The organism is Microbacterium lacticum (assembly GCF_006716815.1).
In the GTDB taxonomy this organism is placed as follows: domain Bacteria; phylum Actinomycetota; class Actinomycetes; order Actinomycetales; family Microbacteriaceae; genus Microbacterium; species Microbacterium lacticum.
In genome coordinates, this window is record NZ_VFPS01000005.1 from 111153 (window position 1) to 159296 (window position 48144).

General features: G+C 70.4%; 46 protein-coding genes and 5 pseudogenes (1 of these 51 cut by a window edge). 28 read left to right on the forward strand and 23 right to left on the reverse strand.

Annotated features, from left to right (window positions below):
- A protein-coding gene (locus FHX68_RS12865; RefSeq protein ID WP_141381339.1) for a MarR family winged helix-turn-helix transcriptional regulator crosses the window boundary here: on the forward strand, positions 1–309 show its 3' portion. The gene continues 219 nt to the left of window position 1, outside the view; 309 of the gene's 528 nt are visible here — the last part of the coding sequence; its start codon lies beyond the left edge, outside the window; the stop codon is at positions 307–309.
- On the opposite strand, the gene FHX68_RS12870 is transcribed toward FHX68_RS12865, so the two are convergent.
- Positions 296–2185 carry an amylosucrase gene (locus FHX68_RS12870; RefSeq protein WP_141381340.1) on the reverse strand — a complete coding sequence of 630 codons (1890 nt, stop codon included), beginning with the start codon at positions 2183–2185 and terminating at the stop codon, positions 296–298. The genes FHX68_RS12865 and FHX68_RS12870 overlap by 14 nt on opposite strands.
- Positions 2186–2382: 197 nt before the next feature.
- Here FHX68_RS12870 and FHX68_RS12875 point away from each other — a divergent pair, with 197 nt between their 5' ends.
- From FHX68_RS12875 to FHX68_RS12890, 4 genes and pseudogenes are all read left to right on the forward strand, one after another.
- Entirely contained in the window at positions 2383–3915 is a 1533-nt protein-coding gene (locus FHX68_RS12875) for an L-serine ammonia-lyase, iron-sulfur-dependent, subunit alpha (protein WP_141381341.1), read from the forward strand.
- Between the two features lie 86 nt (positions 3916–4001).
- Positions 4002–5084, forward strand: coding sequence for a DUF2804 domain-containing protein (locus tag FHX68_RS12880; RefSeq protein WP_141381342.1), 1083 nt, complete (start codon positions 4002–4004; stop codon positions 5082–5084).
- A gap of 19 nt (positions 5085–5103) precedes the next feature.
- Positions 5104–5469 (forward strand): ATP-binding cassette domain-containing protein, encoded by a 366-nt coding sequence (locus tag FHX68_RS12885; protein ID WP_141381343.1) that lies wholly within the window; start codon positions 5104–5106, stop codon positions 5467–5469.
- A pseudogene (locus FHX68_RS12890) lies at positions 5451–5861 on the forward strand (ABC transporter permease); the annotation flags it as partial. The gene FHX68_RS12885 and the pseudogene FHX68_RS12890, both read left to right, overlap by 19 nt.
- A 12-nt stretch (positions 5862–5873) precedes the next feature.
- Here FHX68_RS12890 and FHX68_RS12895 read toward each other — a convergent pair.
- Complete coding sequence (locus tag FHX68_RS12895; protein WP_141381344.1) at positions 5874–6305, reverse strand: MarR family winged helix-turn-helix transcriptional regulator; 432 nt, start codon at positions 6303–6305, stop codon at positions 5874–5876.
- A gap of 224 nt (positions 6306–6529) precedes the next feature.
- Here FHX68_RS12895 and FHX68_RS12900 point away from each other — a divergent pair, with 224 nt between their 5' ends.
- Positions 6530–8248 carry a DUF2207 domain-containing protein gene (locus FHX68_RS12900; RefSeq protein WP_229661629.1) on the forward strand — a complete coding sequence of 573 codons (1719 nt, stop codon included), beginning with the start codon at positions 6530–6532 and terminating at the stop codon, positions 8246–8248.
- A gap of 42 nt (positions 8249–8290) precedes the next feature.
- On the opposite strand, the gene FHX68_RS12905 is transcribed toward FHX68_RS12900, so the two are convergent.
- A complete protein-coding gene (locus tag FHX68_RS12905) occupies positions 8291–8614 on the reverse strand; it encodes a hypothetical protein (protein WP_141381345.1) in 324 nt (107 codons plus the stop codon).
- A gap of 336 nt (positions 8615–8950) precedes the next feature.
- On the opposite strand from FHX68_RS12905, the gene FHX68_RS12910 reads away from it, so the two are divergent.
- On the forward strand, positions 8951–9469 hold the full coding sequence (locus tag FHX68_RS12910; RefSeq protein WP_229661630.1) for a zinc ABC transporter ATPase: 519 nt from the start codon (positions 8951–8953) through the stop codon (positions 9467–9469).
- A 154-nt stretch (positions 9470–9623) separates the two neighbouring features.
- On the forward strand, positions 9624–11189 hold the full coding sequence (locus FHX68_RS12915) for a class I SAM-dependent DNA methyltransferase (protein ID WP_141381346.1): 1566 nt from the start codon (positions 9624–9626) through the stop codon (positions 11187–11189).
- Between the two features lie 273 nt (positions 11190–11462).
- On the opposite strand, the gene FHX68_RS12920 is transcribed toward FHX68_RS12915, so the two are convergent.
- Positions 11463–12815 (reverse strand): ISL3 family transposase, encoded by a 1353-nt coding sequence (locus FHX68_RS12920; RefSeq protein WP_425325858.1) that lies wholly within the window; start codon positions 12813–12815, stop codon positions 11463–11465.
- A 246-nt stretch (positions 12816–13061) separates the two neighbouring features.
- Here FHX68_RS12920 and FHX68_RS16385 point away from each other — a divergent pair.
- Positions 13062–14364 (forward strand): annotated as a pseudogene (locus FHX68_RS16385) (ISL3 family transposase).
- 54 nt (positions 14365–14418) lie between these two features.
- On the opposite strand, the gene FHX68_RS12930 reads toward FHX68_RS16385, so the two are convergent.
- Complete coding sequence (locus tag FHX68_RS12930) at positions 14419–15393, reverse strand: IS481 family transposase (RefSeq protein ID WP_141920277.1); 975 nt, start codon at positions 15391–15393, stop codon at positions 14419–14421.
- Between the two features lie 275 nt (positions 15394–15668).
- Here FHX68_RS12930 and FHX68_RS16000 point away from each other — a divergent pair, with 275 nt between their 5' ends.
- From FHX68_RS16000 to FHX68_RS12940, 3 genes are all read left to right on the forward strand, one after another.
- On the forward strand, positions 15669–15968 hold the full coding sequence (locus tag FHX68_RS16000) for an MFS transporter (RefSeq protein ID WP_229661665.1): 300 nt from the start codon (positions 15669–15671) through the stop codon (positions 15966–15968).
- Positions 15923–16573 carry an MFS transporter gene (locus tag FHX68_RS16005; RefSeq protein WP_229661666.1) on the forward strand — a complete coding sequence of 217 codons (651 nt, stop codon included), beginning with the start codon at positions 15923–15925 and terminating at the stop codon, positions 16571–16573. Before FHX68_RS16000 ends, FHX68_RS16005 begins: the two co-directional genes overlap by 46 nt.
- A gap of 70 nt (positions 16574–16643) precedes the next feature.
- A complete protein-coding gene (locus tag FHX68_RS12940) occupies positions 16644–17618 on the forward strand; it encodes an IS481 family transposase (RefSeq protein ID WP_141920280.1) in 975 nt (324 codons plus the stop codon).
- On the opposite strand, the gene FHX68_RS12945 is transcribed toward FHX68_RS12940, so the two are convergent.
- On the reverse strand, positions 17615–18739 hold the full coding sequence (locus FHX68_RS12945) for a protein kinase family protein (RefSeq protein ID WP_229661504.1): 1125 nt from the start codon (positions 18737–18739) through the stop codon (positions 17615–17617). The genes FHX68_RS12940 and FHX68_RS12945 overlap by 4 nt on opposite strands.
- A 181-nt stretch (positions 18740–18920) precedes the next feature.
- On the opposite strand from FHX68_RS12945, the gene FHX68_RS16185 reads away from it, so the two are divergent.
- Positions 18921–19049: a hypothetical protein gene (locus FHX68_RS16185; protein WP_255314017.1), complete on the forward strand. Its 129-nt coding sequence runs from the start codon at positions 18921–18923 to the stop codon at positions 19047–19049.
- A 460-nt stretch (positions 19050–19509) separates the two neighbouring features.
- Here FHX68_RS16185 and FHX68_RS12950 read toward each other — a convergent pair whose 3' ends face one another.
- The 3 genes from FHX68_RS12950 to FHX68_RS12960 all read right to left on the reverse strand — a co-directional run bounded on the left by FHX68_RS12950 (position 19510) and on the right by FHX68_RS12960 (position 21301).
- Positions 19510–19680 carry a CsbD family protein gene (locus FHX68_RS12950; protein WP_141380184.1) on the reverse strand — a complete coding sequence of 57 codons (171 nt, stop codon included), beginning with the start codon at positions 19678–19680 and terminating at the stop codon, positions 19510–19512.
- Between the two features lie 86 nt (positions 19681–19766).
- Positions 19767–20261 (reverse strand): DUF1622 domain-containing protein, encoded by a 495-nt coding sequence (locus tag FHX68_RS12955; RefSeq protein WP_229661505.1) that lies wholly within the window; start codon positions 20259–20261, stop codon positions 19767–19769.
- Positions 20262–20359: 98 nt separating this feature from the next.
- Entirely contained in the window at positions 20360–21301 is a 942-nt protein-coding gene (locus FHX68_RS12960; RefSeq protein WP_141380183.1) for an aggregation-promoting factor C-terminal-like domain-containing protein, read from the reverse strand.
- A 241-nt stretch (positions 21302–21542) separates the two neighbouring features.
- Between FHX68_RS12960 and FHX68_RS12965 the strand changes: the two genes are divergently transcribed.
- The gene (locus tag FHX68_RS12965; RefSeq protein WP_141380182.1) at positions 21543–23732 is read left to right on the forward strand and encodes a glucose PTS transporter subunit IIA; all 2190 of its coding nucleotides are present in this window, start codon (positions 21543–21545) and stop codon (positions 23730–23732) included.
- Positions 23733–24086: 354 nt separating this feature from the next.
- Here FHX68_RS12965 and FHX68_RS12970 read toward each other — a convergent pair whose 3' ends face one another.
- A complete protein-coding gene (locus FHX68_RS12970; RefSeq protein ID WP_141380181.1) occupies positions 24087–25442 on the reverse strand; it encodes a bifunctional phosphopantothenoylcysteine decarboxylase/phosphopantothenate synthase in 1356 nt (451 codons plus the stop codon).
- A 184-nt stretch (positions 25443–25626) separates the two neighbouring features.
- Here FHX68_RS12970 and FHX68_RS12975 point away from each other — a divergent pair, with 184 nt between their 5' ends.
- Both FHX68_RS12975 and FHX68_RS15300 read left to right on the forward strand, forming a co-directional pair.
- The gene (locus FHX68_RS12975; protein WP_229661507.1) at positions 25627–26199 is read left to right on the forward strand and encodes an NRDE family protein; all 573 of its coding nucleotides are present in this window, start codon (positions 25627–25629) and stop codon (positions 26197–26199) included.
- A 442-nt stretch (positions 26200–26641) separates the two neighbouring features.
- Positions 26642–26785 (forward strand): hypothetical protein, encoded by a 144-nt coding sequence (locus FHX68_RS15300; protein WP_170214210.1) that lies wholly within the window; start codon positions 26642–26644, stop codon positions 26783–26785.
- Between the two features lie 61 nt (positions 26786–26846).
- On the opposite strand, the gene FHX68_RS12980 is transcribed toward FHX68_RS15300, so the two are convergent.
- The 4 genes from FHX68_RS12980 to FHX68_RS12995 form a co-directional block, all read right to left on the reverse strand.
- A complete protein-coding gene (locus FHX68_RS12980; protein WP_141380180.1) occupies positions 26847–27647 on the reverse strand; it encodes a family 1 encapsulin nanocompartment shell protein in 801 nt (266 codons plus the stop codon).
- Positions 27644–28726 carry a Dyp-type peroxidase gene (locus FHX68_RS12985; protein ID WP_244926867.1) on the reverse strand — a complete coding sequence of 361 codons (1083 nt, stop codon included), beginning with the start codon at positions 28724–28726 and terminating at the stop codon, positions 27644–27646. The genes FHX68_RS12980 and FHX68_RS12985 overlap by 4 nt, the downstream gene beginning before the upstream one ends.
- Positions 28727–28889: 163 nt before the next feature.
- Positions 28890–29420 carry a cytochrome c oxidase assembly protein gene (locus tag FHX68_RS12990; RefSeq protein ID WP_141380188.1) on the reverse strand — a complete coding sequence of 177 codons (531 nt, stop codon included), beginning with the start codon at positions 29418–29420 and terminating at the stop codon, positions 28890–28892.
- A gap of 11 nt (positions 29421–29431) precedes the next feature.
- Complete coding sequence (locus FHX68_RS12995; RefSeq protein ID WP_141380178.1) at positions 29432–29926, reverse strand: alpha-amylase family glycosyl hydrolase; 495 nt, start codon at positions 29924–29926, stop codon at positions 29432–29434.
- A gap of 6 nt (positions 29927–29932) precedes the next feature.
- Between FHX68_RS12995 and FHX68_RS16010 the strand changes: the two are divergent.
- A pseudogene (locus FHX68_RS16010) lies at positions 29933–30049 on the forward strand (DUF72 domain-containing protein); the annotation flags it as partial.
- Positions 30050–30058: 9 nt separating this feature from the next.
- Here FHX68_RS16010 and FHX68_RS13005 read toward each other — a convergent pair.
- The gene (locus FHX68_RS13005) at positions 30059–31567 is read right to left on the reverse strand and encodes a lipase maturation factor family protein (RefSeq protein ID WP_141380177.1); all 1509 of its coding nucleotides are present in this window, start codon (positions 31565–31567) and stop codon (positions 30059–30061) included.
- A 37-nt stretch (positions 31568–31604) separates the two neighbouring features.
- Positions 31605–33071: a phytoene desaturase family protein gene (locus FHX68_RS13010; protein ID WP_141380176.1), complete on the reverse strand. Its 1467-nt coding sequence runs from the start codon at positions 33069–33071 to the stop codon at positions 31605–31607.
- Positions 33072–33200: 129 nt separating this feature from the next.
- On the opposite strand from FHX68_RS13010, the gene FHX68_RS13015 reads away from it, so the two are divergent.
- The 4 genes and pseudogenes from FHX68_RS13015 (at position 33201) to FHX68_RS13030 (ending at position 35437) form a co-directional block, all read left to right on the forward strand.
- Positions 33201–33854 carry an NADPH-dependent F420 reductase gene (locus tag FHX68_RS13015; protein ID WP_141380175.1) on the forward strand — a complete coding sequence of 218 codons (654 nt, stop codon included), beginning with the start codon at positions 33201–33203 and terminating at the stop codon, positions 33852–33854.
- 55 nt (positions 33855–33909) lie between these two features.
- Positions 33910–34254: a cupin domain-containing protein gene (locus tag FHX68_RS13020; RefSeq protein WP_141380174.1), complete on the forward strand. Its 345-nt coding sequence runs from the start codon at positions 33910–33912 to the stop codon at positions 34252–34254.
- Positions 34255–34428: 174 nt separating this feature from the next.
- A pseudogene (locus FHX68_RS16015) lies at positions 34429–34923 on the forward strand (heavy metal translocating P-type ATPase); the annotation flags it as partial.
- Between the two features lie 28 nt (positions 34924–34951).
- Complete coding sequence (locus FHX68_RS13030) at positions 34952–35437, forward strand: NRDE family protein (protein WP_229661514.1); 486 nt, start codon at positions 34952–34954, stop codon at positions 35435–35437.
- A 16-nt stretch (positions 35438–35453) separates the two neighbouring features.
- On the opposite strand, the gene FHX68_RS13035 is transcribed toward FHX68_RS13030, so the two are convergent.
- Complete coding sequence (locus FHX68_RS13035; protein WP_141380173.1) at positions 35454–36236, reverse strand: acetoin reductase; 783 nt, start codon at positions 36234–36236, stop codon at positions 35454–35456.
- A gap of 194 nt (positions 36237–36430) precedes the next feature.
- Here FHX68_RS13035 and FHX68_RS13040 point away from each other — a divergent pair, with 194 nt between their 5' ends.
- Positions 36431–37150, forward strand: coding sequence for a YdeI/OmpD-associated family protein (locus FHX68_RS13040; RefSeq protein ID WP_141380172.1), 720 nt, complete (start codon positions 36431–36433; stop codon positions 37148–37150).
- Between the two features lie 8 nt (positions 37151–37158).
- Here the strand turns inward: FHX68_RS13040 and pgi are convergent, their stop codons facing one another.
- The 4 genes and pseudogenes from pgi to FHX68_RS13060 form a co-directional block, all read right to left on the reverse strand.
- Positions 37159–38838 carry a glucose-6-phosphate isomerase gene (gene pgi / locus FHX68_RS13045; RefSeq protein WP_141380171.1) on the reverse strand — a complete coding sequence of 560 codons (1680 nt, stop codon included), beginning with the start codon at positions 38836–38838 and terminating at the stop codon, positions 37159–37161.
- Between the two features lie 252 nt (positions 38839–39090).
- Positions 39091–39981 carry a DUF4097 family beta strand repeat-containing protein gene (locus FHX68_RS13050; RefSeq protein ID WP_141380170.1) on the reverse strand — a complete coding sequence of 297 codons (891 nt, stop codon included), beginning with the start codon at positions 39979–39981 and terminating at the stop codon, positions 39091–39093.
- The gene (locus FHX68_RS13055) at positions 39978–40670 is read right to left on the reverse strand and encodes a LuxR C-terminal-related transcriptional regulator (protein ID WP_141380169.1); all 693 of its coding nucleotides are present in this window, start codon (positions 40668–40670) and stop codon (positions 39978–39980) included. Before FHX68_RS13055 ends, FHX68_RS13050 begins: the two co-directional genes overlap by 4 nt.
- Positions 40658–42059, reverse strand: a pseudogene (locus FHX68_RS13060) (sensor histidine kinase). Before FHX68_RS13060 ends, FHX68_RS13055 begins: the two are co-directional and overlap by 13 nt.
- Before the next feature lie 96 nt (positions 42060–42155).
- Between FHX68_RS13060 and FHX68_RS13065 the strand changes: the two are divergent.
- From FHX68_RS13065 to FHX68_RS13075, 3 genes are all read left to right on the forward strand, one after another.
- Positions 42156–42968: a Cof-type HAD-IIB family hydrolase gene (locus FHX68_RS13065; protein WP_141380168.1), complete on the forward strand. Its 813-nt coding sequence runs from the start codon at positions 42156–42158 to the stop codon at positions 42966–42968.
- Between the two features lie 55 nt (positions 42969–43023).
- Positions 43024–43854: an aldo/keto reductase gene (locus FHX68_RS13070; RefSeq protein WP_141380167.1), complete on the forward strand. Its 831-nt coding sequence runs from the start codon at positions 43024–43026 to the stop codon at positions 43852–43854.
- Positions 43855–44038: 184 nt separating this feature from the next.
- Complete coding sequence (locus FHX68_RS13075) at positions 44039–44224, forward strand: hypothetical protein (RefSeq protein WP_141380166.1); 186 nt, start codon at positions 44039–44041, stop codon at positions 44222–44224.
- On the opposite strand, the gene FHX68_RS16190 is transcribed toward FHX68_RS13075, so the two are convergent.
- Both FHX68_RS16190 and FHX68_RS13085 read right to left on the reverse strand, forming a co-directional pair.
- A complete protein-coding gene (locus FHX68_RS16190; protein ID WP_255314016.1) occupies positions 44184–44897 on the reverse strand; it encodes a Pr6Pr family membrane protein in 714 nt (237 codons plus the stop codon). The two genes, FHX68_RS13075 and FHX68_RS16190, sit on opposite strands and share 41 nt — an antisense overlap.
- Positions 44839–45279: a siderophore-interacting protein gene (locus FHX68_RS13085; protein WP_229661508.1), complete on the reverse strand. Its 441-nt coding sequence runs from the start codon at positions 45277–45279 to the stop codon at positions 44839–44841. Before FHX68_RS13085 ends, FHX68_RS16190 begins: the two co-directional genes overlap by 59 nt.
- 132 nt (positions 45280–45411) lie before the next feature.
- On the opposite strand from FHX68_RS13085, the gene FHX68_RS13090 reads away from it, so the two are divergent.
- The 3 genes from FHX68_RS13090 to FHX68_RS13100 form a co-directional block, all read left to right on the forward strand.
- Complete coding sequence (locus FHX68_RS13090) at positions 45412–46404, forward strand: siderophore ABC transporter substrate-binding protein (protein WP_141380165.1); 993 nt, start codon at positions 45412–45414, stop codon at positions 46402–46404.
- An 8-nt stretch (positions 46405–46412) separates the two neighbouring features.
- Positions 46413–47375 (forward strand): ABC transporter permease, encoded by a 963-nt coding sequence (locus tag FHX68_RS13095; RefSeq protein ID WP_255314015.1) that lies wholly within the window; start codon positions 46413–46415, stop codon positions 47373–47375.
- The coding region (locus tag FHX68_RS13100; protein ID WP_244926868.1) for an iron chelate uptake ABC transporter family permease subunit at positions 47368–48144 on the forward strand (777 nt) is incomplete at its 3' end. The genes FHX68_RS13095 and FHX68_RS13100, both read left to right, overlap by 8 nt.

Below are 48144 nucleotides of genomic sequence, written 5' to 3' on the forward strand. Positions count from 1 at the left end.
CTCTCGCACGTCGTCAGCCGACTCGAGCGCCGCGGGCTCGTCGCCCGCGAGCGCCGCACCACCGACGCGCGCGGCGTCGACGTCGTGATCACCCCGGAAGGGCGCCGCGTCGTGCTGCGGGCGACACCGGGTCACGTCGAGACCGTGCGCAGCCTCGTGTTCGACGCCCTCGACGCGGATCAGCGCGAGCAGCTGCGCGACGCCGCCGTCGCTGTGCTCGCCCGGATCGACCCGGAGGGCCGCATGGTCGCGAGCCGGCCGCCCGCGGCGCGCGACGACGAGACCCCGGCGGCGCCTACCGCACCCTGACCCGCAGCCACACGAAGCCGTGCGGCGGCAGCGCGAGGCCTTCTTCGAGGTCGACCTCGGTGTCGTGCACGAGGTCGAACGCGGCCGACTCGAACCCCGACAGCGTCAGCGGGTCGACCTGCACCTCGGTATCCCCGACGTTCGCGAGCACGAGCACGCGGGTGTCCTCGCCCGGCCGCTGATACCCGACGACCGACGGGTGCGGCGTGCGGAAGCCGATCAGCGCGTTACCGGCGAGCTCGGGTGACTGCTGCCGCGCCGCGACGAGCTTCGTGAGTCGCCGGTGGATCCGCCCCGCCGGCGTCGACAGATCGGTGCGCTGCGCGTAGCGGTCGCGCGGACGGTTGCCGCGGTGCACCCACCGGCTGTCGCCGCGGCGCAGCGGGTCTTCGGCATACGAGTAGTCGTTCAGCTGCGCGACCTCATCGCCGAGATAGAGGAGAGGGATGCCTCCGGTCGACAGCGCCAGCGCGTGCGCCAGCACGACGCGGTCTTCGCCGGCCGCATCGCCCGCTTCGACCCCGGCGAGGGACGCCGTGGTGCCCGCAACGCGCGCGTCGCCCGTCGCCGGATTCTCCTGGAAGGCGACGCCCCGCGCGAACGAGCCGTCATGCCGGCCGGTGTAGAAGCGGTTGAGGAACTGCCGGTGCGCGAACGCGTCGATGCCGAGCGCCGCGGCATCCTCATCGGCGAACGTCCACCCGACGTCGTCGTGCGAGCGCACGTAGTTCACCCACGCCGTGCCCGCCGGCAGCGCGTGTCGGCGCTCGAGCGCGTCTTGCAGGAGCCGTCCGTCGCGGGTCGCGAGCGCCTCCCAGGTCAGCGCCATCTGCAGCGGGTTGTACGAGAGCTCGCACTCGTCGGGCGAGATGTAGGCGATCACCTCGTCGGGGTGCACGATCGCCTCCGACTTGAACACCATGCCGGGCGCGGCCATCGCGAGCACCGCATTGAACGCCTGCAGCAGGAGGTGCGCCTCGGGCAGCGACTCGCACGCGGTGCCGAGGCGTTTCCAGATGAACGCCACGGCATCCATCCGCAGCACCTCGACGCCCTGGTTCGCGAGGAACAGCATCTCGCCCGCCATCGCGCGGAAGACCGCGGGGTTCGCGTAGTTGAGATCCCACTGATAGTGGTAGAAGGTCGACCAGATCCAGCGTCCGTCCTCGAGCTGCACGAACGATCCCGGATGGTCGTCGGGGAAGATCTCGCGCGTGGTCAGCTCATAGGCGTCGGGCATATCCCGATCAGGGAATATGAGGTAGAAGTCCTCGAAGTCCGGGTCGCCCGCCACGGCCTTCCGTGCCCACTCGTGCTCGTCGCTCGTGTGGTTGAAGATGAAGTCGAGCACGAGCGAGATGCCCGCGGTGCGCAGGTCGGCGGCGAGCTCGGTGAGTTGCTCCATCGTGCCGAGACTCGGATTGACCCGCCGGTAGCTCGACACGGCGTACCCGCCGTCGTTCTCGCCCTCGGGGGCGTCGAAGAGCGGCATGAGGTGCAGGTAGGTCAGGCCGAGCTCGCGGAAATAGGGGATCTGATCCCGGATGCCGGCGAGGTTTCCCGCGAACCGGTCGACGTAACAGACGCCACCGAGCATCCGCTCCGACTGGAACCACGCCGGATCGGCCTCGCGCAACGCGTCGCGCGCCTTCAGCTCGAGCGGTCGCAGATTCCATGCCGTGGATGCCACGGCCACCGTCTCGGCAAGCTGCTCCTGACCGTCGGGGCGCGCGCCGTAGAGCTCGGTGAACAGGGAGTGCAGGCGCGGGAACTGCGCGTCGAACCGGTCGAGGAAGGCGTCGTCGAGGCGGCCCGCTGCTTCGGCCGCGGCGAGCGCGGCCCCCCGGTCGGCCTGGAGCGTGGTCAGTGCGGTCATGCGCTCTCCCTCCGCCGGTCGCCGTGCCTGGTATCAGCCTACGTGCGGGCGGCGACGCCGCGTGGCCCTGCGACCCTCCGCGATGTCGTCGTGCGCGACACCGAGGGCAACACCGTCGGCATCGTCGCCTTCCAGAAGGAGTGAGACCAGAAGTGTGCCGCGGCCTGCGCCGTCGCGGCCCTGCGTAGGCTGATCGAGTGAGTGCGTACGTCTCGGCGTTCGAGCTGTTCTCCATCGGAGTAGGCCCCTCGAGCTCCCACACCGTCGGTCCGCTGCGGGCGGCCGGCGACTTCGCGCGCCGCACCGTCGCACTCGGCGTCGAATCCGGCGGCGCTCTCGGGCCCCTCACCCGCATCACGTGCGTGCTGTACGGATCGCTCGGTGCGACCGGCATCGGCCACGGCACGCCCGACGCCGTCGTCGCGGGGCTGCAGGGCCACGAGCCCGAGACCGTCGACCCGGCGCTCGTGCGCGGAGCGTGGACGAACTGGACCGACGGCGACGCCCTCCTCGTCGACGGCGCGGCGCCCGTCCCGTTCGCGCGGGCCGACATCGAGTTCGCGCCGCGCACGCGCCTTCCCGGCCACCCGAACGCGATGACCCTCCGCGCCCTCGATCCGGCCGGGGCGGTGCTCCTCGAGGAGACCTACTACTCGATCGGCGGTGGGTTCATCCGGCGCGAGAGCGACGTCGTGGCATCCGATGCCCGCCCGCGCGCCGTGGATGCCTTTCCCTTCCGCTTCTCGAACGCCGCCGAACTCATCGCGCTCTGCGACGAGCACGGGCTCACGATCGCCGAGGTGGCCCGCCGCAACGAGGAGGCGCTGCGCAGCGAAGACGAGATCGCCGCGGGTCTCGACGCGATCTGGGATGCCATGTCGTCGTGCGTCGACGCGGGGCTGCACGTCGGCGGCGTGCTGCCGGGCATGCTCAAGGTGAAGCGCCGCGCGAGCCTCATCCGCGAGCAGCTCGAACAGGCCGAGGCCGGTGGCGGACGCGAGCTGCCCGGCGAATGGCTCGGCGCGTTCGCGCTCGCCGTCAACGAGGAGAACGCCGCGGGCGGCCGCGTCGTCACCGCACCGACCAACGGTGCGGCGGGCATCGTGCCCGCCGTCGCGATGTACTGGTGGCGCTTCCTCGCCGACTCGGGGCTCGGCGCCGAGAACGCGGTGACCCCGTACGGCGAGCTCGTCGGTTCGGCGCTGCTGGGCCTGCACCCGGGTGCGGCGGAGGCCGTGGCGCCCCTCGTCCTCGGTGAGGCGGCGGGCGACGTCGCCGAGGCGAACCGGCGCCGGGGCATCCGTCGCTTCCTGCTGACGGCGACCGCGCTCGGCTCGCTGTTCAAGGCGAACGCCTCGATCTCGGGCGCCGAGGGCGGATGCCAGGCCGAGGTCGGCTCCGCGTGCGCGATGGCTGCCGCGGGCCTCACCGCCGTGATGGGCGGCACCACCCGGCAGATCGAAAACGCGGCCGAGATCGCGATGGAGCACCACCTCGGGCTCACCTGCGATCCCGTGGGCGGCCTCGTGCAGATCCCGTGCATCGAGCGGAACGCGATCGCCGCGTCGACCGCCGTGACTGCCGCGCGCCTCGCGCTGCGCGGCGACGGCGAGCACTTCGTGTCGCTCGACGCCGTCGTCGAGACGATGCGCCAGACCGGCATCGACATGTCGCACAAGTACAAGGAGACGAGCGAGGGCGGTCTCGCCGTCAACGTCATCGAGTGCTGAGCGCGACGACCGCGGCCCGTCCGGGGCGGCCATCGGCTTCTCGCTAGACTCGGATCACCCGAACCGAGCCGTCAGCAAGGATGCCGATGACCGCCCCCGACCCGTTCCCCGCGCCCGCCGTGACGCCCGAGCGCGAGCTCACCGCTCCCGTCTCGCTGACCCTGCCGAACGGCCGGCTCAACCTCGCGGCGGTCGGCTTCGCACGCTCGCCGCTGGTCGACACGTCCGGCATCGGCGGTCGCCACGGCTGGGGCCGCAACAAGCGCTGGGAGTACTGGAACGTCATCACGCCCACCCACATCGTGGCGCTCACGATCTCCTCTCTCGACTACGCCGCCGTGCACGAGGTGTGGGTATTCGAACGCGCTTCGGAGCGCTCGTGGGGGCGCGGCGCGACGGTCATCCCCTCGCGCGACATGGTGCTGCCGGGCTCGCTCGGCGGGGGCATCGCGATCGCGCACGCGAAAGACCTCGCGATCACGGTCACCCCGACCGGCGACGGCGGCGTCTGGCGGCTGCACGCTGCGATCCCGGATGCCTCGTTCGACATCACCGTCACCCGCCCGGCGCACCACGACTGTCTCGCCGTCGTCGTGCCGTGGTCGACGCGGCGGTTCCAGTACACCGTCAAGGACGTCGCCCTTCCCGCGTCGGGCACGATCACGACCGAGGGCGTGCGCCACGACGTGCCCGCCGGCTCGTGGGCGGTGCTCGACCACGGGCGCGGCCGCTGGCCGTACGACGTCGCCTGGAACTGGGGCGCCGGCGCGGGAGTGCTCCCGGACGGCCGCAGCATCGGCCTGCAGGTCGGCGGCCGGTGGACCGACGGCACCGGTGCCACCGAGAACGCCGTCATCGTCGGCGGCGTGCTCCACAAGATCTCGACACCCGTGCGCTGGAGCTACGATCTCGCCGCGCCGCTCCAGCCCTGGCGGGTGACCGGCGGCGGCTTGGATGCCACGTTCACCCCCTTCTACGACAAACGGTCGGCGATGAACCTCGGCATCCTCTCTTCGCGCACCGACCAGTGCTTCGGCGAGTGGACGGGAACCTTCACCTGGACGGCCGCGGACGCCGCGGACGGGGATGCCCCGGATGCCGCGGGCACGCACGAGGTCGCCTTCGCCGGCCTGATCGGCTTCGCCGGAGACGTGCACAACCGGTGGTGAGCGGGTCTGCGCTGAGCGCATGAGCGAGCAGGCCATCGAAGTGCGCGGGCTGCGCGTGCGCCGCGGCAGAGCGGACGTGTTCGCGGGGCTCGACCTCGACATCCCGCGGGGCACCATCACCGGGTTGCTCGGCCCGTCGGGGTGCGGCAAGACGACGCTGATGCGATCGATCGTCGGCGTGCAGCAGGTCGCCGCGGGCACCGTCACCGTGCTGGGGGCGCCCGCGGGCAGCCCGGCCCTGCGTCGCCGTGTCGCCTACGGCACGCAGGGCTCGCCGGTATACGGCGACCTCACCGTCCGGCAGAACCTGCGCTACTTCGCGCGGCTGCTCGGCGCACCGCGCGGCGACGTCGATCGCGCGCTCGACTCTTCCCGTTCGTGGTGATGTTCCTCGTCACCTCGATCACGACGTTGCGCGAGCGTCGCAGCGGCACCCTCGAACGTCTCATGACGACGCCGCTCGGCAGGGGCGACTTCATCGTCGGATACGCGCTCGCGTTCGGACTCGTCGCGGTGCTGCAGGCGGTGCAGTTCATGCCGCTGATCGTGTTCCCGCAGATCATCCTCGGCGGGCTGTTCATGCCCCGCGACCAGATGCCCGACGTGCTGCACGCCGTGAGCGACTGGCTGCCGCTCAGCTACGCCATCGACGCGGTCGCCGCCGTCGCGGCGGGCGACGACGGCTGGGACCTGTGGCGGCCGATGCTCGTCGTGGCCGCGTTCACTGCGGGCGCGCTCGTGCTGGCGTCGCTCACCCTCCGCCGCCGCACCCCGTAGTCGCCGGCCGGATCAGGCGGTGCCGCGCAGCTTCGTCGTGAGGCCCTGCAGCTCGGTCAGCTCCGCGTCGGAGAGCACCGACATGCGCTCGGCGATCGAGCGGGCGTGCGTGGTCGCGACGCGGCGGAAGGCGAGGAGGCCTTCATCGGTGGCGCGCACGATGGCTCCGCGCCCGTCGTGCGGGTCGGGGCACTTGCTGATGAGTCCGCGTGCGACCATCCGGTCGACCAGGCGCGACACGCTCGGCTGGCTGATCAGCATGTTGGCGGTCACGTCGCGCAGGCGCGCGGCGTGCCCCTCGCCCCGGGTGACGGTGAGCAGCACGTCGTACTCGGCCTGCGTGAGGTCATCGTCGCCGAAGTCGTCGCGGATCTCCTGGAGGACCTCGTGCTGTGCGCGGAACAGGCTCTCCCAAGCGGCGACGGCGAGGCGGCGATCGGTCATGGCGTCAACTTTAGTGGCGGTCAGCGACACGCCCGGTGCGCGCCGCGTGTGGGAGGGTGGTCGCATGGGGCGCATGCGGGCGATCATGGCGGCGGCCGTCGGGGCACGGGGATGGCTGCCGGCCCTGCGCGGTCGCGGCACTGCTGCTGACGGCGCTGCTGCGACCGGCGCCTGCGGCCCAGGCATCCGTCACGTCGTCTTCGTCGCACGCGACCGTCGCTCCGGTGGACGCCGCACCGGCCGGGGTCGATGACTTCACGTTCGACTCGTTCGACGCCGACTACACCCTGACGCGGGCGGATGACGGCACGAGCCGGCTGCGCGCGGTCGAGACGATCGTGGCGGTCTTCCCCGAGACCGACCAGAACCGCGGCATCCGCCGGGCGATCCCCGACACCTACCAGGGGCGGCCGCTGCGCGCGCACCTCGAGTCGATCACCGACGAGAACGGGAACGCCCGGGCATCCGAGGTCGAAGACGTCGACGACGAGTTCTCGGTCGTCTCGCGCGCCGCCGGCTACGTGCACGGCCGACAGACCTACGTCATCACCTACACGCTCGAGAACGTCACCTACGACTTTCCCGACACCGGGCTCGAGTTCTTCTGGGATGTCAACGGCATCGAGTGGGCGCAGCCCTTCGGCGCCGTGACCGCGCGGCTGCACCTGTCGCCCGAGCTCGCCGCGGGGCTCACCGGCAGGTTCGCCTGCTATCAGGGCTCTCAGGGGGCGACGGATGCCTGTGCCTCGATCACACGCACCGACGAGGCCGGCGGCGGGGCGGTGGTCACGGCCACGGCGCAGGATCTCGCGCCGCACCAGACCCTCACGATGGCGGTCGGGTTCACACCGGGCACCTTCGCGGCGTTCGACGGCTCGTACTTCGCGACGCCGTTCGGATGGCTGCAGGCGCTCGCCGGCGTCGGCGCGCTGTGCGGGGCCGTGCTGGCCGTGCGCGCCCGCCGCGGGCCGCTGGCCGATGAGCCCGGACAGCCGACGATCATCGCCGAATACGATCCGCCGGCGACGGTCGACGCGCTCGAGAGCGCCGTGCTGCTCGGGTGGCAGAACAAGGGCATTCCGGCCGAGGTGCTCGAGCAGTCGGTCGCCGGTTCGATCCGCATCGTCGAGGGCGGGCGCAGCTGGACGGGCAAGCCCAAGCTCACCGCCGAGCTGGTCGACCCGTCGCGCGCCGACGGCGACGGGCGCATGCTGCTCGACGGGCTGTTTCCGCAGGGGCGGCCCGGCGACCAGTACGCGTTCGGGCGGCAGGACACGCGCTTCTCGGCGGCGGCGCAGAAGATCCTCGCCGCGGCCGATCGCGAGCTCACCACGCGCGGGCTCCGCCGCACCGTGCCCACCGGCACGCGGCTGTGGCCGATCCTGATAACGGGGCTGTCGGCGGTGCTCACGTTCGTGTTCGGGGCGGCGGCGATCGATCGGGGAACGCATGCGTTCGCGCCGGTGGCGGTGATCGTGGCATCCTGTGCCCTCGTCGTCATCGTGTGCATTCTGGTGGCGCGGCGCCCGCTCACCACGCGCGGCGCGGACACACGCGACCACCTGCGCGGGCTCGAGGAGTTCATCGGCTGGGCCGAGGCCGACCGCATCCGCGTGCTGCAGTCGCCGAGCGGCGCGGAGCGCGTGCCGGTCGACGTCGACGACCCGCGCCAGAAGCTGGCGTTGTACGAGAGGCTGCTGCCGTACGCCGTCGTGTTCGGGCAGGAGAAGGAGTGGTCGCGCCAGCTCGCCGCGCTCTACACGGCGGTCGGGGCGACGGGGCCGTACTGGTTCGCAGGCACCGGGCCGTTCGACGCGTCGTCGTTCTCGTCGGGCATCGGGTCGCTGTCGTCGGCGGCTTCATCGTCATCGTCGACCGGCGGATCGAGCGGCGGCGGATCTGCCGGTGGCGGCGGTGGCGGCGGCGGAGGCGGCGGCGTCTGACGCGCGGCGCGTTGGATGCCGGGGCGCGCGCGGACTCCGGCGTCAGGCGCCGGCGAGCCCCGCGCCGGGCTCGAGGATCTCGCGGAGCGTGGCGAGGTCGATCGGGGTGTGGACCCCGTCGCTCGTCTTGGTGAGCGAGAAGCCGAGGTCGTGCTCGGTGAGGAACGCGATCGTCTTCTCGAGCCGCGGGGCGGCTGTGATGTGCTCGCGGCCGAAGAGCGCCGCGGTGAACAGCGGCTCGCCGGCGAGGATCGAGCGGCGGAGTTCCGGTGTCGACCGCCCCGTGATGCGGTAGAGCGCCTGGAGCGGTGCGCTCGGCAGATCGGGCGCGCCGTCGAGGGTGAGGGAGATCGAGAGGTCGCTCATGCGTTCAGTCCATCACACCCGGTCCGTCACTCGCCGGGCGACAGAGTGAGGGCCGGTCGGAGAGGCATCCGACCGGCCCTTGTCCCTTGCACCAAGAGTGTCCTGCAATCACATGTCGGCAGCTGCCACAGCAAAACAACTACCGTGCGAGCACTCTATAACGGAAAGGTAACGGCCCACAAGCGTTCGTCGTTATCTTTCTGAGTGTTGACCTTGGCGATCTACTGCCAGCCTCCGCGCCGGATCTTTCAGCCCAATAGTCGACTCTCGGGGCCCGAAACTTGCATCCACGCGCACCTCGCGCTCTCGTCGGAGTCGACGGGACTCGATGACAGCGTGGACATCTCCGACGTCAGATGCGAAACTACTCGGTTCGGAATCGGGAGGTCGCAATGCGGGTCAAAGGCCAGTCAGAGGATTGCGAACGCATCAATCAGGGTGATGATCGAGCGCGCCAGGGAGACGGCGCCATCCGAGCCCGGCGTCTACAAGATGCCGTGCGGTGAGTGCGTGGTCGACTTCTTCATCACCGCCGGGGGAGAGGAGCGTTGGCTCGTCGCAGGCGACGGCCACTCCTGTACGCGGGAGTCGGTCGTGGTCGCGCGTCACGGTGAGCATCCCTGGGTGCGTCTCTACTCGCTCGCCGACGCCGCAGCGGAGATCGCAAGACTCGCCGCGCTGAGCGACGGCGATCTGCATCATGTCGTAGCGGGCCTGATCGAGTCGATCGATGATCGTGAGGTCGAGATCATCGCGCGTGAACGCGCCGGGATGCGCGAGGTACCGCGCGCAGAGGTCGCCGATCGCTTCGGGGTCGAGCTCGGCGACGAGCGGGACCCAGCCCCCGACGCGTGAGCGCTTATCAGTCAGCGAGAAGGTGGCACCCACCGCTTGCCCGTTCGCCACGCGCGACGTCCATCCCGGACCACGTCCGCCCGTCGCGATAACGTGACATTCATCCCGTGTAGTGAGAGTCAGGAGCTACGGTGCTCCGTCGAGAGAGTATGAGATGGCCCGAGTAGCGAAACCGAAGCCCCAGAAGTCTCTGGAGCAGACCCTCTGGGAGGCCGCCGACAAGCTGCGTGGGAACCAGGAGCCGAGCGAGTACAAGCACGTCGTGCTCGGGCTCGTGTTCCTCAAGTACATCTCCGACCGCTTCGAAGAGCGTCGCAGTGCCCTTGAGGGTGAGCTGGTTGCCGAGGGGATCAAGCCCGAGCGACTCGCCTCCTTCTTCGAGGACCGTGACGAGTACACCAGCCACAACGTGTTCTGGGTGCCGGAGTTGGCGCGGTGGGGATACATCCAGTCAGTCGCGAAGCAATCCGAGATCGGGCAGCAGATCGACCAGGCTATGGATCTCATCGAGAAGGAGAACCCATCGCTTCGCGGCGTGCTCCCGCGCAACTACGGGCGCGATGGTCTCGACAAGCGTCGCCTCGGTGAGTTGGTCGACCTTATCGGCTCCATCGGCTTCACCGCGACCGACGATCACGGTGCGGACGACGTGCTGGGTCGCGTCTACGAGTACTTCCTCGGGCAGTTCGCCGGCAAGGAGACTGGCAAGGACGCCGGAGCGTTCTACACGCCCCGTTCGGTCGTCAAGACGCTCGTCGAGATGCTGGAACCGTACAAGGGACGTGTCTACGACCCTGCGGCTGGCTCTGGTGGCATGTTCGTGCAGTCCGCGGAGTTCGTGCGGGCGCACGGTGGCAAGCGCACCGACATTTCTGTCTACGGGCAGGAGTTCACGGACACGACGTGGAAGCTCGCCAAGATGAACCTCGCGCTTCGAGGCATCGAGGCCGACCTCGGGCCGCGTTCCGACGACTCGTTCACCGCAGATCTGCACCCCGACCTGCGCGCCGACTTCGTCATCGCCAACCCTCCCTTCAACGTTTCAGACTGGTGGGACGCGAAGCTCGCCGACGATCCGCGCTGGAAGTACGGCACCCCGCCGCAGGGCAACGCCAACTTCGCATGGGTGCAGCACTTCATCTATCACCTGAGCCCGAAGGGCACGGCAGGCTTTGTACTTGCGAACGGGTCGCTGTCATCGAAGAGCGGGGGCGAGGGTGAGATCCGGCGCAAGCTCGTTGAGGCCGAGCTCGTGGACTGCATCGTCGCGATGCCCGACAAGCTGTTCTTCAACACCGGGATCCCCGTCTCACTCTGGTTTGTGAGTAGGGACCGCCACGGCAACGGGCACCGTGAGCGTCGCGGTGAAGTTCTCTTCATCGACGCGCGGAAGCTCGGCAGGATGGAGTCTCGTCGGCTGCGAGTGCTTAGCGAAGACGATGTCCAGAAGATTGCGGGCACTTACCATGCCTGGCGCAACCACGACGGCGGTTACGAGGACGTCGCTGGGTTCGCCAAGGCAGCGACGTTGAGCGATATTGCGGAGCACGACTTCGTGCTGACGCCGGGCCGGTATGTTGGCACGGAAGAGGCCGAGGAAGACGACGAGCCGATCGCGGACAAGATCGAGCGTCTCACCAGCGAACTACTGGCCGAGTTCGAGCGTGGGCATGCTCTTGAGGCCGAAGTCCGGAGACGCCTCACGGGACTCAAAGCATGACGACAACGTTCGCTGATTTGATTCAGCGTGGGACACTCATCTTGAACGACGGGTACCGCACGAAGCAGGCTGAGCTGGCACCATCGGGCATCCCTATTCTCAGAGTCGCCGAGATCGGTGATGGCTTTTTGGCTCCCAAGTCGGAAGATCGAATCGGCGAGGAATACCGGGACGTGATCGGCGTCAAGCTTTCACGTGCCGGAGATGTTCTCCTTACGACTAAGGGGACTGTCGGTCGCAGAGCGATCGTTCCGGAATCGGGCTCTTCGGACTTTAGGTGGGGGTGGTGGGGTCGAGGCCGCCGGCGATGAGGAGCATGCGGAGTCGGTAGTTGTCGTAGTTGCGGAAGCCGCGGGCGACGCGGCGGGCGAGTTCGATGAGGCCGTTCACGGCCTCGGTGCCGCCGTTGGATGACCGGTCGGTATCCCAGTAGGACAGGAACGCGGCCCGCCACTGACGCAGGGTGCGGCCGAGTCGGGCGATCTCGGGGATCGGGCAGGTCGGGAGCGATTCGAGCACGTGCTCGGCGATCTTGCGCCCGGTGGCGAGGTCGGCATGCCGGTAGGCGTCGCGGAGTTGCTGCGCGGCCTGCCAGGCGACGTCGACCTCGACGTGCTCCTCGCGCTGCGTGAACGCGGCATCGAGCCGGGCCTTCTGCCGGTCGGTGAGTCGTTCCTGCCCGGCGCGGAGGATGTTGCGGATCCCGTAGAGCGCATCACCTCTGCGTCCGCGGTGCCCGAGGGTGTCTTGCTGGACGCGGCGGCGGACCTCATCGACCGCGGTGGTGCCGAGCTTGACGACGTGGAACGCGTCGAGCACCGCGACGGTATCGTCGAGCTCGTCGTCGAGGGCCTTCTTGTAGCCGGCGAACGGGTCCAGCGTCGCGACCTGCACCCCGTCGCGGAACTCCTGCCCGCGCTCTTGCAGCCAGTCGGCGTAGGCCTTCGCGCTGCGCCCGGGCACGAGGTCCAGCAGGCGGGCCCTCACCCGCCCGGACGCATCGCGCGACAGGTCGACCATCCCGGTCAGTTCCTTCGGACCCCGCCCGCCATCGGCGACGGGTCTGGTGGACACGTGGTGCCAGAGGTGCTCGTCGACGCCGAGCGTGGTGACCCCGTCGAAGCGGGACCCGTCCGCGGCGCGCGTCTCGAGCACCGGCCTGACGTGTCGCCAGACCGTGCGCCACGACACCCCGAGCTGGCGGGCGACGCCCTGCACCGACGCGTTCTCCCTCCGCATCTGCCCCACCGCCCAGATCACCGCTCGGGCCGTGAGCTTGGCGCGAGGCGCGGCGACCAGAGCGTTCTGCTCGGTGAACGACTCCCTCGGGCACGCCTCATCAGCGCACCGGAACCTGCGCTTGCGCCACCGGACCCGCACCGCAGCGGCGCTCATCGGCGCATCGACCAGCACGAGCGCCTTCCGGCCCCGCGACTCGGCGACCTGCCCGCACCCCGGGCACCCGACCGGCCCCGGCGGGGACTCGACGTCGATCAGGAGCACGCCGTCGCGGCAGCGCTCGACAGCCACCACGTGCAGCCCGCCGAGGCCGACGAGCACATCGCAGCGATCACAGTAGACAGCAGAAGACGGGCACGCAGCGGCGCACCCCGTAGCATCGGGCACGGGTCGAGGTCTCCGAACGGAAAGGAAGCTTGATCGCTACCGATCCTCGGGGCCTCGACCCGCCCCACCCCGTCACCACGCGGCCCCGCACATCACCCACCCCCACCTAAAGTCCGAAGAGCCAGATAGGCTCTGCGCATTCTGGGTGGGGTGAGGCGCTCGGGCGTGGCGTGACGGGGTGAGGTGGGTCGAGGCCCGGAGGATCGGTAGCGACCAAGCAACCTGTTCGTCCGGAGACCTCGACCCGTGCCTGATGCTACGCGCTGCGCCGCCGCGCGCCCATGTTCTGCTGTCTACTGTGATCGCTGCGACCTGCTCGTCGGACTCGACGGGCTCCGGGTGGCCGGGGTCGAGCGTCGCGGCGATGGCGTGCTCGTGATCGATGCCGAGTCGCCGCCGGGTCCGGTCGGCTGCCCTGAGTGCGGAGTGGTCGCGGAGTCGGCGGGACGGAAGGTGCTCGTTCTGACGGACGCCCCGATGGGCGGTACTCCGGTTCGGGTCCGGTGGCGCAAGCGCCGCTGGCGGTGTCGCCAGGACGGGTGCGGGGTGCGCTCATTCACGGAGCAGAACCCGGCCGTCGCGGCGGCGAACAAAGCGCTGACGGCTCGCGCGGTGGCGTGGGCGGTGGTGCAGATGCGCCGCGAGAACGCGTCAGTGCGCGGTGTCGCTCGGCAGCTGCGCGTCGCGTGGCCGCACGGTCTGGACGCACGTGGAGGCCGAGTTACAGCGCCGCGAGCAGGACCCTGGCCGGTTCGATGGCGTCGAGGTGCTCGGCGTGGACGAGCACCTGTGGCATCACGTGTCCACGAAGCCCGTCGCCGACGGCGGGCGCGGTCCGAAGGAGCTGACCGGGATGGTCGACCTGACCCGAGACGCCACGGGACGCGTGCGGGCGCGACTGCTGGACCTGGTGCCAGGTCGATCCTCGAAGGCGTACGCAGACTGGATCAAGGAGCGGGACGAGCAGTTCCGTGCCGGGGTGAAGATCGCAGCTCTTGACCCGTTCGCCGGCTACAAGAAGGCCCTCGACGACGAACTCGACGACGCGACCGCGGTGCTGGACGCGTTCCACGTCGTCAAGCTCGGCACCGCCGCGGTTGATGACGTCCGTCGCCGCGTCCAGCAAGACACCCTCGGACATCGCGGCCGCAAGGGAGATCCGCTCTACGGGATCCGCAACATCCTCCGCGCCGGACGGGAGCGCCTCACCGACAGGCAGCGGTCCCGGCTCGACGCGGCGTTCGCGACGAGAGAGGAGCACGTTGAAGTTGAAGTCGCCTGGCACGCCGCCCAGCAGCTCCGCGACGCCTACCGGCACCCCAACCTGGTCGAAGGGCACAAGATCGCCGAGAAGGTTCTCGAATCGTTCCCGTCCTGCCCGATCCCCGAAATCGCCCGCCTCGGCCGCACCCTCACCCAGTGGCGAGCCGCGTTCCTGGCCTACTGGGCGACAGGACGCTCATCCAACGGCGGCACCGAGGCCGTGAACGGGCTCATCGAACCTGGATCGTGTCACCGTCGGGTGATTTCGCGGGTTGAGGATCGTTGAGGCTTGATTTTCCGGGGGTGCTGGTGCCTCGTGCGGGGCACTAATGGCGTCGATCTAGATGTACTGACCTCGACCGTTGTTGATTCGGTCGATGGGGGTTTTGCCTCCGATGCCGAGGTGGTGCCTGTCTAGGTTGTAGTAGTCGAGCCAGGTCGTCAACCCTGCTTTTCGGTCGTCGTTCGAGCTCCAGGGGCGGGCGTAGGCCCACTCGGTGGCGAGGGTGCGGTTGAGGCGTTCGACTTTCCCGTTGGTCCAGGGGCAGTGCGGTTTGATGAACCGCTGTCGGATGCCGTGCGCGTCGACCACGGCCTTGAACGCGGCCGAGTGGCGGTAAGCGAACGCGTTGTCGCTGATGACGCGTTCGACCTTGACGCCGAGGCGCGCGTAGAACGCGATCGCGCGGTCGAGGACGCCCGCCGCGGTGGTGCCTTTCTCGTCGTCGTGGATCTCCGCGTAAGCAACTCGGGAATGGTCGTCGATGACGGTGTGCACGTAGTCGTAACCCAGGCCCCGCTTGCGCGCAGGACGTTGCCCGCGGCCATGCAGACGCCATCCGCCGCCGTCGGGGATACGGCCGAGTTTCTTCACATCAACGTGGATCAGGGACCCGGGATGATCATGCTCGTAACGCTGCGCGGATCGGCGGGTCGCGCGGATCACGGACCCCGTGACCGGGTCCAGCTCCCGCAGCAACGGCACGTGGTGGCGGCGCAACACCCTACCGACCGTTGAGGCCTGCAAGCCGAGCTTGTCAGCGATGAACACCGGCCCACGCCGAGTGAGGTGCCGCATGATCCGCACCCTCGCCTCCACGCACGCTTTGGTCTGGCGAGGGTGGGAGCGGGCGACGCTGGAACGATCGATCAGGCCCGCCGGGCCGCACTCCCGGAACCTGCGCCACCACCGCCACGCGGTCGTGCGGGAGATCCCCATTTCCGCGGCGACATGCGCGACCGCACGCCCCGACTGGATGCGCTGAACCATGATCAACCGGCCGGCCGGAGTCAGCCGGGCATTAGCGTGAGACAAGAGAGACCTCCGTGCGTTTGAGCTGAAGAACTTAGACAGCTCCAACTCGACCCCGGAGGTCTCTCCTACGTCAACAACGATCTGGGTCAGTACACCTAGAATGCGCAGAGCCCGAAAAGCCCAGCGATCGCGATGCCAAAGTGCGTGGCGTCGAACAGTTCGGCTGTCCGAGGACATTGATTCTGTAGCCCGTGCCATTGATGTCGTGGGGGTGGCGCCGTCGGACCAGGTGTTCCTTCGGTGTCGCCAGCTGGGTGCTGAGTACGCTCGATAGCGTGAACGACGAGAGGGCTTCGGTCAGATCCGGACCTCCCGAGCGGTCGCGTGGGATCCTCCGTCATCCGCCGTTCGCCTACTTCTGGAGCGCGACGACGATCCGCGCGTTCGGCGGCGCGATCGCGGGTGTTGCGTTTCAGGTCCTCATCGTCACGGTGGTGAACGCCACCCCCCTGCAGATCAGCGTCCTGAACGCCCTCGGTGTAGTCCCGTACCTCTTCCTCGGGTTGATTGTCGGCGCACTGATGGATCGATGGAGCCGGTGCACGTGTGGTTCCTCGGCAACAGCATCGTCGTGACCGCCTTCGCCGTCTTCGTCCTTCGTGAGCTGGCTCTCCCCTCGTGCGCGTTCGGCGTCGCCCTCACGGCCGGGGGCGTCGGCGGCTTCGTCGGTGCGATGATCGCGCCCCGTGTCGGCGTGCGGCTCGGCGCCGGCAAGGCGATCCTTCTGGGCCGAGTCTTGGTCGTGATCCCGTGGCTCGTGCTCGCGCTCGCGCCGCTCACCGCCGACACCGGCGTCGCCGTCGTGCTGGTCATCGTCGCGGTCGCGCAATTCGTCTACTGCCTCGCGATGGGCATCGAAGACACGAATGACATCTCCTACCGGCAATCGGTCGCGCCCGACGGCATCCAAGGGCGCATGAACTCCACGATCCGTACCGTGAACCGCGTCGTATTCTTCTTCGGCACCCTGCTGACGGGCCTGCTCATGACGCTCCTCGGCTTCCAGGCCACGTTCGGCATCGGAGCCTGGCATGCTCGTCATTGCCGCCCTCGTCATCGTGTTCTCCCCGCTCCGAGACGCGCGGCACGAGGACACCGCAGCCTGACCCCCTGCTCGGCGCCGCCACGGCGAAGCCGTTGGCGTCGCGGTGCTAGATGTACTGACCCAGATCGTTGTTGACGTAGGAGAGACCTCCGGGGTCGAGTTGGAGCTGTCTAAGTTCTTCAGCTCAAACGCACGGAGGTCTCTCTTGTCTCACGCTAATGCCCGGCTGACTCCGGCCGGCCGGTTGATCATGGTTCAGCGCATCCAGTCGGGGCGTGCGGTCGCGCATGTTGCCGCGGAAATGGGGATCTCCCGCACGACCGCGTGGCGGTGGTGGCGCAGGTTCCGGGAGTGCGGCCCGGCGGGCCTGATCGATCGTTCCAGCGTCGCCCGCTCCCACCCTCGCCAGACCAAAGCGTGCGTGGAGGCGAGGGTGCGGATCATGCGGCACCTCACTCGGCGTGGGCCGGTGTTCATCGCTGACAAGCTCGGCTTGCAGGCCTCAACGGTCGGTAGGGTGTTGCGCCGCCACCACGTGCCGTTGCTGCGGGAGCTGGACCCGGTCACGGGGTCCGTGATCCGCGCGACCCGCCGATCCGCGCAGCGTTACGAGCATGATCATCCCGGGTCCCTGATCCACGTTGATGTGAAGAAACTCGGCCGTATCCCCGACGGCGGCGGATGGCGTCTGCATGGCCGCGGGCAACGTCCTGCGCGCAAGCGGGGCCTGGGTTACGACTACGTGCACACCGTCATCGACGACCATTCCCGAGTTGCTTACGCGGAGATCCACGACGACGAGAAAGGCACCACCGCGGCGGGCGTCCTCGACCGCGCGATCGCGTTCTACGCGCGCCTCGGCGTCAAGGTCGAACGCGTCATCAGCGACAACGCGTTCGCTTACCGCCACTCGGCCGCGTTCAAGGCCGTGGTCGACGCGCACGGCATCCGACAGCGGTTCATCAAACCGCACTGCCCCTGGACCAACGGGAAAGTCGAACGCCTCAACCGCACCCTCGCCACCGAGTGGGCCTACGCCCGCCCCTGGAGCTCGAACGACGACCGAAAAGCAGGGTTGACGACCTGGCTCGACTACTACAACCTAGACAGGCACCACCTCGGCATCGGAGGCAAAACCCCCATCGACCGAATCAACAACGGTCGAGGTCAGTACAGCTAGAACTGCCGGAGCGCGTCCTGAAGCATGCGGTGGCCCTGCTTCTCGAACGGCTCATCACCGACCTGATACGCCCACACCGCGGTGCCGACCGCTTCGCGCAGCACATCGATGGGCCAGACCTCCGGGTCGCGCGGGTCGCCGCCATAGCCCGACAGGAAGGCATCCTCCAGACGTGGATCTGCACGCCACTGCTGCGCGGCGAGCCGGCACAGGTCGCTCGCCGCAGGGCGATACGCGAACCGCCCGAAGTCGATCGCGCGAACCTGGTGCCCGTCGAATACCCAGTTGCGCGGCTGCCAATCGCCGTGCGTGGGCACCACGAGGATCGGACGCGGCGAGTAACCCGACAGAGTCTCGCGCACGCGGTCGACGACATCGTCGGCGATGCGGTGTGCCTGCGCCAGGCGCTCGAGCGCACGATCCGTCTCGCGGGACTCGTGCTCGTCATCGAGCCGTCCGTTCTCGCCGTGGAACGCGCGCAGCACTGCACCGGCCTGCGCGTAGAGCTCGGGGGAGCGCTCGGCCGCCGTCCCCTCGACGAGTGTTCCCGGCGCGAACGTGGTGATGAGGATGTTGCTCTCGCGATCTGCGGCGACCAGGCGGGCGCACAGGTCCTGCGACAGCAGCGCGCCCGTCGCGGACTCGTGGGCGGTGATCTCTCGCCCGATGTGATGATCGTCCGGACCGGCCGCTTTGACGACGAAGTGCTCCGCGCCCGCTTGCACGTGAAGGACGCGCGTGTCGACCAGTCCCCACGACATGTCGGACACCAGCTCGATCTCGTCGCCGAGGTGCGCGCGCACGAAGTCTCGCTGTCCTCTCGACAGTTTTCCGGCGGTCCAATCCGTCGTCACGAGGCACCAGCCTAGACAGGCCCGCTCGGCGCCGTCGTGGCGGTGCGGATGCCCGGAGTGATGCACACCGTCACCGGCAACGAGATCCCGCTCGTGCTGCTCGCCGTCTTCGCCGGATCGGCCGCCCTGCTCGTGATCAGTGACGACGCGCCCGATCCCACCGCGACGGCGGCGGGCGTCGCCGTGTCGGCGCTGGTCGCGCTCGGCCTCTTCTGGGTGCAGTTGCGCGCCCGCCGCGCCCAGCCCGCACTCGATAAGGACCTCCACGACGCTCTCGGAGCGCGGTGGCGATCGCAGGCGTCGACGCCCTCGACATCGCCCACGCCGGCCGCACGATCCGGACTCGCCTGGCGCCACGGCATCCTGCTGCCGTGCGGCCGCCGACGCCCCGGCGTCGAGCGCTGGCGCGACCTCCGCTACGGGCCCGACGCGCGCGCACCGGCTCGACGTGTACCGGGACTTCGCCCCGGCGACGGCGCGGCCGGTCGTCGTGCACCTGCACGCCGGCGGATTCGTCCAGGGCGCGAAGAGTCGCGAGAGCCGGGCGCTTCTGCTGCAGCTCGCCGCACACGGCTGATGCGCCATCAGCGCGAACTACCGACGTCGCGCCGCCGGAGCGTTCGCCGCGTCGCAACTCGACGTCGCCCGCGTGATCGCGTGGGTGGCCGAGCACGCCGATCGCCTCGGCGTCGACACGCGGCAGATCTACGGATATCTCGGACCGCGCGGCGCCGACCCGTCGTCTTCACCCACATACCGGATCCGCCCCGACGCCTCGTCGCCGGTCATGATCGTGCACGGCGCGCGCGACACCGCGCTTGCCCCCGCGCAGGCGCGCGCGGTGGCCGCGACGATCCGCGCGGCATCCTCGTCACCCGTCCGCCGACGCCGAGCTGCCCGAGAGGCAGCACGGATTCGACCTGCCCGTCCTGCCCAGGCCATCACGCGCCGCCCGCCTCGCTCAGCGCCGCCCGGAGCGCACGCGAGAGGCCCCCGCCGATCTGATCGACGGGGGCCTCTCGATGTGGGGAAGCGGCTTACTTGAAGGCATCCTTCACGTTCTCGCCGGCCTTCTTGACGTCGGCCTTGGCCTGCTGGGCCTCGCCCTCCGCCTCGAGCTTCTCGTTGCCGGTGACCTTGCCGAAGCCCTCCTTGGCCTTGCCGCCGAGGTCTTCTGCCGCGTTCTTGATCTTGTCGTCGAGTCCCATCGGGATCCCCTCTCTATCGCGATTACCTCGACCGTACGGCGCGGCGGCCGGGCGAGGGAGGGGGTTGACGGCGGCGGCGGCAGGCTCTAGGAATCCGCGGACGCGGTCTGGGTGGATGCCGCGCGGTCGCGCGCGACCGCCTCGCCCAGCAACTGGCCGCCGCTCGTCAGCAGCGCGCGCCGCCACGGCAGCACGCCCTCGATCTCGATCTGGATCGACATCGACAGCACCGTGCGGATCACGACGATGAGTCCGAGAATCAGCGCGTCTTCGATCGACGGCTTCGAGGTGATCGTGCGGATGAGATCGGCCGCGACGAGCGCCTCGAGCCCGAGGAGGATCGCCGCGCCGAGCGTGTTCCGCAGCACCAAGTAGGCCGCCCGCGCGCTCTCCTTGCGGGCGAGGGTGCGCACGGCGAGCACCACGGCGACGACGAACCCCGCCACCATCGCGATCGCGCCGATGATCTCGAAGACCCCGCGATCACGGTGAAGAACGACTCGACCGTCTCCGACATGTGTCACCGCCCGGAAGGAACGAAGGAGCGAGGATGCCCCGTGGCATCCCTTCGCGAACGCCACGCCCACAATGTAGCGCGCCCGCGGGGCGCGCCCGCGCACGCGAAACGGCCCGGGCGAACCCGGGCCGTTTCGACGGATCGTGCGAGGAGCGGGGCGGCTCAGTACCAGCCGTTCGACTCCGAGTGGCCCCACGCGCCGCACGGGTTGCTGTAGCGGCCGGCGATGTAGCCAAGGCCCCAGGCGATCTGCGTGGCGGGGTTGGTCTGCCAGTCGGCGCCGGCCGAGGCCATCTTGCTGCCGGGGAGGGCCTGCGGAATGCCGTAGGCGCCGCTCGAGTTGGCCGCGTTCACGCGCCAGCCCGACTCGCGGTTCCACAGCGACACGAGGCAGGCGAACTGGTCGTCGCCCCAGCCGTAGTTGGCGGCCATCATCGAACGGGCGATGCCCTGGGCCGAGGCCGGGTCGACGTTCACGTCGACCGACGGCACCGACGACGACGAAGAGGAGGACGACGACGACGAGCTCGCCTCGGCCTCCGCGGCGGCTGCAGCGGCAGCGGCTTCGGCGGCGGCCTGCGCGGCGGCGGCCTCGGCGGCAGCCTGTGCGGCGGCGGCGGCTTCCGCGGCAGCCTTGGCGGCGGCCTCTTCTTCGGCCTTCTTCTCGATCGCGGCGTCGAGCTGGCCGCGCAGGGTCGCCGTCGTGATGCGCACGTTCTGGATCTCGGCGGTCGCGTCGGTGGTGAGCGCGGGGATCAGGAGCGTCGGCATGATGTCGAGATCGCCCAGCTTGTCGATGTACACGCCGAGCGCGCGGGTGTCGACGACGGTGTTGGATGCCGGCACCGTCAGCCCCGACGCGTCGATGTCGGCCGTCACGGCGCGGGCCTCGGCCACGGCGTTGCGCGCGTCGACGAGCGCAGAGGCGCCCTTCTCGGTCATCGAGCTCAGCGGCGCGGAGATGCGCTCGGAGTGGTCGGCGGCGGCGGATGCGGTCGTGTCGGAACTCGGAGGCAGTGCCGCGCCGGTGGTGGCGAGCATCCCAGCGACGAGACCGGCGCAGACGAGGACGGGCGTGGCAGAGCGGAAAGGCAGACGAGGCATAGAGGTACTTCCGGTGAATCAGCACCGCGATAGCAGAGAGCAACCGGCGGCGTGCGTCCTCGGGTGGACACGAGGTCACAGCTTCACAACGCTTTCTGGACGGAACGGGTGTGCTTCCTGAGTGGAACCTGAGTGCCGCCGCTCGCCGAGTGGGCTTCTTGGGGGCTCTACTCTCCGTCCGAGGGCCGGTATAGAGTCGCGAGCGAGAGTGACTTTTGGCGATAACCAGGGAGCACAGACCATGGCATACGAGCCCGCACAAGAGATCGTCGACGCGGTCGGTGGTCCCGACAACATCGCGAGCCTCACGCACTGCGCGACGCGTCTTCGATTCCAACTGAAAGACGGCGACAAGGCCGACAAGAACACCGCGGAGAAGATCCCCGGCGTGCTCGGAGCGGTGCCGCAGTCGGGCGACCGCTTCCAGGTGGTCATCGGCGGCGGCGTGCAGAACGTCTACAACGAGATCATGGCGCTGCCCGTGATGGCGGGTGTCGGCACGGGCGGCGGCGCGGCCGCGTCCGGCGGTGGCGGCGCGGGCGAGAGCGACGCCGACATCAAGGCGCGCGAGCGCGCCAAGGGGCCGCGCGGCACGAACGCGTGGCTCGACACCCTGTTCGAGTTCCTCTCCGACTCGTTCCGCCCGATCCTCGGTGCGCTGCTCGGCGCGTCGCTGTTCATCACGTTCATGGCCCTCGCGGCGACGCTCGGCTGGATCCCCGCGTGGAACTCGCCGGGCGTCGAGCTGCCGCCGTCGTGGGCGTTCGTCAACCTGATGTGGAAGTGCGTGTTCATCTTCCTGCCGCTGATGGTGGCCTACAACGCGTCGCAGAAGATCGGTGCCGACCCGTGGGTGGGCTTCGCGATCATGGCCGTCGTCATGCTCCCCGGCTTCACGGACCTCGGAAAGACCCAGGATGCCGTGCAGACGACGTTCCTGGGCTCCGACATCACCACGGTGCAGGTGTTCGGGATGCCGTTGACCATCTTCGACTACAGCTCCCAAGTGTTCCCGCCGCTGCTCATGGCGGCGGTGCTCGGCCTCGTCTACAAGGGTCTGCGGAAGATCATCCCCGAGAACATCCAGCTGATCTTCGTACCCTTCCTCGCGATGCTCATCATGATCCCGCTGACGGCCTTCCTCATCGGCCCGATCGGCGTCTACGCGGGTGCGGCGCTGGCGAATCTGCTGAGCTCGATCAACAACTTCTCCCCGTTCATCTTCGCGATCGTCATTCCGCTGGCCTACCCGTTCATGGTGCCGCTGGGCCTGCACTGGCCGATCAACGCGATCATGCTGCTGAACATCCAGACCCTCGGCTACGACTTCATCCAGGGCCCGATGGGTGCCTGGAACTTCGCGTGCTTCGGTGCGACCGCGGGTGTGCTCGTGCTCGCCTGGCGTGAGAAGGACAAGCAGATGCGCCAGACCGCGACGGGTGCGCTCGCCGCGGGTCTGCTCGGCGGCATCTCGGAACCCTCGCTCTACGGCATCCATCTGCGATACAAGCGGATCTATCCGCGGATGCTGGTCGGATGCCTCACCGGCGGTCTCATCATCGGTATCGGCTCGCTGATTCTCGGCCTTCCGAACGGCATCACGACGCAGGCGTTCGTGTTCACGTCGCTGCTCACGATCCCCGCCTTCAACCCGATCGGGCTGTACGCCATCGCGGTGCTCGGCGCGTTCGTCGTGGCGATGGTGCTTGTCATGATCTCGGGCTACAAGAACCCGGCCGACGCCGAGCCGGCGCTCGCCGGGGCGACGACCGCCACCGAGGACGCACGCATCGCGGGAGGTGCGGCCGATGAGGCCGCCAGCGTGTCGAACGTCGCCGGCGGCGAGGAGCTGTTGCCCGGTGCCGGTGCGGGAGCCGCCGGAGCGGCCGGGGGAGCGGCGGCCGGTGCGGCCGCGGGATCCGCGACCGCGCTCGCGACGAAGGGCGAGGGCGAGGCGACCGACGTCGGCGCGCTCATACAGGTGGCGTCGCCGCTCGACGGCACGGCGGTCGGCCTCGACACGGTGCCCGACCCTGTCTTCGCGGGCGGGGTGATGGGCCCGGGCGTCGCCGTCGAGCCGACAGGCGACACGGTCTACGCCCCCGGCGCGGGAACGGTCGTCGCCGCGCAGCCGACCGGCCACGCGTTCGGCCTGCAGCTCGACAACGGCGTGGAGGTGCTGATCCACGTCGGCATCGACACGGTGAATCTGAAGGGCGAGGGGTTCGACGTCAAGGTCAAGAACGGCGACCGCGTCGAGACCGGCACGCCGCTGGTCACCTTCGACCGCGCCGTGATCGAGAAGGCTGGCTATCCGCTGATCACCCCGGTGATCGTGCTGAACGGCGACGCGTTCGACACCGTCGATCCCGTGAAGCTCGGCCCGGTCTCGCACGGTGAGCCGCTGCTCAACATCCAGAAGAAGGCCTGACGGGGGCGCGCCGCCCGCCACCGGTGGGTGGGCGGCGGGCGCGTGTGGGTCGTGGGTTCTGGCGTCGCCGGCGCAACTGCAAGGGATTGTGGGCGACACGCCGTGTTGTGGCCGCGCCGGGCGGCGTGTCGCGGCCGAAACCTTGCAGTTGGGGTGTGCGAGGTTGGCGGGCGGCATCCGCGTGGGGGTGTGGGGTGGGATGTGCGGCATCGCCCGCACAGGCCTCGCTGTCTTCGACGCAACTGCAAGGGATTGGTGGCGACACGCCGTGTTGTGGCCGCGCGGAGCGGCGTGTCGCGCCGGCGGCCTTGCAGTTGGGGCGGGTGGTCGGGGCGAGCGGTCAGTGGGCGACGGTCAGTGCGGAGCGCGCAGGGCCGCAACGGCGTCCCACACGGCAGTCGCGACCGCGCGCTTGGTGCCGGATGCCTCGCCGACGGCATCGCCCGCGGCGTCGAGGATCAGCACCCGGTTGTCGGGGCTCTCGAAGCCGCTCTCCCAGCCGACACGGTTGACGACGAGCAGGTCGACGCCCTTGCGCTGCGCCTTGCGGCGGCCGCGGTCGGCGAGCTCGGCGTCGCTGTCCGCGGTCTCGGCGGCGAACCCGACGATCGTCTGCCCCGGCCGGCGCGCGGCGACGAGCCCGGCGAGGATGTCGGGGTTCGTCGTCAGCTCCAGGCGGGGAACACCGTCCTCCTTCCGCAGTTTCGTGTGCGAGACGGCGGCGACCCGGTAGTCGGCGACCGCCGCGACCATCGCGACCACGTCGGCCGTCGCCGCGGCATCCGTCATCGCCGCTTCCAGTTCGGCGGCGGTGCTCACGCGCACGATCTGCACGCGCGGGTGGGTGGATGCCTCCGTGAGCACGCCGTCGTCGACGTGGGCGGCGACGAGCGTGACCTCGGCGCCGCGGCCGGCGGCGTCGAGGGCGAGCGCGGCACCCTGCCGGCCGCTGGAGCGGTTGCCGAGGTACCGCACCGGGTCGATCGGCTCGCGGGTGCCGCCGGTCGAGACGGCGACCCGCAGGTCGGCGAGGTCGACACGAGGGACGAGGCCCGGCGACGCGCCGTCCTCGGGCCGCCTCCCGACGGCGTCGACACGAGGGACGAGGCCCGGCGACGCGGCATCCGTCGCGGCATCAACCGCGCTGTCCGACGACGGGCCCGTCGACGGGGCACCCGGGTCCGGGGCATCCACGATGCGGAGCGCCGCCGTGAGGATCTCGTCGGGCTCGACCATCCGGCCCGGGCCGCTGTCGCCGCCGGTGAGCGGTCCGTCGGCGGGTCCGACCACGTGGATGCCGCGCCCCTGCAGCACCCGGATGTTCGCCTGCGTGGCCGCGTGCTGCCACATCGCCGTGTGCATCGCGGGCGCGACGACGACGGGCGCCGTCGTGGCGAGCAGGGTGACACCGAGCAGCGAATCGGCGATGCCCGCCGCCATCTTCGCGAGCGTGTTCGCCGTCGCCGGCGCGATGATCACGAGGTCGGCCGAGGTGCCGAGCGCGACGTGGCGCACCTCGGCGACGTCGTCGTGCACGCTCGTCGTGACAGGATTCCTCGAGACGGCCTCCCAGGTGGCCGTGCCGACGAAGCGCAGCGCATCGTCGGTGGGAACAACGTGCACCTCGTGACCGTTCGTCACCAGTGCGCGAACCAGCTGCACCGTCTTGTACGCGGCGATGCCGCCCGTCACACCCACGACAACGAACATGGTCCGATCCTGCCACGCAGGGTCAGCGGAGAGGTCACGAGCACCGTGTGCACCGTCATCGTCCACGTCCCCGAGACGCCCGGCGCACCGGTGCGCCTGCTCGCCGTCCGCGATGAGGACCCGGCGCGCGCCTGGGATCCGCTCGGCGCCTGGTGGCCCGAGAGCCCCGACGTCGTCGGCGTGCGTGACCGGCGTGCGGGCGGCGCGTGGCTCGCACGCCGGTCCCGCCGCGGGGCGCATCGCCGTCATCCTCAACCGCGCCGACATCGTGCCGGACGGTGACGCTCCGATCGAGTCCCGCGGACGGATCGTGCTGGATGCCGTGGGCGGAGCCGCGCTCGAGACGCCGCCGCACACCCACGGTTTCAACCTCGTCGAGCTGACCGCCACGGGCGCGACCGTCACGATGTGGGACGGCGACGCGCTCCGGCGCGTGGAGCTCGCTCCGGGCATCCACATGATCGCGCACGACGAGGTCGACGATCCGGCGACGGCGCGCATCGCGGCGTGGCGTGACGCGTTCGACGCGCCCGAGACGGTCGGCGAGGAGTGGCGGGAGCAGTGGCTCGACACCCTCGAGCGCACGAGCGCGGTCGGCCCCGTCGACGACCGCGCGATCGTGCGCGACAACCGCCCGTTCGGGTATCCGACGCTGTCCCTGCTCGTGTGCACCGCCTCCGTCGGGGCATCCGGCGTCGACGTGCGCTACGGCGAGTTCGCCGAGCCGGGGGTGTGGAACCGGCCGGTCGTGCACTGACCGGCCTCCCGGGCGCGGATGCACGGAATGACTGCCGGGATCGTGTCGGTGGCCCCTGGTAGCGTCGCGCTCGTGAGCACAGGCGACGCGGCGGCACCGGGCGACGCGAACGCGCCCGAGGTGATCTTCTTCGCGGATGCCTCGGCATTCCGTGACTGGCTTGTCCGATGACAACCCATCTGTAGCTCCTGCCATCGATTCTGTGGTTGTGACAACCGACCTGTAGTTTTCGCCAACCGATCTGTAGTTCGAGATGTCCGACCCCGCTCGTATGGTTTGCGCATGCAGGTCAGATCAGCGACGGCGCGGGTGCTCATCACCGTGAAGGCATCGCCCCAGCCGTCGGCGAAGTACGGCGACACGGTGTGCGTCGCCGGCATTCGGGTCGACGGGGGACGGGCCGAGTGGATCCGTCTCTATCCGCTCGCGTTCCGCTGGATGGGTGTCGAGCAGCAGTTCAAGAAGTTCGACCTCCCCCCGCACCGTCGAGCACCACATCGCGGCGGTGCTGCGCAAGCTCGATCAGCCGACGCGGGCGCGTGCGGTGGCCGCTGCGCGGGAACGCGGTCTGCCGGCATCCCTGTAGCCGCCGGGGCAGGCACGATGGCCGCGACCGGTTCCGTCGGACGGTCTCAGCTCAGCTCAGCTCAGTTCAGGGCGACAGCGGCCTCCGGCGTCGCGACGCGGAAGGTGAAGGTCTCCTCCAGGTACAGCTGGACCGAGCCCGCGTCGTGCGAGGAATACCCGATGGCGAGGTCCTCGCCGGACTCGAGGATGAAATCCCCGCCGCGCAGACTGAGGACGACGGGCTGGGCGATGCCGGGCACCCACACGATCGGACCGTCCAGGATGCGCTTCACGTGCGTGAGCAACGGCGCACCTCCCGCGTCGTTTCCCCCGGTGATCTCCACCCAGGTGTCGCGATCGACGGCGAGCGCGTACGGACCGCCCACATCGGACTGCTGCAGGACGGCGACGGCCGCGGCGATGCGCACCGCGAGGCGGTCCGGCCGGTCGCCCACCGCGATGGGATCGTGCGGGGATGCCTGCGCGATACCGGTCATCCCCAGCGCCGCCCATCCGTCGAACACGGTGGCGTTCTCGACCCGGGCGATCGCCAGCGCGGCGTGATCGAGCGGACTGAGGTCGACATCGACAGCGCCTCGCGACGCGGCATCGAGCTCCGTGCGCGCCAGCGAGAAGTCGGCGCGCACCTCCGCCAGCGGAAGCACCACCCGAGGCCGCGCGCTCACGCCGTCGACGGGCGCCGGCACCACGGGGCCGACCCGGCCGGTGTTCGTCGCGGAATGACGCCAGCCGAACGGTCCGGTGAAGTCCACCACGCGCCGTGCGCCCAACGCCACCGAGAGCCGGGACTTCGCCTCGGCGTCGATGACGTCCCACGTGTCGGAGGTGATCGGAGCGTGCGAACGCAGGAGGTGATTCACGATGCGGTCCTTTCATCGGCGGATGGGTTCAGAGACCCGATACCCAAGGAGAGATCGGCGCCGGGCCCGTCGGGCGCCTCGTCATGGTCGGTCCGCTCGTCCGGGTCGTCCTGGTCGTCCGGTTCGTCGGGGCCGTCCTCGTCGTCCGGTTCGTCGGCGAGAGCGCCGAGCAGGGCGGCGGAGGGAGCGAAATAGGTGCTCCCCGTCTGCGGCGTGGAGAAGTCGAGCAGCCGGTCGTGCAGGCCGGGTGGATCGCCGATGAACATGCGCTCCAGCATCCGCTCGAGCACCCACAGGTGCCGCGTGTAGCCGATGAAGTACGTTCCGTATTCGCCGAGGGCGGGGCGCGCGAACGGCATGTTGTCGCGCAGGATGTCGTGCTCGCCGGCGTCGTCCACGATCGTCGTGAGCGTCTTGTGCGACTTCTGGCCGCTGGTGGCGTCGGGCAGCTCCACGTTGTCGGCCTTGCGGCGGCCCATGATGGCCTCCTGCTGCTCGGTCGTCAGCGCCTGCCACATCGACAGGGGGTGCGTGTACTTCTGGACGACGACGTAGCTTCCGTCGGCGTAGGCCGGATCCTCGTCGCCGACGAGGGTGGATGCCGGAAGGTCGGGACCCACCGGATTGGCCGTGCCGTCGACGAATCCCAGCAGATCGCGGGTGTCGAAGTATCGGAAGCCGGAGACCTCGTCGGCCGTGCTGACGGCGGTTCCCAGCGACTCGAGCAGAAGACGCTCGAGCTCGTAGCAGAGATCGGCCCGGTCGGCCCTGATGTGGAAGAGCAGGTCGCCGGGCGTGGCGATGGCGGTGTGGGTCGGGCCGACGATCTCGCGGAAGGGATGCAGCTCTGCCGGCTTCGCGCGGCGCGTGAGTCGATCCCAGACCCGTGCTCCGATGCCGACGGTGCAGGACAGGCGTCCGGATAGGTCCCGGAAGCCGGCCGTCTTGATGAGATCGTCCAGGCCGGAGATGACCTCGCGCACGGTGCTCATCGCATCCGCCGCGTCGGCGACGACGAGCACGAGGAAGACCGCCGTGCGTGTCAGCGGCGCATCCACCTGCTGCGGTGCGATCGGCACCCGGTTTCCGTAGCCGTCCGTCATGAGACCGCGCCGGAATGCCGATCGGTCGGACCGGCGGTCTCGCCGGTCCGACGCACCCGCACTGCTCTCGCCATGCCCACACCTCGCTCGCCGCCGATACCCAGTCTACCCCAGCGCCTGCGAGGCGCCACGTCGGCGCTCAGCCTGCGCCGCGCATGTGCTCCTGCACGAGTGCGTCGTACTCTTCGTCGGGCAGGTCGTCGAAGCCGGCGGCGTCGCGCCGGTCGCTGCGCATCCACCGGATCATGAGGATCACCAGCACCGGGACATCGGCGACCTCGGCGATGAACCAGAGGAAGTCGCCCGCCAGGTGCTGGTCGTGCAGCGGGGTCGGCCACCAGCTCGCGGCTCCGGCGATCGTGGGTGCGTGGTCGACGACGGCATCGGTCAGGCGCAGCAGGATGCCGGGGATCGAGTCGATGAGCAGCTCGACGAACGCGAGCAGGAACTCGATGGTGATGAACAGCCCGGTGTGCGCGGCGGTCAGCGCGAACAGGGGCACGACCATGGCCAGTCGCAGCAGCGGCACCGCGACTCCGAGGACGGTCGCGATCCACGGCGTTCCGCGCAGCGTCCACGCCAGCGGGGTGAGGAATACGCAGAACACCACGGCGATGAAGATCGTCGCGAAGACGGCGTTGCCGAACAGGCGGACGAGGCGCCACCGCATCACGGTCGCAGCTACTGCACGCGCGGCTCGTCGTGGTTGAGGGTCAGCAGCGTGTCGTGTCCTTCGAAGGAGACGAACCCGCCGCCGGCGGAGGTCTGCAGCCACCGCGCCGCGTCGCTGGCGGGCCCCTCGCGCAGTGCGGTCGCCGCGAGCGGGTGCTCGCGACCGATGTGGTTGACGACGCCGTCGAGCTGCACACGCAGTCCGCGGGCATGCGCCTGGGCGACGAGCTCGTCGAAGTCGGCGTGGTCGCCGAGTCGGGGATCGATCCGGAAGTGGTCGACGGTGTCGTAGCCGTGGCTGCTCGACGCGAAGATCGGACCGAGCGCGACGCCGGACGCGCCGAGCTCGACGACGTGGTCCAGCCACGGGACGATCCGCCGCAGCCGATGCTCGTCGGATGCCGGTGGCCCGCCGGTCGGTGCCGGGTACGCGCCGACGAAGTCGAGCGGGTAGACCCGCCACCAGATGGCGTGCGCGATCCACGCGGGCTCGGAGAACGTCACGGTCGCGCGTCTCGCATCCGGGAATGGGAGGCGGGCGGCCACCAGGTGTACGCCTACTTCAACAACGACGGCGGTGGCAACGCGGTGCGCGACGCCCGCGCCCTGCGTGCGGCACTCGCCTGACGAACCGGCTCAGGGCTCCTCCACCTCGCCCAGCGAGACCGGCCGGATCAGCAGGCGGCGACGGTCGCGCGTCCACACGGCGTGATCGACGCGATGCTCGGCGCGCGTCGTGAACCGGTACCGGTAGGAGAGCACCCGGACCCACCGCGGGCGCTGGCCGGCCAGCGGATCGACCCGCAGCAGCCGCAGCGTCGGACCGTCGGCTTCGAGCAGCCGCACCACGAACGCCGTGAACCAGTCCTCCAGCGACTGACCCAACGGCAGGAACCACATCAGCCAGTCCAGGCGCAGATGATACGGCGCGTACTGGCGGGGGATGCGCCGGACGTCGCCGGGCTTGCCCTTGAACTGGTACTCGTGCCACTCGGCCGTGTCGGGATCGGCATCCGTCGTCGCCTCGACGATGTACTCGATGCGTTCCTTCGTGACGGTGCCGAACGCGCCGTACGCGTTCGCGAGCTGCCAGCGGTTGAAGCTCGCGTTCATGAGTTGCCGGCGGGCGAAGAGATTCCGCAGTGCGGGCCAGCTGAGCACGACATACGCCAAGCCCAGTGCCGAGGTGATGACGATCCAGTAGAGCGGGATGCCGTTGATCAGCCAGGGCTGCGTTTCGGCCGGCTGCGTTCGCTCGACGACCGACTCGGCACCCGAACCGGGGATCGACATCGCGGAGAAGGCCAGGACGATCGTCGCCCAGTTCAGCCATGCGAAGTTGCCCGTGAGCACGAGCCACAGCTGCGTCAGGGCGACGATCGCCGCCGCGCCGCAGCCGACCAGCGCCGGCACGGGGCCGGGGATCCACAACCCCAGGATCGGGGCGAACAGGAACCACGGCACGACCAGCTGCGAGAAGTGGTTGACGATGACCTCCAGCCGGTGGAACCACGCCGGCAGCAGATGCGCCTGACGGCTGAGCGGGCCGGGCATCGGCTGGGTCTCGTAGTGGTACATCAGCGCCGTGAGGTCGCGCCATTCGCGGCCGCCGCGGATCTTGATCATCCCGGCGCCGAATTCCAGCCGGAACAGCAGCCACCACATCAGCACGATCACGACGGTCGGCGGCGGCTGGTCGTTCGACCCGAGGAACGCGGCGAGGAAGCCGGCCTCGAGCAGCAGCATCTCCCAGCCGAACCCGTAGAAGGTCTGCCCGATCGACGAGATCGACATATACCCGCCCCACAGCAGCAGGAAGGCGATCATGGGCACCCACGGCGGTCCCAGCTGCGGAACGCCCGCGACGATGAGCGCCGCCACCGCGATCCCGGACCAGCACAGCACGGCCAGCCGGCGGTCGGTGTAGGCGATCCGCCGGAACAGCGTCGGGCGCAGCAGCTTCGCCCGCGACGGGTTCTCCCGCGCCCAGGCCAGCAACTGCGGCGCAGGCTGCAGACCGTGCTCGCCCAACAGGGGCCGGAACTGGTTCAGGGTCGAGACGAAGGCGACCAGGTACAGCGCGGCGATCCCCCGCTCGAGGATCTGCCGCGCGATCTCGAAGTCGACCGCGGCGAAGCCGTCCATGCCTTCAGAGTACGCCCGGACGGCGGACGGGTCGGAGTCAGGCGCCGGGCGACAGGTCCGGTGACGTGCGGATGCCGAAGTCGTGACGCAGCGCGCTCAGGGCGGCGTACCAGCCGCCCAGGCCGTGCACGCCGGGGCCGGGCACCGCCGACGCGGTCGCCAGGTACACGCCCCGGATCGGCGTGCGCCAGGGATCTCGTGACAGGGTGGGGCGCCGGAAGAGCTGGTCGAGGGTGGGCGCACCGGCGGAGATGTCGCCGCCGATGTAGTTCGGGTCGTGTCGCTCGACATCGACGGCCGTGCGTGACGAGACGGCGAGGATCGTGTCGCGGAAGCCGGGCGCGAACCGCTCGAGCTGCGCCGTGACGGCTTCGGCGCGGTCGAGGTCGCTGCCGGCCGGCACGTGCGTGTACGCCCACAGGGTGTGCATCCCCGCCGGCGCCCGCGTCGGGTCGAAGACGGACGGCTGCGAGGCCAGGACGTAGGGGCGGTCGGGGTGGATGCCGCGCTGGACGGCATTCTCGGCGGCGGCCATCTCGGCGCGCGTCCCGCCGACGTGGATCGTGCCGGCCCGGCGCACCTCGGGGTCGTCCCATGGGACCGGCTCGCTCAGGGCGAAGTCGACCTTCGCGACGGCATTGCCGTAGCGGAAGTGCTCCAGCACGCGTCGGTAACGGGCGCTCATCCGATCGCCGGCCATCCGCACGAGCGCCCGAGGCGTGACATCCAGCAGCACCACGCGCGCGTCGCCGAGTTCGGCGAGCGAGGTGACCTCGTGATCGCAGATCAGCTCTCCGCCACGGGCGCGCAGGTCGTCGACGAGCGCGTCGGCGATCGCCTGGCTCCCGCCCGCCGGGATCGGCCAGCCCTGCGCGTGCGCGTAGGCGTGCAGCGCGAGCCCGGCGCCGGCGCCGGCCAGGCTCGGCTGCGCGAGGATCGCGTGCGCGGCGACGCCGGTCAGCAGCGCCGGCGCAGCCTCGCCGCGGAAGCGCAGGTTCCACAGCGGTCCGCCCTGTTCGGCGGCTCGCAACGCGAAACGGGCCGCGGTCACCGGATGCCGCGGCAGCCGCAGCAGCGACGATCCGGTGAACTGCGCCACGCGGGCGGCATTCTCGGACAGCGGCCGCAGGAGCCGCTCGTAGGCGCCGCCGTCCCGGCCCAGACTCTCGGCGGTGCGCCCCAGGTCGCGGTAGGCGACGCCGGCGCGACCGCCGTCGAGCGGTTGGGCGAACGAGATCTCGGGGGTGATGAAGTCCACGCGTTCGCGCAGCCCGAACGCCCGGAAGAACGCGGACTCGAAGGCGAGCGGGTGCACGGCCGAGCAGACGTCGTGGCGGAACCCGGGCAGGGTCAGTCCGTGGGTGGACGAGCCGCCCCCCGGCTGCGACGAGCGTTCGTACACCCGCACTCGGAGTCCGGCGCGGGCGAGAGTGACCGCTGCGGCGAGCCCGTTCGGGCCGGCGCCCACCACGATGGCGTCGAGCGGAAGATCCTGTCGCGGCATCGGCCCCTCCTTCGTCGATCGCGGAAATGAACACGCTCCCTCGCCAGGATAGGTGCGCGCCGCGCCGTCGGGTCGGGTCCGTTCACCGGATCCGGGAATCCCCGGCGGCATCCCTCGGTTGTCGACACCATGACAACGATCGGAATCATCGGAGCAGGACACATCGGATCGCAGCTGGCACGGGCCTTCACCGGCCTCGGCTACGACGTCGTCATCGCGAACTCGCGGGGACCGGAGACACTCTCCGCGCTCGTCGCGGAGATCGGGCCGAAGGCCCGCGCGGCCACGGCCGAGGAGGCCGCCGAGGCCGCGGACTTCGCCGTCGTCACCGTCCCGCTGAAGGCCATCGACGAGATCCCGGTCGCGCCCCTGGCGGGCAAGATCGTCCTGGACACCTGCAACTACTACTGGGAGCGCGACGGCCACATCGCCGCTCTCGACCGGGGCGAAGCCACCACCTCGGGCCTGGTCCAGGAGCATCTGCCGACCTCGAAGGTCGTCAAGGCGTTCAACCACATCACAGCGGCCGACATCACGAGCACCGGCAGCCCGGCCGGCACTCCCGACCGCCGCGCCCTCGGCACGGCATCCGACTATCCCGACGCGATCGCCCTCGTCACCGAGCTGTACGACCGGCTCGGCTTCGACACCGTCTCGGCAGGCCCCCTCAGCGAGTCGTGGCGCCTCGAGCGCGACCGACCGGCGTACGTCGTCCGGCAGAACGCCGAGGAGCTGCGAGCCAACCTGGCGAAGGCGTTCCGCGTGCCGCCGACCGCCGACTGACCGCCGGCGGGTCGAGGCCTGTCGGCGTCCCAATCGGCGGCGTACAGTCGCGCCCATGATCACCGACGATCCGACACTGACGAACCCCGACCACTACCGCACCCTGTGGGAGAACGAGTTCGTCCGCGTGCTCGAGTACACCGACGAGCCGGGCGACAGCACGACACCGCACGACCACCCCAACACGGTCATGGTGACGCTGAGCTCGTTCTCACGCAGGCTCTCGGCAGGCGAGCGCACCTTCGACACGCAGCTTCCCGCCGGGAAGGCGGTGTGGATCGCCGCGCAGCGGCACTCCGGCCGCAACACCGGGGACACGCCCACGCACACGATCCTCGTCGAACTCAAAGGCGTTTCGGCTGGGGATGCCGGCAGCGGGGCACTCGGTCCGCAATCCTGACATCCCGGGGTGGACGGTGTCGGCGACCCCGCCGTTCATCGAGCCGCAGCCCATGGCGCAGACGCCGGCGGCCGCCGCGCCGGCCACCGCTGCGTCTTGCCGCGGGGGCGTAGCGTGGTGTCGTCCGGCGACGGGAGGAGCCGCATGACCGATCCGCACGTGCACGAGCACGACATGTCCAGCATGGAGATGGCCGGTCACGACATGGCCGGCATGGATCACCACGCGCACGCAGGCCACGGCGGGATGTCGGGGCACGTCGCGCAGTTCCGTCGGCTGTTCTGGATCAACCTGGTGCTCGCCGTGCCGGTCGTGGCGTTCTCGAGCATGTTCGCGATGCTGCTGGGCTACACGCTTCCCGGCATCCCCGGTCTGAGCCTGGTCTCACCTGTGCTGGGCACCGTCATGTACGTGTGGGGCGGCCGGCCGTTCCTGGTCGGTGCGGTGGGCGAGCTGCGCGCGCGCCGCCCGGGGATGATGCTGCTGATCGGTCTGGCGATCACGGTCGCCTTCCTCGCATCATGGGGTTCGACGCTGGGGCTGCTGGGTCACGAGCTCGACTTCTGGTGGGAGCTGGCGCTGCTGATCGTCATCATGCTCCTGGGGCACTGGATCGAGATGCGTTCGCTGGCGCAGACGACCTCCGCCCTGGACTCGCTCGCCGCTCTGCCTAGCCGTCATCCTCAACCGCGCCGACGTGCTCTCCGACGATCCGCCGGGCTCGCGCGGTCACGTCGTGCTGGATGCCCTGGCCGGCCGCGAGCCGCCCGCCGCGCCGCGCACGCACGGGTTCAACCTCGTCGAGGTCGACGCCGACGGCGCGCGTGTCACGATGTGGGACGGCCGATCCGTGCGCCGCGCCGCTCTGGCCCCCGGCATCCACATGATCGCGCACGACGATGTCGACGAAGAGCGCACCGCGCGCATCGCGGCGTGGCACGACCGGTTCCCCGTCCCGGACGACGGCGACGCGCGGTGGTGGAGGCCGTGGCTGGATGTGCTCGAGCGCGCGAGCGCGGACGGGGCGACCGACGATCGCGCGATCGTGCGCGACAACCGGCCGTTCGGCTACCCGACGTTGTCGCTGCTGGTGTGCGCGGCATCCGTCGACGCTGCGGGGGTCCGGCTGTCCTCCGCCGCGTTCGACCAGCCGGGCCGGTGGAACCGGCCCGAGCTGGTCTGATGCTCCCGACGGGAACTCAGTTGTACAGCATGCCGCCGTCGACCAGCAGCACCTGGCCGGTGACGTAATCCGCCTTCTCGCTCGCGAAGAACGACACGACACCCGCGACGTCCTCGGGGGTCTCGATGCGCCCCAGCGCGATGCTGTCGACGTTCTCCTTCAGGTTCTGCCCGCGCGGCTTGCCGTTGATCTCGGAGAGCTTCTCGTCGATGAGATCCCACATGCCGGTGCCGACGATGCCGGGCGCGTACGCGTTGACGGTGATGCCCTGCGGCGCGAGCTCCTGCGCGGCGACCTGGGTGATGGCGCGCACGGCGAACTTGGAGGCCGAGTAGGCGCCGAGGATCGGGAAGCCCTTGACGGCGGCGATCGAGGCGGCGGAGACGATCTTGCCCTTGACGCCGAGTTCGGCGAACTTCGCGGCGGCGGCCTGGATGCCGAAGACGACGCTGTTCACGTTGATCGCGAAGATCTTCTCCAGCTCTTCGGGCGTGACGTCGAGGATCGGCTTGACCTGCGCGATGCCCGCGTTGTTGACGATCACGTCGAAGCCGCCCAGCTGGGCAGCCGCAGCGTCGACGGCGGACACCACGTCGTCCTTCTTCGACACGTCGGCTGCGACGAAGATCGCCGCGCGGCCGAGCGCCTCGATCTCGGCGACGACGCCGCGCGCCTTCTCCTCCTGGAACGCCAGATCGGCGACGGCGACGTCGAAGCCGTCCCGGGCGAGCTGGAGGGCGATCGAGCGCCCGATACCCTGACCGGCGCCGGTGACGAGTGCAACCTTCGTGGTGGACATTGCGATGTGCTCCTCTTCCTGAGTGGGCGCGCCACGACGCGTGTCGCGCAGATGGACTCCGGCGCCCTTCCGACGAGGAGGTCGAAGGAGTGTCGGAGCGCCCGCGCCTCGATGGGCGGGCATCCTTCCATTCTCCACCCGGCGGCGGAAGGGGGCCCGCTCCGGTGTCCGCGCGCGGTGATAGCGTCGCGGCCATGGACCAGGAAGAGCCCGAGGTCGTGTTCTTCGCCTCCGCGGCCGAGTTCCGCACGTGGCTCGAAGAGCATTACGAGACGGCGGCCGAGCTGTGGATGGGGCTGTATCGCAAGGGCGACCCGCGGCAGGGGCTCACCTGGGAAGACGCGGTCCCCGAGGCGCTGTGCTTCGGCTGGATCGACTCGGCGAACCGTCGCATCGACGAGTCGGCGCGACGGCAGCGCTGGACGCCCCGCGCGGCGCGGTCCAACTGGAGCGCCGTCAACATCGCGCATATCCAGCGTCTCATCGCCGAGGGCCGGATGCATCCCGCCGGCCTCGCGGCCTACGAGCGGCGCACGCCCGATCGCACGGGCGTCTACTCCTTCGAGCGGCGTGACGAGCTGGACCCGGCCGAGGCGGCGGCGCTCGCCGCCGATCCGGCCGCGCAGGCGTTCTGGGACGCCGCGATGGCGGGCTACCGGCGGGTCTGCGCCAACTGGGTGCACGGCGCGAAGCGCGCGCAGACACGCGCCGATCGCCCGGCGGCGCTCGTGGCCGACTGCGCCGCCGGGCGGCTCATCCCCTCGCAGCGCTACGGGCAGACGCCCACGTGGCTCGCGCGTGCCGCCGAGGCCGCCTCGGCCGCGGGCGAGAAGGGACAGGACACCCGCGGTGAGACAGGACGTGCCGCGCCAGGTCTCGCCGCGGGTGGCTCGACTCCTGAGGCAAGCCGCTGACGCGGGCGTCAGTCGCGGTGGGCGCGGTAGTAGTCCAGGAGCGCGCGCGTCGAGGCATCCTGCGCGTCGTACGCGGCGGCGTCGCCCTCGACGGCGGGGGCGATCTGCAGCGCGAGCTGCTTGCCGAGCTCGACGCCCCACTGATCGAACGAGTTGATGCCCCAGACCACGCCCTGCGTGAAGGTGATGTGCTCGTACAGCGCGATCAGCTCGCCGAGCACCCGCGGGGTGAGCGCGGGCGCGAAGATCGACGTGGTCGGGCGGTTGCCGGGGCAGGTCCGCGCCGCCACGAGCGCCCCGGTCGTCCCCTCGGCCTCGACCTCCTCGGCGGTCTTGCCGAACGCGAGCGCCTTGGTCTGCGCGAGGAAGTTCGCGATGAACAGGCCGTGCACATCGCGCCCATCGTCGGTGAGCGGATAGGCGGGGTTCACGAATGCGATGAAATCGGCCGGGATGAGGCGCGTGCCCTGGTGGAGCAGCTGGTAGAACGCGTGCTGGCCGTTCGTGCCCGGCTCGCCCCAGAAGATCTCGCCGGTCTCGGTGGTGACGGGAGAGCCGTCCCAGCGCACGCGCTTGCCGTTCGACTCCATCGTGAGCTGCTGCAGGTACGCCGGGAAGCGCGACAGCTGCTGCGCGTACGGCAGCACGGCGTGCGACTGCGCACCGAGGAAGTTGGTGTACCAGACGTTCAGAAGGCCCATGACGACGGGCACATTCGAAGCGAGGGGAGTGGATGCCATGTGCTCGTCGATCGCGTGGAAACCCGCGAGGAACTCGCGGAACACGTCGGGCCCCAGCTCGATCACGAGCGACAGCCCGATCGCGGAGCCGACCGAATAGCGGCCGCCGACCCAGTCCCAGACCTCGAACGCGTTCGCCGGGTCGATGCCGAAGGCCTCGACCTTGTCGAGCGCGGTCGAGACGGCGACGAAGTGGTGGGCGACGGCATCCTTCTTCTGCGCGTCGGACCCGTCGATCGCGCCGGCGGCTTCGAGCCCCGCCCAGAGCCAGTCTCGCGCGAGGCGAGCGTTGGTCAGGGTCTCGAGCGTCGTGAAGGTCTTGGATGCCACGACGACGAGAGTCGTCTCGGGGTCGAGGTCTTTCGTCTTGTGGGCGAGGTCGAACGGGTCGATGTTGGAGACGAATCGGGCCGAGATGCCCGCGTCGGCATACGGTTCGAGGGCGGCGGAGACCATCGCGGGGCCGAGGTGCGACCCGCCGATGCCGATGTTCACGACGGTCTTCACGGGCTTGCCGGTGATGCCGGTCCACTCGCCCGAGCGCACCCGGTCGGCGAACGCGCTCATCGCGTCGAGCACCCGCTGCACGTCGTGGTCGACCTGCTGCCCGTCGACGACGAGCGGGGGCGAGGCCCCGGGCGGGCGGCGGAGGGCGGTGTGCAGCACCGGGCGGTCCTCGGTGGTGTTGATGTGGTCGCCGCGCAGCATCGCGGCGAAGCGCTCGGCGACGCCGGTCTGCTCGGCCAGGCGCACGAGCGCGGCGACGACACGATCGTCGACGAGGTTCTTCGACAGGTCGACGTGCAGGTCGGCGAGCTCGAAGCTGAGACGGTCGACGCGCCCCGGATCGGCGGCGAACCAGCCGCGCAGATCGGGGACGAGCGCCTCGCTCAGTGCGGTGAGCTCGGTCCAGGCGGGGGTGGTGGTGGCATCGATCGGCGTGGTCACGCACTAACGCTAGCGCGGCGCCGCCGGTGCGGACAGGGGAGGCACGGAGAAGGGCCGGTCGGTGTCTTCGGCCGACCGGCCCTTGCATCCCGTTGCACCAAAGGAAGCAGATGAGGAATCTGCATCGCCGGCCGCGCCGTGACGAGCGGGGGAGCTGCTGTGGAGCGGCTGCGGCGATGACTCGACTGTATAACGGCGAGGTAACGGCGGGGGCTCGTCGCGACGGTCCCATACCGTTCGCATAGCCGACGGTCAGGAACGCAGCGCCACGTACCCCGCCGAGACGCTCACCGTCACCCGGTTGGCCGAGCTCGACGCGACGTCGAGGCGGTTGTCGAGCTGGCCCGCCGAGACGTCGGTCGAGACCGCGTACGCGTCGTCGGGCAGCGTGAGGTCGAGCCGGCCCGCGCTCACGTCGATCGACACCTCCTCGGGCGCGCGGCCGGTCACCGCGCCGGTCACCGCCCCGGCGCTCAGGCGCAGGTCGGCCTCGCCGACGTCGGCCAGCTCGAACGCCAGCCGCCCCGCCGAGACGTCGACGTCGGGCGATCGCGCGGTGCCGCCGAGGTCGATCGACCCCGCCGCCAGGTCGACGTCGAGCTCGCCGTACGAGCCGCTCGCCCGCAGCACGCCGGCCGACAGGGACAGGTCGGCGTCGACGGGCGTGTTCTCGAGCGCCCGTGGCAGAGTGAGCGTGGCGACGTCGGACTCGCCGAACAGCCGCCAGCCGCCCCACCAGCCCCGCTCGGTCGTGACCCGCACGGCGTCCTCGTCGCGCGTCAGCCGCCAGTCGTCGGCGCTGCCGGTCACGTCGAGGCGCACCTCGTCGCCCTCATAGACGATCGTGAGGTCGGCCGCGGCGATGTCGATGTCGAGGGTGCGGATGCCCCGGGCATCCGTCGTCAGCGTCTCGCTGCGCTGCACGGCCGCGCGCACCGCGGAGACCGCCCCACTCGTGAGCGCACCGACGATGAGCAGCACGCCGAGCACGATCGCGACGATCGCGATCACCCGCGCCGACGTGCGCGGCCCGCCGGGTCCGCGCGCGCCGGCCGGAGTGCCGGGGCCGGCGGGGGCCTGTCCGACCGGGCCGCCGGGTCCGGCGGTCGGCGGAAGCGGCGGAGGGGTGAGGGCGGTGGTCATCGCGGGGCTCCGTTCTGGGGCGCGCCGGTGGCGCGGGAATTCTGGTCGTGCCCGAGGTGCACGAGGGCGGCGAGTACGCGCCGGTTGCCGTGCTCGTCCTGCTCGAGGTCGAGCTTCTGGAAGAGCGAGGTGATGTGCTTCTCGACGCTCGCCTCGGTGATGAACAGGGTCTGCGCGATCGCCTGATTGCTCTTGCCCTCGGCGATGAGCGCGAGCACGGTGCCCTCGCGGTCGGTGAGGCGCGCCATCCGCTCGTCGCGGGCGCGCCGGGTGAGCAGCTGCGCCACGACCTCGGGGTCGAGCACCGTCGCGCCCGCCCCGATGCGGTCGACCGCGTCGAGGAAGTCGCGCACGTCGGCGACGCGGTCTTTCAGCAGATAGCCGAGCGCCGCCGACTGGCCGGTGATGAGCTCGCTCGCGTACCGCTCCTCGACGTACTGGCTGAGCACGAGCACGGGAAGGCCCGGATGCGCGGCCCGGAGCGCCAGCGCCGCACGGACGCCCTCGTCGGTATACGTGGGCGGCAGTCGCACGTCGAGGATGCACAGCTCGGGGCCTGCCGCCTCGACGGCGCCGGGCAGGTCGGCGGCGTCGGGGAGCGCCGCGACCACCTCGTGACCGGCGTCGTCGAGGAGGCGGACGAGCCCCTCCCGCAGCAGCGCGGAGTCTTCGCAGATCAGGATGCGCACGGGACGCTCACCTCCAGAGTCGTCGGTCCGCCGGCGGGGCTGTCGAGCCGGCTCGCGCCGCCCGCCGCCGTGATGCGGTTCGCGATGCCGTCGAGTCCGCCGCCGGGGAGCACACGCGCCCCGCCGACACCGTTGTCCTCGACGCGCGCCCACAGGGTGGGGCGGCCGCCGACGGCCGCGTCGTCTCGCAGCCGCACGACGACGCGCACCTCGCCGGCACGGGAGTGCTTCGCGGCGTTCGTGAGCGCTTCGGCGATCGCGAAGTAGACGGCGGCCTCGGCGGTGCGGCTGCACCGGCCGCCCGGCGGCAGCCGCACCGCCGAGCAGCACGGGGACGTGCGAGCGCGCCGCCAGGGCGCTGAGCGCGGCATCCAACCCCCGGTCGTCGAGGACGGACGCATGGATGCCTCGGGCCAGCTGCCGCAGCTCGGTGATCGCTGCCTTCGTCGAGGTGTGCGCCTCGTCGATGAGCGCCTGGGCGGCGGTGGGGTCGTCGTCGATCTTCTGCTGCGCGAGGCCCAGGGTCATCGCGACCGAGACGAGCCGGGGCTGCACGCCGTCGTGCAGGTCGCGCTCGATGCGGGTGCGTTCGACCTCGCCGGCGCGCACGGCGCTCTCCCGCTGCGTGCCGGCCTCGCGCGCCTGCTCGACGAGCTGGGCTTCACGGTTCGGCACGAGGATCGCCCGCGTCAGCACGCCGTGGAGCACGGCGATGCCGGCGAGCAGGGCGGCGCAGACGATGAGGCCGAGGACGCCGACCAGCAGCGCCCACTCGACGGCGACGTGGAGGCCCGTGACCGGCACGCGCACGGTGTCGCCGCCGAGGAGCGGGGCGAACAGCAGCACGAGGCTCGAGGCGAGCCCGCCGACCAGCGGCAGCACGAACAGGCCGAGGATGGTCGAGACCGCGGCCGACGCGATGCCGCGCCACATCGGGCCGTCGGTGAACTGGTCCCAGACGCTGCGCAGCCACCCGGCGAACCCGGGGCGGTCGCGGCGACGCGCGCGCAGGGCGGGCAGGCCGTACCGATAGAGACCCTCGACCCGCTCGTACTCGAGCCACGCGGTCGCGTAGAGCGCGTAGACGAAGGCGAGGAGGAACAGCAGTCCGATGCCGAACAGCAGCACGAGGCTGATGCCGAGGCTCAGCAGCGTGGCGAGCACACCGAAGATCACCGAGCCCACGACGCCGACCGCGGCCAGCTGGGCGAGCGCGCCCAGGGCGCGCGCCGTGCGCCCGCGCCGCGACCGCGTGGACGGAGAGGTGGTCGCCGGGCCTGCCGGTCCGGCGGCTGTCCCTACAGCCGGTGGGACGGGCGTCGCGGAGGGCGCCGGAGCGGCCTCGGAGGTGGCCGCGGGGAGGGGCGCGGGAATGCTCGCGGTGGTCATGGCTCCTACGGTAGGGGCGGCCCACGCACGGGCACACGGGTGCCAGCCGGTGGAATCGGATTCGGGATAACCCCCGGCCCGCGGGAGGATGGAGGGGTGAGCGCCCCCGACATCCGCCTGATCGCCGTCGACATGGACGGCACGCTGCTGCGCCCCGACGGCTCCATCCCCGAAGGTCTGTGGAGCCTCCTCGACCGAATGCAGGAGCGCGGCGTCGCGTTCGCCCCCGCGAGCGGCCGTCAGCTGGCGACCCTCCAGCGCATGTTCGCCGGAGTGGAGGGCGAGCTCGACTACATCGCGGAGAACGGCGCGTACGTCGTGCGGGGCGACGAGGAGGTGAGCTCCGACGCCGTGGATGCCCGTTTCGCGGCATCCGTCGTCGCGCGCCTACGCGCCCACGTCGCCGCCGGAACGCTCCGCGCCGGAATCGTCGTCTGCGGCAAGCGGTCGGCCTACATCGAGGAGACCCACCCGGAGTTCCTCGCCGAGGTGCAGAAGTATTACGCGCGCCTCGAGATCGTGGACGACCTCGACGCCGTCGACGACCAGGTGCTCAAGCTCGCGATCTACGACTTCGACGGCGGCGAGGAGCACACCGCCGTCGCCTTCGCCGATCTCCGCGAGACCCATCAGGTCGTCGTCTCGGGGCTGCACTGGGTCGACATCATGAACGCCACGGTGAACAAGGGCGTGGCCCTCCGGAACCTCCAGGCGGCCCTCGGGGTCACCCCCGCCCAGACCGCGGCCTTCGGCGACTACCTCAACGATCTCGAGCTGCTGCAGGCGGCCGACTGGTCCTACGCCATGGCCGACGCGCACCCCGACGTCGCGGCGGTCGCCCGCCACCGCGCGCCCTCGAACGCCGACGCGGGCGTGGTCACCGTCATCGAGGGGCTGCTCGGCGACTGAACCCGCGCGCGTCGGGTAGACCCCCGGCGCCTCCCGCGGGCGTAGCGTGGATGCCATGGTCACGATTCCCACGGTCACTCTGAACGACGGCACCACCTTCCCCCAGCTCGGATTCGGCACCTACAAGCTGACCGGCGACGACGGCATCGCCGCGATCGGCTCGGCGATCGAGAACGGCTACCGGCTGCTCGACTCGGCCGTCAACTACGGCAACGAGCAGGAGGTCGGCGAGGCGGTGCGGCGCAGCGGCATCCGCGACGAGCTGATCGTCACGACGAAGGTGCCCGGCCGCGAGCACGGCTACGAGGAGACGATCCACTCGGCGCACGCGTCGCTCGACCGCCTCGGGCTGGACCGCATCGACCTCTACCTCATCCACTGGCCGAACCCGTCGGTCGATCGCTACGTCGAGACCTTCCGCGCCATGATCGACCTCCGCGAGAAGGGCCTCGTCGGCTCCGTCGGCGTCTCGAACTTCACCGAGGCGATGCTCACCCGCCTCATCGACGAGACCGGTGTCACCCCGGCCGTCAACCAGGTCGAGATGCACCCCTACTTCCCGCAGCAGGCGCTGCGCGCCTTCCACGCGAGCCACGGCATCCGCACCGAGAGCTGGAGCCCGCTCGCGCGCCGCAGCGAGCTGCTCTCGGAGCAGGTCATCGCCGACGTGGCATCCGCGCACGGGGTGACGCCCACGCAGGCGGTGCTGCGCTGGCACACCCAGCTCGGCTCGACGCCCATCCCCAAGTCGGCGACGCCGGAGCGTCAGGTCGAGAACGCCGACATCTTCGGGTTCACGCTGACCGATGACGAGGTGCGGGCGATCTCGGGCCTCGAGCGCGGCCGGCTCTGGGGCGGCGACCCCGACACGCACGAAGAGATGTGACGCGGGCCGCCGGGCGGGCGGGTCGTGTGGCGCCGCCGCCGGCGGTATGCGCGGCCGCGCAGGCGGGCCATCCGACTCGGGCTACTACGGCTGCCCGGGCGGGTCAATCCCCCTGACGGCGGCCGGTGCGGAGCTTACGGTGGCCGCAGACGCGGCCGCGCGGCCGCGAGAAGCGGAGGGCGCGATGAGCGACCAGACTTTCGAGCAGCCGGCGGATGCCCCGGACTCGGACGACACCGAGGTGACCACGGAGCCCGGCGGGCTCGGCGACGACGGCACGATCCCGCCCGACCCCGACGGCGTGGCCGCCGGGCACACCGGCGAGGCCTCTACGTTCGAGCCGGAAGAGGACGAGGCCGCGCCCGCGTGAGCAGGCGGTCGAGGCCGTAATAGACGTAGCCGACACCGATGAGGGCCACGGTGAGGCCGGCGATCCACGCGATGACGCCGCCGACGCCGTTCACCGAGGCATCCATGAACGGGTACGGCACGGTCGTTCCGCCGCCGAAGCGGCCGCCCGCCGAACTGTAGGTGAAGGCGAACGCGAGATACGCGTAGGGGATCAGCGCCCAGAGGAGGGGGTCGTACGGCTTGATGGCGCCCTTCGGGATGAACAGCAGCCAGTCGACGATGACGAGTGCGGGCGTGATGATGTGCACGAGGTTGTCGGTGAGCGTGAACGGTTGATACGCGCCGGGCTGGGTGAACAGTGACGGCGCCAGCACGAAGAGGTAGATGAGCATCGTGACGGTGATCGCAGGCCCGACACCCGCGCGATCCCGAGCAGGATGACGAAGGAGGCGACGGCCCGGTAGGGGAACGCGCGGTCGAGGTCGAGGCCCCAGCGGTCGCGCAGCAGCGCGCGCCCGACCTTGACGATCGACTGCTCCGCGGCGATGAACGCGAAGCCGTCGCCGGTGGGGCGGTCGGCGGTGGTGAGGGCGGCGAGGCGGTCGGCGAGCACCGTGCCGGCCGTGGCATCCATCAGGTGCGTGAACCGGCGCATGGCGGGAACGGCGGTCTCGTCGCCGGCGAGCAACCACGCGTCGGGGCGCCCCGTGAGCACGAGCGAACCGCGGGGCCCGCCCACTCCGGCGGGCGCGCCGATCTCGGCGCACGCCGCCCACGGCGCAGCGATCCCTTCCGTGGCGGCCTGGTCGTGTCCGCCGTGATCGCGAACTCGAGGTCGAGCCAGCCCCCGTCGGCGTCCCAGGCGAGCGGGGTGTATTCGCGGCTCGGGGCGGCGCGCAGCTCGTCGACGCTCGCCGGCTCGCCTCCCGGGAAGAACACGCGGATGTGGTCGTCGGAGCCGGGGGAGTCGAAGCCGCGCAGATCGGCTCCCTCGGGGCGGATCCGTACGTACTCGGGCGTCAGCCACTGCCGTGCGGCGAGGCGCGCGAAGCGGAAGCGCAGCTCGTTGCCCACCCGGGTAAGCCCGAAAGAGGGGGCGCGACGGGCGGGGCCGGGTTCGACGAAGTCATGTGGTTAGGATAGCCTTGCCTGGCTCGGCGCGCGCCGCCGGGCATCCCCATCACCGCACCGAAAGATACGTCACGCATGCCTTCGACACGTGCTCGCTCATTCCTGCTCTCCTCCGCCGCGCTCCTGTCCGCGGTGACTCTGGCCGGCTGCGCCGGTTCCGCGACCCCGGCGGCGTCGTCCCCCGAGACCGCCCCGACCTCGGTCACGGTGACCGACAACCACGGCGAGCAGACCGTCGCGGTGCCGCCGCAGCGCGTCGTGGCGACCGACAACCGCACCATCACGGTGCTCGATGACTGGGGCGTCGAGGTCGTCGCCGCGCCGCTCGACATCTTCCCCGCCGACCTCTCGTACAAGGAGGAGGGCTCGAAGACGGTCAACATCGGCAACCACGGCGAGCCGAACCTCGAAGCCGTCGTCGCCGCCGACCCCGACCTGATCGTCAACGGCCAGCGCTTCGCCTCGTACTACGGCGACTTCCAGACCCTCGCGCCCAACGCGACGATCGTCGAGCTCGACCCGCGCGAGGGCGAGGCGTTCGACGCCGAGCTGAAGCGCCAGGTCACCGTGCTCGGCGAGATCTTCGGCAAGCAGAAGGAGGCGGCGAAGCTCGTGGCCGACTTCGAGAAGTCGATCGAGCGCGTCACCGCGGCCTACGACAAGAACGACACCGTCATGGCCGTGATCACCTCGGGCGGCGAGATCAACTACGCGGCTCCGTCGACCGGCCGCACGCTCGGCCCGGTGTTCGATGTGCTCGGCCTCACGCCCGCGCTCACCACCGACGGCTCGACCGACCACCAGGGCGACGACATCTCGGTCGAAGCGATCGCCGCCTCGAACCCCGACTGGATCCTCGTGATGGACCGGGATGCCGGGGTCAGCGCGAACACGGACGAGTCCTATACTCCGGCCAACGACCTCATCGGGTCGTCGGAGGCGCTGAAGAACGTCCCCGCCGTCACGAACAAGCACATCGTCTACATGCCGGCGGGCACCTACTTGAACGAGGGCATCGTCACGTACACGACCTTCTTCAACTCGTTCGCCGACGCGCTCGAAAGCTGAGGCGCCGCGTGCAGCGCGCTCGGCAGCGGCTCCTCACGTGGCCGCTGCTGGGCGGGCTCGCCGTCGTCATCGTCCTCGTCGCGGCCTCGCTCATGGTCGGCGTGTACGACGTGTGGGGGGCACCGGGCGGTGGAGAGATGTTCCTCATCACCCGCGTGCCCCGCACCGTCGCGCTCGTGCTGGCGGGCGCGGGGATGGCGATGTGCGGGCTCGTCATGCAGATGCTCACTCAGAACCGGTTCGTCGAGCCGACGACCACCGGAACGACCGAGTGGGCGGGGCTCGGCCTGCTGGTCGTCATGCTCCTCTTCCCCGACGCACCGCTCATGGCGCGGATGGTCGGGGCGGTGGCGGCGGCCTTCGTCGGCACCATGATCTTCTTCCTGTTCCTCCGCCGCGTCGTGCTGACGTCGTCGGTGATCGTGCCGATCGTCGGAATGATGCTCGGCGCCATCGTGGGGGCCGTCTCCACCTTCATCGCCCTGTCGACCCACACGCTGCAGAGCATGGCGATCTGGTTCACGGGATCGTTCACCTCGGTGCTGCGCGGCCAGTACGAGCCGCTCTGGATCGTGCTGTTCGTCGTGATCGCGATCTTCATCGCCGCCGACCGCTTCACGATCGCGGGGCTCGGTAAGGAGGTCGCGACCGGCGTGGGCGTCGACTACGACCGGGTCGTGCTCATCGGCACCGGCCTCATCGCGCTCGCGGCGGGCGTCGTCACCGTCGTCGTCGGAAACCTGCCCTTCCTCGGGCTGATCGTCCCCAACGTCGTCTCGCTCATCCGCGGCGACGACCTGCGCTCGAACCTCCCGTGGGTCGCGCTCGGGGGCATCGCGCTCGTCACGGCGTGCGACATCGTCGCGCGCGTCATCAACATGCCCTTCGAGGTGCCGGTCTCCCTCATTCTCGCGATGATCGGGTCGGTCGTGTTCATCCTCCTCCTGCTGAGGCAGCGTCGCCGTGCCTGAGATCCCCGCCGCCCCGTCCATCGCCGCGTCGATGCGCCCCGCCACCTCGCCGCGAAGCGCGCCGCCGCGCCGGACCCTGCCGTTCGCGACCGCCGCGCGCGGGCGCCGGTACGCGATCGTCATGACCGTGCTGGTCGCCCTCGCCGTCGCGGTGGCCGCCGGCATCTTCGCGTGGGAGAACCCGATGCCGCTCGGCAGCGACGGCTTCTGGCGCATCGCCCAGCTGCGCGTGACGAGCCTCATCGTCATCGTCGTGGTCGCGTTCTGCCAGGGCATCGCGACGATCGCCTTCCAGACGGTCACCGCCAACCGCATCGTGACGCCCTCGCTCCTCGGCTTCGAGTCGCTCTACACCGCGATCTCGACCGCCGCGATCTTCTTCTTCGGCGTCTCGGGCGCCCTCGCCGTGCAGGGCGTCGGAGCCTATCTCGCGCAGGTCGCGGTGATGCTGCTGTTCTCCGGCATCCTCTACGGCTTGCTCCTGTCGGGGCGGCGCGCGAACGTGCAGATCATGCTGCTCGTCGGGATCATCCTCGGTGGAGCGCTCGCGGCGTTCTCGACCTTCCTGCAGCGCCTGCTGACACCGACCGAGTTCGACCTGCTGACCGCACGTCTCATCGGCTCGGTCGCGAATGCGGATGCCACGTACCTCCCGATCGCGATCCCGCTCGCCGCGATCGCCGTGGTCGCCCTGATGTGGGGCGCCCGGCGGCTCGACGTGCTCGCCCTCGGCCGACCCGTCGCGCTCGGGCTCGGCTCACCGCACCGC

Coding starts and splice junctions, on each gene's coding strand:
- FHX68_RS12870 (WP_141381340.1), bottom strand. CDS start 2,185: ATGACCGCACTGACCACGCTCCAGGCCGACCGGGGGGCCGCGCTCGCC.
- FHX68_RS12880 (WP_141381342.1), top strand. CDS start 4,002: ATGACCGCCCCCGACCCGTTCCCCGCGCCCGCCGTGACGCCCGAGCGC.
- FHX68_RS12885 (WP_141381343.1), top strand. CDS start 5,104: ATGAGCGAGCAGGCCATCGAAGTGCGCGGGCTGCGCGTGCGCCGCGGC.
- FHX68_RS12895 (WP_141381344.1), bottom strand. CDS start 6,305: ATGACCGATCGCCGCCTCGCCGTCGCCGCTTGGGAGAGCCTGTTCCGC.
- FHX68_RS12905 (WP_141381345.1), bottom strand. CDS start 8,614: ATGAGCGACCTCTCGATCTCCCTCACCCTCGACGGCGCGCCCGATCTG.
- FHX68_RS12915 (WP_141381346.1), top strand. CDS start 9,624: ATGGCCCGAGTAGCGAAACCGAAGCCCCAGAAGTCTCTGGAGCAGACC.
- FHX68_RS16005 (WP_229661666.1), top strand. CDS start 15,923: ATGGAGCCGGTGCACGTGTGGTTCCTCGGCAACAGCATCGTCGTGACC.
- FHX68_RS12950 (WP_141380184.1), bottom strand. CDS start 19,680: ATGGGACTCGACGACAAGATCAAGAACGCGGCAGAAGACCTCGGCGGC.
- FHX68_RS12960 (WP_141380183.1), bottom strand. CDS start 21,301: ATGCCTCGTCTGCCTTTCCGCTCTGCCACGCCCGTCCTCGTCTGCGCC.
- FHX68_RS12965 (WP_141380182.1), top strand. CDS start 21,543: ATGGCATACGAGCCCGCACAAGAGATCGTCGACGCGGTCGGTGGTCCC.
- FHX68_RS12970 (WP_141380181.1), bottom strand. CDS start 25,442: ATGTTCGTTGTCGTGGGTGTGACGGGCGGCATCGCCGCGTACAAGACG.
- FHX68_RS12990 (WP_141380188.1), bottom strand. CDS start 29,420: ATGCGGTGGCGCCTCGTCCGCCTGTTCGGCAACGCCGTCTTCGCGACG.
- FHX68_RS13005 (WP_141380177.1), bottom strand. CDS start 31,567: ATGGACGGCTTCGCCGCGGTCGACTTCGAGATCGCGCGGCAGATCCTC.
- FHX68_RS13010 (WP_141380176.1), bottom strand. CDS start 33,071: ATGCCGCGACAGGATCTTCCGCTCGACGCCATCGTGGTGGGCGCCGGC.
- FHX68_RS13015 (WP_141380175.1), top strand. CDS start 33,201: ATGACAACGATCGGAATCATCGGAGCAGGACACATCGGATCGCAGCTG.
- FHX68_RS13020 (WP_141380174.1), top strand. CDS start 33,910: ATGATCACCGACGATCCGACACTGACGAACCCCGACCACTACCGCACC.
- FHX68_RS13035 (WP_141380173.1), bottom strand. CDS start 36,236: ATGTCCACCACGAAGGTTGCACTCGTCACCGGCGCCGGTCAGGGTATC.
- FHX68_RS13040 (WP_141380172.1), top strand. CDS start 36,431: ATGGACCAGGAAGAGCCCGAGGTCGTGTTCTTCGCCTCCGCGGCCGAG.
- FHX68_RS13050 (WP_141380170.1), bottom strand. CDS start 39,981: ATGACCACCGCCCTCACCCCTCCGCCGCTTCCGCCGACCGCCGGACCC.
- FHX68_RS13070 (WP_141380167.1), top strand. CDS start 43,024: ATGGTCACGATTCCCACGGTCACTCTGAACGACGGCACCACCTTCCCC.
- FHX68_RS13075 (WP_141380166.1), top strand. CDS start 44,039: ATGAGCGACCAGACTTTCGAGCAGCCGGCGGATGCCCCGGACTCGGAC.
- FHX68_RS13090 (WP_141380165.1), top strand. CDS start 45,412: ATGCCTTCGACACGTGCTCGCTCATTCCTGCTCTCCTCCGCCGCGCTC.